At 71.3% G+C, this 53,958-nt stretch carries 57 protein-coding genes (2 of these 57 cut by a window edge); 31 read left to right on the top strand and 26 right to left on the bottom strand.

The window, feature by feature from the left end; genetic code table 11:
- On the bottom strand, positions 1 to 1,178 hold the 5' portion of the coding sequence (locus ACSJD1_RS06640; RefSeq protein WP_438854523.1) for an alpha/beta fold hydrolase. Its footprint begins 13 nt before the window's first position; only the first 1,178 of its 1,191 coding nucleotides appear in the window; the start codon lies at positions 1,176 to 1,178; its stop codon lies off the left edge, out of view.
- Between the two features lie 202 nt (positions 1,179 to 1,380).
- Between ACSJD1_RS06640 and ACSJD1_RS06635 the strand changes: the two genes are divergently transcribed.
- Positions 1,381 to 2,307: a diacylglycerol/lipid kinase family protein gene (locus tag ACSJD1_RS06635; protein ID WP_438854522.1), complete on the top strand. Its 927-nt coding sequence runs from the start codon at positions 1,381 to 1,383 to the stop codon at positions 2,305 to 2,307.
- A 31-nt stretch (positions 2,308 to 2,338) separates the two neighbouring features.
- Here ACSJD1_RS06635 and ACSJD1_RS06630 read toward each other — a convergent pair whose 3' ends face one another.
- Positions 2,339 to 3,700, bottom strand: coding sequence for a helix-turn-helix domain-containing protein (locus ACSJD1_RS06630; RefSeq protein WP_438854521.1), 1,362 nt, complete (start codon positions 3,698 to 3,700; stop codon positions 2,339 to 2,341).
- 91 nt (positions 3,701 to 3,791) lie between these two features.
- On the opposite strand from ACSJD1_RS06630, the gene ACSJD1_RS06625 reads away from it, so the two are divergent.
- Complete coding sequence (locus ACSJD1_RS06625; RefSeq protein ID WP_438854520.1) at positions 3,792 to 4,136, top strand: hypothetical protein; 345 nt, start codon at positions 3,792 to 3,794, stop codon at positions 4,134 to 4,136.
- A 118-nt stretch (positions 4,137 to 4,254) separates the two neighbouring features.
- Here ACSJD1_RS06625 and ACSJD1_RS06620 read toward each other — a convergent pair whose 3' ends face one another.
- Positions 4,255 to 5,280 carry an LLM class flavin-dependent oxidoreductase gene (locus tag ACSJD1_RS06620; protein WP_438854519.1) on the bottom strand — a complete coding sequence of 342 codons (1,026 nt, stop codon included), beginning with the start codon at positions 5,278 to 5,280 and terminating at the stop codon, positions 4,255 to 4,257.
- A gap of 97 nt (positions 5,281 to 5,377) precedes the next feature.
- Positions 5,378 to 6,013: a TetR/AcrR family transcriptional regulator gene (locus ACSJD1_RS06615; RefSeq protein WP_438854518.1), complete on the bottom strand. Its 636-nt coding sequence runs from the start codon at positions 6,011 to 6,013 to the stop codon at positions 5,378 to 5,380.
- A gap of 102 nt (positions 6,014 to 6,115) precedes the next feature.
- Between ACSJD1_RS06615 and ACSJD1_RS06610 the strand changes: the two genes are divergently transcribed.
- From ACSJD1_RS06610 to ACSJD1_RS06595, 4 genes are all read left to right on the top strand, one after another.
- Positions 6,116 to 6,751, top strand: coding sequence for an NADPH-dependent F420 reductase (locus tag ACSJD1_RS06610; RefSeq protein ID WP_438854517.1), 636 nt, complete (start codon positions 6,116 to 6,118; stop codon positions 6,749 to 6,751).
- A complete protein-coding gene (locus ACSJD1_RS06605) occupies positions 6,744 to 7,952 on the top strand; it encodes a low temperature requirement protein A (protein WP_438854516.1) in 1,209 nt (402 codons plus the stop codon). Before ACSJD1_RS06610 ends, ACSJD1_RS06605 begins: the two co-directional genes overlap by 8 nt.
- Positions 7,953 to 8,153: 201 nt before the next feature.
- Positions 8,154 to 8,282 carry a hypothetical protein gene (locus ACSJD1_RS06600; RefSeq protein WP_438854515.1) on the top strand — a complete coding sequence of 43 codons (129 nt, stop codon included), beginning with the start codon at positions 8,154 to 8,156 and terminating at the stop codon, positions 8,280 to 8,282.
- Positions 8,283 to 8,442: 160 nt separating this feature from the next.
- A complete protein-coding gene (locus ACSJD1_RS06595; RefSeq protein WP_438854514.1) occupies positions 8,443 to 9,351 on the top strand; it encodes a hypothetical protein in 909 nt (302 codons plus the stop codon).
- Between the two features lie 81 nt (positions 9,352 to 9,432).
- On the opposite strand, the gene ACSJD1_RS06590 is transcribed toward ACSJD1_RS06595, so the two are convergent.
- The gene (locus ACSJD1_RS06590) at positions 9,433 to 10,749 is read right to left on the bottom strand and encodes a cyanophycinase (RefSeq protein WP_438854513.1); all 1,317 of its coding nucleotides are present in this window, start codon (positions 10,747 to 10,749) and stop codon (positions 9,433 to 9,435) included.
- 226 nt (positions 10,750 to 10,975) lie between these two features.
- Between ACSJD1_RS06590 and ACSJD1_RS06585 the strand changes: the two genes are divergently transcribed.
- From ACSJD1_RS06585 to ACSJD1_RS06565, 5 genes are all read left to right on the top strand, one after another.
- Positions 10,976 to 11,941: an ABC transporter substrate-binding protein gene (locus tag ACSJD1_RS06585; RefSeq protein WP_438854512.1), complete on the top strand. Its 966-nt coding sequence runs from the start codon at positions 10,976 to 10,978 to the stop codon at positions 11,939 to 11,941.
- Positions 11,942 to 12,077: 136 nt separating this feature from the next.
- Positions 12,078 to 12,986 (top strand): amino acid ABC transporter permease, encoded by a 909-nt coding sequence (locus tag ACSJD1_RS06580; RefSeq protein WP_438854511.1) that lies wholly within the window; start codon positions 12,078 to 12,080, stop codon positions 12,984 to 12,986.
- A gap of 50 nt (positions 12,987 to 13,036) precedes the next feature.
- On the top strand, positions 13,037 to 13,789 hold the full coding sequence (locus ACSJD1_RS06575) for an amino acid ABC transporter ATP-binding protein (protein ID WP_438854562.1): 753 nt from the start codon (positions 13,037 to 13,039) through the stop codon (positions 13,787 to 13,789).
- On the top strand, positions 13,789 to 15,015 hold the full coding sequence (locus ACSJD1_RS06570) for a M20 family metallopeptidase (protein ID WP_438854510.1): 1,227 nt from the start codon (positions 13,789 to 13,791) through the stop codon (positions 15,013 to 15,015). Before ACSJD1_RS06575 ends, ACSJD1_RS06570 begins: the two co-directional genes overlap by 1 nt.
- A gap of 20 nt (positions 15,016 to 15,035) precedes the next feature.
- On the top strand, positions 15,036 to 15,911 hold the full coding sequence (locus ACSJD1_RS06565; protein ID WP_438854509.1) for a MurR/RpiR family transcriptional regulator: 876 nt from the start codon (positions 15,036 to 15,038) through the stop codon (positions 15,909 to 15,911).
- A gap of 107 nt (positions 15,912 to 16,018) precedes the next feature.
- Here the strand turns inward: ACSJD1_RS06565 and ACSJD1_RS06560 are convergent, their stop codons facing one another.
- On the bottom strand, positions 16,019 to 17,575 hold the full coding sequence (locus ACSJD1_RS06560) for an adenylate/guanylate cyclase domain-containing protein (RefSeq protein ID WP_438854508.1): 1,557 nt from the start codon (positions 17,573 to 17,575) through the stop codon (positions 16,019 to 16,021).
- Positions 17,576 to 17,651: 76 nt separating this feature from the next.
- The gene (locus ACSJD1_RS06555) at positions 17,652 to 17,819 is read right to left on the bottom strand and encodes a hypothetical protein (RefSeq protein ID WP_438854507.1); all 168 of its coding nucleotides are present in this window, start codon (positions 17,817 to 17,819) and stop codon (positions 17,652 to 17,654) included.
- A gap of 308 nt (positions 17,820 to 18,127) precedes the next feature.
- Between ACSJD1_RS06555 and ACSJD1_RS06550 the strand changes: the two genes are divergently transcribed.
- Positions 18,128 to 19,174, top strand: a complete 1,047-nt coding sequence (locus ACSJD1_RS06550) for a TerC family protein (protein WP_438854506.1) — start codon at positions 18,128 to 18,130, stop codon at positions 19,172 to 19,174.
- 126 nt (positions 19,175 to 19,300) lie between these two features.
- Here the strand turns inward: ACSJD1_RS06550 and ACSJD1_RS06545 are convergent, their stop codons facing one another.
- Positions 19,301 to 19,708, bottom strand: coding sequence for a VOC family protein (locus ACSJD1_RS06545; RefSeq protein WP_438854505.1), 408 nt, complete (start codon positions 19,706 to 19,708; stop codon positions 19,301 to 19,303).
- 163 nt (positions 19,709 to 19,871) lie between these two features.
- Positions 19,872 to 20,570 (bottom strand): hypothetical protein, encoded by a 699-nt coding sequence (locus ACSJD1_RS06540; protein ID WP_438854504.1) that lies wholly within the window; start codon positions 20,568 to 20,570, stop codon positions 19,872 to 19,874.
- Positions 20,571 to 20,735: 165 nt separating this feature from the next.
- Between ACSJD1_RS06540 and ACSJD1_RS06535 the strand changes: the two genes are divergently transcribed.
- Complete coding sequence (locus tag ACSJD1_RS06535; RefSeq protein WP_438854503.1) at positions 20,736 to 21,323, top strand: VOC family protein; 588 nt, start codon at positions 20,736 to 20,738, stop codon at positions 21,321 to 21,323.
- A gap of 168 nt (positions 21,324 to 21,491) precedes the next feature.
- A complete protein-coding gene (locus ACSJD1_RS06530; protein ID WP_438854502.1) occupies positions 21,492 to 22,280 on the top strand; it encodes a Pr6Pr family membrane protein in 789 nt (262 codons plus the stop codon).
- Positions 22,281 to 22,391: 111 nt separating this feature from the next.
- Here ACSJD1_RS06530 and ACSJD1_RS06525 read toward each other — a convergent pair whose 3' ends face one another.
- Complete coding sequence (locus tag ACSJD1_RS06525) at positions 22,392 to 24,152, bottom strand: L-aspartate oxidase (protein WP_438854501.1); 1,761 nt, start codon at positions 24,150 to 24,152, stop codon at positions 22,392 to 22,394.
- Positions 24,153 to 24,245: 93 nt separating this feature from the next.
- On the opposite strand from ACSJD1_RS06525, the gene ACSJD1_RS06520 reads away from it, so the two are divergent.
- A complete protein-coding gene (locus tag ACSJD1_RS06520) occupies positions 24,246 to 25,169 on the top strand; it encodes a LysR family transcriptional regulator (protein WP_438854500.1) in 924 nt (307 codons plus the stop codon).
- Positions 25,170 to 25,192: 23 nt separating this feature from the next.
- On the opposite strand, the gene ACSJD1_RS06515 is transcribed toward ACSJD1_RS06520, so the two are convergent.
- Positions 25,193 to 25,519: a hypothetical protein gene (locus tag ACSJD1_RS06515; RefSeq protein ID WP_438854499.1), complete on the bottom strand. Its 327-nt coding sequence runs from the start codon at positions 25,517 to 25,519 to the stop codon at positions 25,193 to 25,195.
- A 199-nt stretch (positions 25,520 to 25,718) separates the two neighbouring features.
- On the opposite strand from ACSJD1_RS06515, the gene ACSJD1_RS06510 reads away from it, so the two are divergent.
- Entirely contained in the window at positions 25,719 to 26,564 is an 846-nt protein-coding gene (locus ACSJD1_RS06510; protein ID WP_438854498.1) for an aldo/keto reductase, read from the top strand.
- Between the two features lie 23 nt (positions 26,565 to 26,587).
- Here ACSJD1_RS06510 and ACSJD1_RS06505 read toward each other — a convergent pair whose 3' ends face one another.
- Both ACSJD1_RS06505 and ACSJD1_RS06500 read right to left on the bottom strand, forming a co-directional pair.
- Entirely contained in the window at positions 26,588 to 27,565 is a 978-nt protein-coding gene (locus tag ACSJD1_RS06505) for a zinc-binding dehydrogenase (protein WP_438854497.1), read from the bottom strand.
- Between the two features lie 65 nt (positions 27,566 to 27,630).
- The gene (locus ACSJD1_RS06500) at positions 27,631 to 28,098 is read right to left on the bottom strand and encodes a MarR family winged helix-turn-helix transcriptional regulator (protein ID WP_438854496.1); all 468 of its coding nucleotides are present in this window, start codon (positions 28,096 to 28,098) and stop codon (positions 27,631 to 27,633) included.
- A 303-nt stretch (positions 28,099 to 28,401) separates the two neighbouring features.
- On the opposite strand from ACSJD1_RS06500, the gene ACSJD1_RS06495 reads away from it, so the two are divergent.
- Positions 28,402 to 29,760, top strand: coding sequence for a pyridoxal phosphate-dependent decarboxylase family protein (locus ACSJD1_RS06495; RefSeq protein WP_438854495.1), 1,359 nt, complete (start codon positions 28,402 to 28,404; stop codon positions 29,758 to 29,760).
- A 30-nt stretch (positions 29,761 to 29,790) separates the two neighbouring features.
- Here the strand turns inward: ACSJD1_RS06495 and ACSJD1_RS06490 are convergent, their stop codons facing one another.
- Positions 29,791 to 30,372: a TetR/AcrR family transcriptional regulator gene (locus tag ACSJD1_RS06490; RefSeq protein ID WP_438854494.1), complete on the bottom strand. Its 582-nt coding sequence runs from the start codon at positions 30,370 to 30,372 to the stop codon at positions 29,791 to 29,793.
- A 55-nt stretch (positions 30,373 to 30,427) separates the two neighbouring features.
- On the opposite strand from ACSJD1_RS06490, the gene ACSJD1_RS06485 reads away from it, so the two are divergent.
- Positions 30,428 to 31,393: an SDR family NAD(P)-dependent oxidoreductase gene (locus ACSJD1_RS06485; protein ID WP_438854493.1), complete on the top strand. Its 966-nt coding sequence runs from the start codon at positions 30,428 to 30,430 to the stop codon at positions 31,391 to 31,393.
- A gap of 55 nt (positions 31,394 to 31,448) precedes the next feature.
- Positions 31,449 to 31,832 carry a bleomycin resistance protein gene (locus ACSJD1_RS06480; protein ID WP_438854492.1) on the top strand — a complete coding sequence of 128 codons (384 nt, stop codon included), beginning with the start codon at positions 31,449 to 31,451 and terminating at the stop codon, positions 31,830 to 31,832.
- A 9-nt stretch (positions 31,833 to 31,841) separates the two neighbouring features.
- On the opposite strand, the gene ACSJD1_RS06475 is transcribed toward ACSJD1_RS06480, so the two are convergent.
- Genes ACSJD1_RS06475 through ACSJD1_RS06460 form a run of 4 tightly spaced genes read right to left on the bottom strand, consistent with a single transcriptional unit; the run spans position 31,842 to position 34,918 of the window.
- Entirely contained in the window at positions 31,842 to 32,261 is a 420-nt protein-coding gene (locus tag ACSJD1_RS06475) for a PPOX class F420-dependent oxidoreductase (protein WP_438854491.1), read from the bottom strand.
- Complete coding sequence (locus ACSJD1_RS06470) at positions 32,258 to 32,893, bottom strand: TetR/AcrR family transcriptional regulator (protein ID WP_438854490.1); 636 nt, start codon at positions 32,891 to 32,893, stop codon at positions 32,258 to 32,260. The genes ACSJD1_RS06475 and ACSJD1_RS06470 overlap by 4 nt, the downstream gene beginning before the upstream one ends.
- Positions 32,894 to 32,909: 16 nt before the next feature.
- Entirely contained in the window at positions 32,910 to 34,211 is a 1,302-nt protein-coding gene (locus ACSJD1_RS06465; RefSeq protein ID WP_438854489.1) for an ABC transporter permease, read from the bottom strand.
- Entirely contained in the window at positions 34,208 to 34,918 is a 711-nt protein-coding gene (locus ACSJD1_RS06460; protein ID WP_438854488.1) for an ABC transporter ATP-binding protein, read from the bottom strand. The genes ACSJD1_RS06465 and ACSJD1_RS06460 overlap by 4 nt, the downstream gene beginning before the upstream one ends.
- A 195-nt stretch (positions 34,919 to 35,113) precedes the next feature.
- Here ACSJD1_RS06460 and ACSJD1_RS06455 point away from each other — a divergent pair, with 195 nt between their 5' ends.
- The 3 genes from ACSJD1_RS06455 to ACSJD1_RS06445 are packed head-to-tail and all read left to right on the top strand — an operon-like array spanning position 35,114 to position 37,894.
- Entirely contained in the window at positions 35,114 to 36,256 is a 1,143-nt protein-coding gene (locus ACSJD1_RS06455; protein ID WP_438854487.1) for a 3-oxoacyl-[acyl-carrier-protein] synthase III C-terminal domain-containing protein, read from the top strand.
- Positions 36,253 to 36,978 carry an iron-containing redox enzyme family protein gene (locus ACSJD1_RS06450; protein WP_438854486.1) on the top strand — a complete coding sequence of 242 codons (726 nt, stop codon included), beginning with the start codon at positions 36,253 to 36,255 and terminating at the stop codon, positions 36,976 to 36,978. The genes ACSJD1_RS06455 and ACSJD1_RS06450 overlap by 4 nt, the downstream gene beginning before the upstream one ends.
- A gap of 10 nt (positions 36,979 to 36,988) precedes the next feature.
- Positions 36,989 to 37,894 (top strand): DUF6999 family protein, encoded by a 906-nt coding sequence (locus ACSJD1_RS06445; RefSeq protein ID WP_438854485.1) that lies wholly within the window; start codon positions 36,989 to 36,991, stop codon positions 37,892 to 37,894.
- Positions 37,895 to 37,963: 69 nt separating this feature from the next.
- On the opposite strand, the gene ACSJD1_RS06440 is transcribed toward ACSJD1_RS06445, so the two are convergent.
- The 4 genes from ACSJD1_RS06440 to ACSJD1_RS06425 are packed head-to-tail and all read right to left on the bottom strand — an operon-like array spanning position 37,964 to position 40,273.
- Positions 37,964 to 38,728 carry an ABC transporter permease gene (locus ACSJD1_RS06440; protein ID WP_438854484.1) on the bottom strand — a complete coding sequence of 255 codons (765 nt, stop codon included), beginning with the start codon at positions 38,726 to 38,728 and terminating at the stop codon, positions 37,964 to 37,966.
- A complete protein-coding gene (locus ACSJD1_RS06435; RefSeq protein ID WP_438854483.1) occupies positions 38,725 to 39,522 on the bottom strand; it encodes an ABC transporter ATP-binding protein in 798 nt (265 codons plus the stop codon). The genes ACSJD1_RS06440 and ACSJD1_RS06435 overlap by 4 nt, the downstream gene beginning before the upstream one ends.
- Positions 39,519 to 39,887 carry a DUF1048 domain-containing protein gene (locus ACSJD1_RS06430; protein ID WP_438854482.1) on the bottom strand — a complete coding sequence of 123 codons (369 nt, stop codon included), beginning with the start codon at positions 39,885 to 39,887 and terminating at the stop codon, positions 39,519 to 39,521. Before ACSJD1_RS06430 ends, ACSJD1_RS06435 begins: the two co-directional genes overlap by 4 nt.
- Before the next feature lie 2 nt (positions 39,888 to 39,889).
- Entirely contained in the window at positions 39,890 to 40,273 is a 384-nt protein-coding gene (locus tag ACSJD1_RS06425; RefSeq protein WP_438854481.1) for a PadR family transcriptional regulator, read from the bottom strand.
- Positions 40,274 to 40,527: 254 nt separating this feature from the next.
- On the opposite strand from ACSJD1_RS06425, the gene ACSJD1_RS06420 reads away from it, so the two are divergent.
- Positions 40,528 to 41,433, top strand: a complete 906-nt coding sequence (locus tag ACSJD1_RS06420) for a lytic transglycosylase domain-containing protein (RefSeq protein WP_438854480.1) — start codon at positions 40,528 to 40,530, stop codon at positions 41,431 to 41,433.
- Between the two features lie 16 nt (positions 41,434 to 41,449).
- Here ACSJD1_RS06420 and ACSJD1_RS06415 read toward each other — a convergent pair whose 3' ends face one another.
- Complete coding sequence (locus tag ACSJD1_RS06415) at positions 41,450 to 42,364, bottom strand: Lrp/AsnC family transcriptional regulator (protein ID WP_438854479.1); 915 nt, start codon at positions 42,362 to 42,364, stop codon at positions 41,450 to 41,452.
- A gap of 247 nt (positions 42,365 to 42,611) precedes the next feature.
- Between ACSJD1_RS06415 and ACSJD1_RS06410 the strand changes: the two genes are divergently transcribed.
- The 5 genes from ACSJD1_RS06410 (at position 42,612) to ACSJD1_RS06390 (ending at position 49,158) form a co-directional block, all read left to right on the top strand.
- Entirely contained in the window at positions 42,612 to 43,934 is a 1,323-nt protein-coding gene (locus ACSJD1_RS06410; RefSeq protein WP_438854478.1) for an MFS transporter, read from the top strand.
- Positions 43,931 to 45,640, top strand: coding sequence for an amidohydrolase (locus ACSJD1_RS06405; RefSeq protein ID WP_438854477.1), 1,710 nt, complete (start codon positions 43,931 to 43,933; stop codon positions 45,638 to 45,640). The genes ACSJD1_RS06410 and ACSJD1_RS06405 overlap by 4 nt, the downstream gene beginning before the upstream one ends.
- Positions 45,637 to 47,277 (top strand): thiamine pyrophosphate-binding protein, encoded by a 1,641-nt coding sequence (locus ACSJD1_RS06400; protein ID WP_438854476.1) that lies wholly within the window; start codon positions 45,637 to 45,639, stop codon positions 47,275 to 47,277. Before ACSJD1_RS06405 ends, ACSJD1_RS06400 begins: the two co-directional genes overlap by 4 nt.
- Positions 47,278 to 47,327: 50 nt before the next feature.
- Complete coding sequence (gene speB / locus ACSJD1_RS06395) at positions 47,328 to 48,329, top strand: agmatinase (protein ID WP_438854475.1); 1,002 nt, start codon at positions 47,328 to 47,330, stop codon at positions 48,327 to 48,329.
- 82 nt (positions 48,330 to 48,411) lie between these two features.
- The gene (locus ACSJD1_RS06390) at positions 48,412 to 49,158 is read left to right on the top strand and encodes a formylglycine-generating enzyme family protein (protein ID WP_438854474.1); all 747 of its coding nucleotides are present in this window, start codon (positions 48,412 to 48,414) and stop codon (positions 49,156 to 49,158) included.
- An 84-nt stretch (positions 49,159 to 49,242) separates the two neighbouring features.
- Here ACSJD1_RS06390 and ACSJD1_RS06385 read toward each other — a convergent pair whose 3' ends face one another.
- Positions 49,243 to 50,670, bottom strand: a complete 1,428-nt coding sequence (locus ACSJD1_RS06385) for an APC family permease (protein WP_438854473.1) — start codon at positions 50,668 to 50,670, stop codon at positions 49,243 to 49,245.
- Positions 50,671 to 50,796: 126 nt separating this feature from the next.
- On the bottom strand, positions 50,797 to 51,777 hold the full coding sequence (locus ACSJD1_RS06380) for an oxidoreductase (RefSeq protein WP_438854472.1): 981 nt from the start codon (positions 51,775 to 51,777) through the stop codon (positions 50,797 to 50,799).
- Between the two features lie 46 nt (positions 51,778 to 51,823).
- Between ACSJD1_RS06380 and ACSJD1_RS06375 the strand changes: the two genes are divergently transcribed.
- Entirely contained in the window at positions 51,824 to 52,249 is a 426-nt protein-coding gene (locus tag ACSJD1_RS06375) for a MerR family transcriptional regulator (protein ID WP_438854471.1), read from the top strand.
- A gap of 63 nt (positions 52,250 to 52,312) precedes the next feature.
- Here the strand turns inward: ACSJD1_RS06375 and ACSJD1_RS06370 are convergent, their stop codons facing one another.
- Complete coding sequence (locus ACSJD1_RS06370; RefSeq protein ID WP_438854470.1) at positions 52,313 to 52,672, bottom strand: iron chaperone; 360 nt, start codon at positions 52,670 to 52,672, stop codon at positions 52,313 to 52,315.
- Positions 52,673 to 52,938: 266 nt separating this feature from the next.
- Here ACSJD1_RS06370 and ACSJD1_RS06365 point away from each other — a divergent pair, with 266 nt between their 5' ends.
- The gene (locus ACSJD1_RS06365) at positions 52,939 to 53,601 is read left to right on the top strand and encodes a hypothetical protein (protein WP_438854469.1); all 663 of its coding nucleotides are present in this window, start codon (positions 52,939 to 52,941) and stop codon (positions 53,599 to 53,601) included.
- A protein-coding gene (locus ACSJD1_RS06360; protein WP_438854468.1) for a PspA/IM30 family protein crosses the window boundary here: on the top strand, positions 53,598 to 53,958 show its start. The gene runs 419 nt beyond the window's last position; 361 of the gene's 780 nt are visible here — the first part of the coding sequence; its start codon is at positions 53,598 to 53,600; its stop codon lies beyond the right edge, outside the window. The genes ACSJD1_RS06365 and ACSJD1_RS06360 overlap by 4 nt, the downstream gene beginning before the upstream one ends.

The following is a 53,958-nucleotide window of genomic DNA, read 5'->3' as shown; positions in this document are numbered from 1 at the left end:
GCGGTCCAGTCGAGCAGGAGATCGAGGAAGGCCTCGGGTCGCTCGAGCGCCGGGAGGTGTGCCACCTCCGGCCAATCGATGCGGCGCGCGTCGGGGATGCCCGCGGTCACGCGCTCCGCGGCATCCTGCGTCGTCTCGAGGTCGTGGCCGCCCACGAGCACGAGCGTGCGCGTCGCGATCTCCGGCAGGCGGTCGAGCGCCGGCGGATCCAGCTCCTGCGGCGCCCCGGCTCGCCAGGATGCGGCGATCTCGAAGGCGCGGCGCTGCATCGTCCGGACCGCATCGAGGACGCCCGGGTCGACCTCGCTCGGTTCGCGTCCCGGGCCGACCGCCCATGCCTCGACGTTCGCCTCGACGGCGGCGTCGAGGTCGTCGCGAGCGAGGGCGTCGCGTTCGGTGTCGATGAACTGCCGCAGGTCCGGGGTCATCGCCGCGAGCAGGCTGCCGCCGGGCGGGCAGAGGAGCAACGATTCGACGAACTCGGGGGCGGTGAGCGCGACCTCGGTCGCGACGCCCGACCCGAAGGAGGCGCCGACGAGGTGGCATCGCTCGATCCCGAGGTAGCGGAGGGTCTCGAGCACGTCGTCGACGTGCGACCACGTGCCATCCGGTCGGGTCGTGGACTGGCCGAAGCCGCGCAGGTCGAGCCGGAGCGCGTGGCGCGCCGCCGTGAGCCCCGTCCACAGCGGGTCCCACATGCGGCGATCGGCGATGCCGGCGTGGATCAGCACGACGGGCACGCCAGGTGCCGCGGCGTGATCGAACGCGATGCCCGACGGCGTGACCGGCCTCGGCGGGTTGTACATGAACTCGAGGCGGATGCCGTTGTCGTCCTCGACGAAGGCGGCGTAGTAGCGGTCGTTGAAGCGCGGGAACGGCTTCGGTCCACTGATCGCCGTCCACCCGGCATCCATCGCGATCCCATGGAGCCGATCGACCTCGGCGCGGGAGTCGACGGCGAACGCGAGGTGCTGCCATCCGATGCGGCCGTGCCGGTGCGGGCCGGTGCCGGGCTCGCGGGCCGGGTACAGGACGAGTTCGTCCCGGCCCCGGTACCAGGAGACGCCGTCCTCGGCGTCGAGCCGAGTGCAGCCGAGCGCCTGCATCACCTGGTCGAACTGGGCGGTGGAACGCACGAGGTCCTCGACGGTGATGCCGATGTGATCGAAGAGCGACATCCGGTCATCCTATGGAGTCCGCTGGTCGACGCATCAGACAGCGTCTGCGGAACAGCAGCGGGATGTCGACGGCGCGGTGGTACTGCGACGGGCCGGTGGCGTGCGCGTCACGGGTCGCGCGCCGGTCTCCGCGGGTTAGCGTTCGGGGCTCCCCGTACGCAAGCCCCGACATGAGACTGATCCGGCGTGGCAGAGTGTGGGCGTGACCACCGCGCGCATCGCCGTCATCTTCAACCCGAGCAAGATCGAGCGCGACGAGCTCTGCGACGCTTTCGATCGCGTCGATCCGGACGTCTGTGCCGCCGCATCCTGGTTCGAGACCACTGAGGACGACCCGGGCCGCGGGATGGCGCGAGAGGCGCTTGCGCACGGCGCCGAGGTGGTCGTGGTGGCCGGAGGCGACGGTACGGTTCGGGCCGTCGCCGAGGTGCTCGCCGGGGAGGATGCCGTGCTCGGCATCATCCCGCAGGGCACCGGCAACCTGCTCGCCCGCAACCTCGAGGTCCCGATCGGCGACACCGCAGCGGCGATCGAGCGCGCGCTCGGGACCGGTGAGCGGCGCATCGACATCGGGTGGGTCGACACGGGCGACGGCGAGGAGCGCGCCTTCGCCGTCATGGTCGGATTCGGTCTGGACGCGCACATGCTCGTCGAGACCGACGACGACCTGAAGGACAAGGCCGGCTGGCTCGCCTACGTGGCCGCGCTCGGCAAGGCGATCGCGGCCGCAGATGTCGTCGACTTCACCCTCGCGATCGACGACGACGATCCGCAGACGCTGAGCGGACACACCTTCATCGTCGGAAACTGCGGCACGGTGCAGGGCGGCGTCGCACTGCTGCCCGATGCCGTCCTCGACGACGGGCGACTCGACGCGCTGGTCGTGAGTGCCGACGGCCTGGTCGGGTGGCTCGACACCGTGCGGTCCTTCGTGTGGGACAACGGCATCCGCCGCTTCTTCGCCAAGGACGACGAGGCCGCCGACGCCGAGACCGCCACGCATCTGTCTGGCACGCGCATGAAGGTCGAGCTCCCGAAGCCCCTGCCGTTCGAGATCGACGGCGAGGAGGCCGGCGATGTGCGGGCGTTCACCGTGCGGGTGCATGCCGGGGCGCTCCGCGTCCGCTGAGCACGCAGGCGATTCGCTCCGACGAGGTCCGCTAGTTCGGCGAGTCTTGGGCCAGGAAGCGCCGGACCCATTCTTCGTGCTCGTCGAGGTCGAACTGAGCGAGTGTCAGACTCTCGTCGATCCACTCTTCTGACACGGTCGCCGTCTCTTCCTGGGAGGGCGTGAGGTCGGGCTCATTGACGCTCGTCACACCCAGCCAGACCGGCAGCGCCTGTGTGTCGAGAATGATGCCGACCAGCTTGAGTTCGATCTCGAGTGCCTTCTGAGCGTCGGGGGAAAGCGCGTCCCATTCGATCCGGCGGCTCGTGTCATGCCCGGGTGTCGCGACGAACGGAGGTGCCTCTGCAGAGCGGGATCGGATGGCGCGTCCGAGCAGCTCAGCGCGCTGGATGATGGCTTGCTGGGCTTCGTTCCACCTCTCCGCGCGCGGCAGGGCGTCCTGCATGTCCTCCAGCGCCTGCTGCGCGGCATCGAGCTTCTCGGCTTCTGCTTCGGCTTCCTTGCGGAGCTTTCGGCCCTTCCAGACGAGCACTCCACCGATGGCCAGAAGCGCGGGCAAGGCGACAATGCCGGTCAGGACCGCCGCGCCGCCCGCTACGCCCATGCGACCGGCTGCGAGCGAACCACTTCCGAGCCAAGCGAGCGTGGTGCTGGAGGCAGCCGCGCCGGAGAGTGAGGCGATCGCGGCCCCGGTCGATGCAGTCCCGGCGGCCGAGAGGGCGGCGAGCACGCCGGCCGCGGTTCCTGAACCCGGCCCACCTCCGGCGCCCGCGCCTGCCGCGCTCTCGGTCATCGCCTTCAGGATGCTGGCTTCCGTCCGTCCCCTCAGTCGCCGGATCTCGCCCTCGAGCGATCCTGCCGTCTCGTCGGTCGCCCCGGCATCCTCGGTATCGAGCCGCAGTCGCCAGTCGAGCCTCGCGGCGGTCTCGAGGAACGGCAGGACGAATCCATTGCCCGCTCGCTCGAGCGTGCGCTCGGAGTTGCGGATCTGGAACGTGACCCGTTCGGTGAGCAGGTTCGACGATGCGATGATCTGTGCTCGCCGGGCCTCGTTCTCGATGTAGATCGGCCCGGCCATGGCACGGGCGAAGACGCCGGGGCGCGAGAGCGCCGCGAGCGCTCGCTCCGTCTCCTCCTCGAGTTCTGCCTCCGTATGCCCGAGCGCGTCCAAGAGACGTCGGCGGTACCGACCGGTCGGGTCGGTCTTGCCGGACTCGATGCGGGAAATCGCCACGGCGGCGCTCTTCGGACTCTCGTCGCTTCCATATCCGGCGATTCGCCCCAGCTCCTGCTGGCCCTTGCCGTTGGCGCGTCGCCACTCCCGCCCCCACGCCTTGAGTACCGATGCCTGCGCGGTCAGGCGGGGTTTCGGATCTGCGCGCGGGGTCGCCACTCTTGACACCTACCCTAACCTCGTGCCTATACTCGGGCTAATGCGGGGCTAACTTAGCACCCGTATGAGCCCACTCTATAGGGAGATCATCATGACGATGAGTGCACTGCCGGTGTGGTCGGAGCGGTCGGAGCAGGACGCGCCTTCGTCCGGGACCGGGACCGGGACCGGAACGAGCGAGCCGCACTACGACGCGCGCCCTCGCAACGGCAGCAACCCCTGGCTGATGCTGTTCCCCCTCGGCGCTGCAGCGGCAGTCTCGGCCGCTGTCCTGCTGCGGCGACCGGCCGTGCGCAAGGCGTGCGTCGAGGTCGTCCGGGATCCCGAGGTGCGTGATGAGTGCCGGGAGGCCGGTGAACGCGCATACCGCGTGATCGCCGCATCCTGGCGCCGGCATGGTGGTCCGGAAGGATTGGCCGAGACCTTCCTGCGCTGACTTCGCCGGCGACGACGGTCGAGCGCGCGGGAGCAGACCCCCGCATGGCGCAGAGCTCGGCTCCGTGCCATCCGCTGTCGCCGTCTCGGCCTCTCGTTCGGGCCGGTTCAGTCCACGCTCAGCGCCATCCGAGCGCCGGCGCCACGTGCGACAGGAGCGACTCGAGGACGTGCGCGTTGTAGTCGACGCCGAGCTGGTTGGGCACGGTGAGCAGCAGGGTGTCGGCGGCGGCGATGGCCTCGTCCTCGCGGAGCTGCTCGATGAGGGCATCGGGTTCGGCGGCGTAGCTGCGGCCGAAGACGGCGCGGAAGTCGTCGATGACGCCGAACTGGTCGGACTCGTCGCGCTGGCCGCCGCCGAAGTAGGCGCGGTCCATGTCGTTCACGATGGCGAAGATCGAGCGGCTCACCGAGACCCGCGGCTCGCGCTCGTGCCCGGCCTCGGCCCAGGCGGCGCGGTACGCGTCGATCTGCTTGCGCTGCTGCACGTGGAAGGGCTCGCCCGATTCATCCTCCTTGAGCGTGGAGCTCATCAGGTTCATGCCCTGCTCGGCCGCCCACACGGCGGTCGAGTCGGAGCCGGCGCCCCACCAGATGCGGTCGCGCAGGCCCGGCGACTGCGGCTGGATGCCGAGCGGCCCCGGGTGCGGGTTCGGGAACATCGGGCGCGGGTTCGGCTCGGCGAACCGTGCGCCGTCGATGACCTGCAGGAACACGCCGGTGTTGTTGCGGGCGACGTCGGCCATGGTCGAGCCCTCGGGTGCCGCGTACCCGAAGTAGCGGTAGCCCTCGATCACCTGCTCGGGTGAGCCGCGCGAGACGCCGAGCTGCAGGCGACCGCCCGCGATCAGGTCGGCGGCGGCGGCATCCTCGGCCATGTACAGCGGGTTCTCGTAGCGCATGTCGATCACGCCCGTACCGAGCTCGATGCGGCTCGTCTTCGCCCCCGCCGCCGCGAGGAGGGGGAACGGGCTCGCGAGCTGGTTCGCGTAGTGATGCACGCGGAAGTAGGCGCCGTCGGCTCCGACCTCCTCGGCCGCGACCGCCAGGTCGATCGACTGCAGCAGCACGTCCGACGCCGATCGCGTCTTGGAGCCGGGAGAGTTCGACCAGTGGCCGAACGAGAGGAAACCGATGCGCTTCATATTGGGGTCCAACGTCTGCGGCGGCGGGGCATTCCGCTGGTGGTGCGCGTGAGGGCTGGGCCCCCCGCGCTGTGCGGTGGCCGAACCGGACCGACGATCACGCCGTCAGGCCTCGTCCGGGTCCGGACCGGGGAGCGGATCGCCCGGTGGGCGCCCGGCCCCCGCACGCGCGCCACACCAGGCGCGCGGTGCGATCCGCCCAGTCGTCCGGGGGCGTCGCCCCCGCCAGCGCCATCGCGTACCAGGATCCCGTGAGGAAGGTTCCGGCGACCGTGAGGTCGGCGTCCGGGTCGAGGATGCCGCGATCGACGGCCGCGTCGAGGATCGCCCGGAGCCGGGAGCGCCGCGGCGCGACGATGCGTTCGAGGTACTGCGCGCGGACGTCGGGGTCGACCTCGTCGCCGAGCATCAGCCCGGCCAGAGGCAGGGCCGCGGCCTCGCCGATGCAGTGCCGGAAGTGCTCGAGCTCGGCGACGAGGTCGGGAAAGGGGTCTCCGGACGGCTCGGGCGGTTCGACGTCCGCGAGGCGCGCCACGGCGTCGACCACGAGGGCGGTCTTGTCGGGCCAGCGCCGATAGACCGCGGGTCGTGTCGTCCCCGCGGTGGCCGCGACCGACGCGATCGAGAACCCCGCGAATCCCTTCAGGGCGAGTTCGGCGAGGGCGGCGTCGAGGACGCCGGCGTCGATGGACGCGTCGCGCGGGCGACCGGGCATCACGGCCGAGGGGTCCATGACGACATGATACGTGACATCCGTGTATTGAAATATGCCCGACGGCGGAGTACCGTGACCGCAGGTTTCGATACAGCACGGTAACGGAAGGGGTTCTCGGACATGCGCATCGCCATCATCGGGCACGGCCGCGTCGGCGGCGCGCTCGCGATCCAGTTCGCCCGGCTCGGGGAGGAGGTCGTGCTCGGGCTCGACCCGGGACGCCCGGACACCTCGGAGGAGCTGCGGCAGCGAGAGTCGCGATTGACGGCCGCACCGATGGCCGAGGCGGCGTCGACGGCCGACCTGGTGCTGGTCGCGCTGCCGTTCAAGGTGCTCGAGGCCGTCGTCGCGCCGTTGGCATCCGCGCTCGCTGGGCGCATCGTCGTCGACGCGACCAACCCGGTCGGCCCGGGCCTGACGCACGCGCTGGGATCCGAACGGTCCGCCGCCGACGACGTCGCCTCGCTCGCGCCCGAGGCGCTCGTGGTGAAGGCGTTCAACATCTACGGCGCCGAGAACTACGGCGACCCGCCCGAGCCCGTCGGGTCGGTTCGCCCGGCCATGCTCATCGCGGGCGACGACGCCGACGCCAAGCGAACGGTCTCCGGGCTCCTCGAACGCATGGGATGGCAGCCGCTCGACGTCGGGCCGCGATCCCGGGCCGTGCACCTGGAGCATCTCACCCTGCTCTGGCTGGGCCTCGTCCGCGCCGGCGACCACCGACCCGACCTCACGTGGGGGGCGCTCCATGGCTGATCGGTCTTACACCCAGGCCGACGCCGGCGACGGCAGGCGACTCGTCGGGCGGGTCCGCACCGCCGACGACACGGCACGCGTCACGACCTTCGAGCTGTTCTTCGACCTCGTCTACGTGTTCGCGTTCACGCAGGTCAGCCGGTTGATGGCCGAGACGCATTCGGCGTTCGGCATCCTGCAGGCGCTCATCGTGCTCGGCCTGCTGTGGTGGACGTGGTGCGCCTACAGCTGGCTCGCCAACCAGGCGCCGGCCGACCAGGGGGTCGTACGGATCGGGATGAGCGCTGCGATGATCGCCGTGTTCGTCATCGCGCTCGCGATCCCCGAGGCGTATGACGACCTCGCCGGCGGGTGGTCGGGCCCGCTGGTGCTGGTGATCGCGTACACGGTCGTCCGGCTCATCCACATGGCGCTGTACCTCGTGGCGGCGCGCGGCGACCGTGCCCTGGCCATGCAGGTGCTCCGCACGCAGGCGGTCGCGATGGCGCCGGCGGCGATCCTCCTGCTGGTCGGTGCGTTCGTCGGCGGGCCGGCGCAGACGTGGATCTGGCTGGCCGCATTCCTGTGGGACGTCGTCTTCACCTACGCCAGTTCGCGCGGCGGCGGCGGATGGCGCCTCTACTCGCCCGGCCACTGGTCCGAGCGCTACGGGCTCATCGTCATCCTCGCCCTCGGCGAGTCGATCGTCGCGATCGGCGTGGGGGTCGCACAGGAACCCATCGACGTCTCGATCACCCTCGGCGCGGCGCTCGCGGTCACCCTCTCGATCCTGCTCTGGTCGGCGTACTTCACCCGGGTCGCGGTCGCGGGCGAGCACGAACTGCATCGGCGAAGGGATGCCGCGCGCGTCGTCCTCGCGCGCGACGCCTACACGTACGCGCACTTCGTCATCGTCGCCGGGGTCGTCCTCGCCGCGCTCGGCGTCGAGGACGCCATGGCCCACGTCACCGACCCGGAGCCGTTCGGATGGTTCGGCGCCGCCGCGCTCGGCGGCGGCCTCGCGGTGTACCTGATCGGCACGGTGGTGTTCGCGCGCGTGGTCGGCATGGCATGGCCGTGGCTGCGGGTCTCGGCGGCGCTGGTGCTCGTCGCGGCGATCCCGCTCCTCGCGATCGTCACGCCGATGGCCGCGCTCGCCCTCGTGGTCGTGGTCGTGGCGAGCGCGCTCGCCCTGGAGGGCGTGCAGCGTGCTCGAAGGTAGTCCGCGGACGATCGGACGCGGCACGCCCGGCCAGCGGCGGTGACGCCGCCGTCGAGCCAGGCCACCGAGGCCGGTCCAGAATCGAACCGATCGAATCGGTCCACGATCGTCGGGTCCGTTCGCTGCGTGATGAGCAGGCTGGAGGTTGAAAGGGGGTCACCGTACCTCAGGTTCCGCCTGACCCTCGAAGGGAACACGACCATGGACACTCGCATCGCCGACCGACACGCCTTCCGCCTCGTGGGCCACGCCGCGCGAATCCCGCTCATCCACGACGGGCCGAACCCGCACATCCAGTCGAGCCCGACGACGCCGAGGGCAGCGAGCTGACGTACCTGCACGGTGTCGCCGTCGACGAGGGCACCGCGGTGCCCGAGGAAGTCGCTGCCGGACTGCCCCGGGGCTGACGGCGGCGGCCGACGCCGGGATCGTGCGAGCGTCAATCGTCTGGACGATTCGCCGCCGATCGCCGCCCGCATAGCGTTGGCGCATGGAGTCGCAGATCGCCCCGTCTGAGTTGCAGCGGTTCATCGGCCGCACGGAGCACTCGATCACGCCGAAGGGCGTCGCCGCGCTGTACGGGCGAGCCGAGATGCTCGCCCGGCTGCCGCTCCGGGTGCAGCGCTGGATCGTCTCGAGGGCTCGCGGCCCCGAGTACATGGGCTTCGTCGTGGAACCGTACTGCACCTTCCTGGCGTACGAGATCCGCGACGAGGCCGCCGCGAGCCGCATGCTGCCGCCGGGCTATCGCCTGGTCGCGACGTCGATGTTCGAGGGCGAGGCGCCGCGCGTGTGCGCAATCCTCGGCGCGTTCAACGTGCACGCCTCGGTCTTCTGGGGCGCTCGCGTCGAGCTCTACCTGATCGCGGAGAACGTGCGGACCGGGATGCTGACCTGGGTGATCTGCGACGTCGAATCCAACACCATCAACTACGACCCCGGCCAGGGCTTCTCCGCATCGACCACGGATCGGGCGATCGTCACGACGTCGCACGCGGGGGAGGTGATCGTCGACGTCCGAAGCCGCGAACGTCCGAACGACCTGGCGTTCACCGTCCGCCTGGCCGACGGCGCCATGCGCCCGCTGGACCAGCGGCTGTGGGTCGAGGGGAACCTGTCCGTCGACTACGGCGGTCGGCTCGCCCATGCAGGGTCGGCGCCGTTCGGCCTCGTGTTCGACCCCGGTGAGATGAGCCGGGCGCTGCAGGTGCCGCTGGATTCGGCCGTCGTCGAGCGCAACACCTTCGGTGCGGGGTTCCTCGCCGACTCGCCCTTCTCGGTGGCGTGCTTCCCCTTCGCGCAGCACTTCCTCACGACGAGCTATCCGCGCTCGAGCCCGATCCGAGATCAGCGCGCCTTGGAGGACGCGGTCCGCGTGCACGCCGCTCCGGCGCGCTGACCGTCTCGGTGTCGCTCGACGGTGGGTGAACGACGACGGGCGACGGATGGCTCGCGCCATCCGCCGCCCGTGAGGCCCGCGTCAGTGCGAGTGTGCGACCGTTTCGATGCGCAGGTCGAGCCGCGCGAACGAGACGTTCCCGCCCGGCGTCGTCCACGCCCGCGTCTGCGGCTCGCGGGTCAGGATGGTGCGGAACTGCGGGTCGACCTCGAAGCTGGTCCCGCTCCCGGTGCGCGCGCTCGACGCGACGGTGTCGCGGGCCAGGTCGCGCAGCGAGTACATGCCGCCGTCGCCTGCGAGCGAGTCCCAGACGTCGCTGCGCTCGGCCACCGGGGCGGAGGTCGGCCGTACGGCCGCCGACCCGTCCGCCGCCGCGACCAGGCCGCGCTTCAGGTTGATCGAGTCGCCCGCGGTCGCGTAGCTCCAGCGGACGCCCTCGACGCCGCCATCCGTCTCGACCGCGCCGCTCAGGTCGAGCAGCGAGGCTCCGTGCTCGCCGATGACCCGGCCGACGCCGGTGCTGCGGTCGAGCACGACGGCGGTGGTCTCGTCGACGCCGAGCACCAGGTCGTGGCCCGTCTCGAGGCCCAGCTTGACGGCACGGCCCTGTCGGCCCCACGTGGCGAAGTGGCTGTCGATCTGCACGCCCTCGACGAAGCCGAAACCACCGTAGGGGACGTAGGCGAGTTCGGCGGGGTCGTCGAGGTAGCCGGGCGTCGCGCCATCCCGCCACGCTTCGTACGATTCGCCGCCGGTGACCATGTCGGAGCCCTGCTGGATGGTCAGTCCAGCGCTCACGCCCGCGACCACGCCGCGGTCGGCTGCACGGCGCAGCGCGGTGAGCACCGGGGTGTCGGCGCAGGTCGTGACGGCCTCGTCGGGCGCCGGCTCGCAGTCCAGGAGGGTGCGGACGTAGCGCATCTGGTCCCCGCCGCCGAAGAAGACGCCCGTGGCCGTGTCGATCTCGGCGACGACCGCGGGGTCGTCGGCTCGATCCGGCCGGTACTCGTCGCCGGGGTAGTCGTCCGCTCCGTCGACGGGCACGGCGTACGTCTCGGCCCCGTACTGCTGGAAGAGGTCCGAGTAGTACAGGCCGTTCGCGGCGGCGTTGTTCAACGACGGGTCGGCCGCCTGCTCGGGCGTCCGCGCCGGGCGCGCCGCAGCGGTCACGATCGCGATGCGCGCCTTCGCCGGGCCGGCGCCGTCGGGGTCGGCGAGGTCGACGATCGACCGCAGGATCTCGGCGTTCTCGTCGAGGTTGCCGCCGATCAGGACGGCGTGCGGGTTCGCGGCTCGCTGCGCCGGAGCGGCCGCGGCCGGCGCGGCGGCCGCGGGCGACGCGGCGAGCACGAGTGCGGCGGCCGCACAGGTCGCGAGTGCGGAAGAAAGGGTTCGCACGATTGCCTCCTTGGAATGTGCGTTACAGAAATGGCTCAGGAGATCGTCACGCTAACGCACGCTACGGAATTCCGAAAGAGGCTTCATCGGGCCCTGTCATGATGTGCGGGCGCGATCGAGGTTCGGACCGCTTCGTTACAGAATGAAAAAGTTCTGGCGATTTCGGAACGGATGTTACATACTCGTCCTGCACCGATCCCACCGCAGCGATCAGAAGGACCAGACCATGAAGATGTCACCCCCCGCTCGCACGGCCATCGTGGCCGCCTCGCTCTCGGGCGCCCTGCTCCTCGCCGGATGCACCGGCACCGGCTCCGGCGGCTCCGACAGCGCCGCCGCCGCCGAGGCCGTCGAGGTCGCCGGCATCGAGATCTCCGTCGACGAGTCCGCCGCCGCGCTCCTCCCCGCCGACATCGCGGATGCCGGCTCGGTCAAGGTCGCGACCGACGCACCGTACGCGCCGTTCGAGATGTTCCTGGAGGAAGGTTCCGACGAGCTCACCGGCGTCGACGTCGACCTCGGCCACGCGATCGGGGCCAAGCTCGGCATCGACTTCGAGTTCGAGCAGCAGGCGTTCGACGGCATCATCCCGGCGCTGCAGGCCGGGAACTTCGACGTCACCATCACGGCGATGACCTCGAGCGTGGAGCGCATGGAGGTGCTCACCTTCGTCGACTACTCGGCATCGGGCACCGGCATCCTCACCACGGCCGGCAACCCCGAGGGCATCGAGGGCTTCCTCGACCTGTGCGGCGAGGATGTCGCCGTCCAGGCCGCGACCAGCCAGGTCGATCTCGTGAACCAGGTCTGGCAGGGCGAGTGCGAGGCCGAGGGCCTCGACCCGATCAAGCTGAGCGAGTTCCCGTCCGACGCCGACGCGCAGCTCGCGATCACGAGCGGCAAGGCCGTCGCGTCGCTCCTGACCAAGCCGAGCGCCGGGTACGTCGCCAAGACGACGAACGACGGCGGCACGTTCGAGGTGGTCGAGGACCCCGAGGCGCCGAACGGCTACGATGCGACCCTCAACGGCATCGGCGTGCTGAAGGCGAACGAGGAGCTCGCGGAGGCGATCCGGGCCGCGCTGCAGTCCCTCATCGACGACGGCACGTACGAGGCCATCCTCGACCAGTACGGCGTCACCGGCATCGGCATCGACGAGGCCACGATCAACGGCGCCGCCGACGCCGATTGAGCCCCGCGGGCCCTCAGCGAACGGCTCTCACCGAACAGGAAGCACCGAACCCCTCACCGCACCGCAGCGGTCATCCCCGGCGGGGCCCGCGGGGCCGCGCACCCCCGCGGGCGCCCGCCCGGGCCCGATCGAGGCCGTGCCCGTACGCCACCCCGGACGCTGGGTCGCCGCCGTCCTCGTCCTCGTCTTCGGCATCGGGGCCATCGCCTCGATCCTGCAGAACCCGAACCTCGACCTCCCGACGGTCGGCGAGTACCTCTTCAAGCCGCTCACGATCAACGGCGTGCTCATCACCATCTGGCTGACGATTGCCTCGATGGTCATGGGCGTGTTCGGCGGCATCGTGGTCGCCGTCATGCGGCTCTCGGCCAATCCCGTCCTCTCGGTGGCCGCGATGCTGTTCATCTGGGTCTTCCGCGGCACGCCGCTCCTGCTCCAGCTCATCTTCTGGGGCTTCATCGGCGCCTTCATCCCGAAGATCGTGATCGGGATCCCGTTCACCTCCGTCGAGTTCTGGTCGTTCACGACGAGCGACCTCATCCCCGCGACCGTCGCCGCGCTCCTCGCCCTCGGCCTCAACGAGATGGCCTACGCCGCCGAGATCGTGCGCGCCGGCATCCAGTCCGTCGACCACGGGCAGACCGAGGCCGCTCACTCCCTCGGGATGTCCCCGGCGAAGACGCTGCGGCGCGTGGTGCTGCCCCAGGCCATGCGCGTCATCATCCCGCCCATGGGCAACGAGACCATCACGATGCTGAAGAGCACCTCGCTCGTCGCGATCGTGGCCGGCGACGACCTCATGTCGAACATCCGCGAGGCCTACACGCAGAACTACAAGATCATCCCGCTGCTCATCGTCGCCGCGATCTGGTACCTCGCGCTCACCTCGATCCTCTCGATCCCGCAGATGTGGCTCGAACGCCGCTACGGCCGCGGCTTCACCGGTGCTCGCCCCACCATCGGGTCCCGGGTCGCCACGATCACGCAGAGCATCGCGTTGCCGACCCGAGCGGCGCGCGCCTCGAAGAAGGGAGCGGCACGATGACCGCCACGATCCCGCAGGCCGCCCCCGCGGCATCCGTCGCCGACCGGCCCATGGTCGAGGCCGTCGACGTGCACAAGCGCTTCGGCAACCTCGAGGTGCTGAAGGGCATCACCATGTCGGTCGAGCGCGGTCAGGTCGTCTGCCTGCTCGGGCCGTCCGGATCCGGCAAGTCGACGTTCCTCCGCTGCATCAACCACCTCGAGCAGATCGACGCCGGCATGATCCGCGTCGCCGGCGAGACCGTCGGCTACCGCGAACGCAACGGCCGCCTGTACGAGCTCCGCGAGAAGGAGGTCGCCGCGCAGCGCCGCAAGGTCGGCATGGTGTTCCAGCGCTTCAACCTCTTCCCGCACATGACCGCGCTCGAGAACGTCATCGAGGCGCCGACGCAGGTCGCCCGTCGATCGAGGGCGGATGCGACGGCGCAGGCGCGTCGGCTGCTCGCCCAGGTCGGACTCGCCGACAAGGCCGACACCTACCCGGCCCAGCTCTCGGGCGGCCAGCAGCAGCGCGTCGCCATCGCCCGCGCGCTGGCGATGGAGCCCGAGGTCATGCTGTTCGACGAGCCGACCTCCGCGCTCGACCCCGAGCTGGTCGGTGACGTGCTCGACGTCATGCGCGGCCTCGCGGAGTCGGGGATGACGATGATCGTGGTCACCCACGAGATCGGCTTCGCGCGCGAGGTCGGCGACGTGGCGGTGTTCATGGACGGCGGCGTCGTCGTCGAGGCCGGCGACCCCGCCCAGGTGCTCGGCGACCCCCGGGAGGAGCGCACCCGCGCCTTCCTGTCGAAGGTGCTCTAGTGGCGACGGGCACCACCGGCACCTCAGCTCGCACGTCCGTCGCCGTGCCGCCGACCCCGGCGGAGCTGCTCGACGCCGCACGCGCACTCGACGCCGGGTTCCGGGGCGACCTCGCCGCGGTCGTCGGGATCGACTCGGGCTCGCACGATGTCGCGGGCGTGACCCGCGCGGCCGAGTGGGCCGCGGGCGCGCTGCGACGGGACGGCTTCGACGTCGAGTCGATCCCGACCCCGGAGCGCGACGGGCGACGCTACGGTCCCGTCGTCGTCGGCCGCCGACGCGGCTCGGGGCGGGCGCGAATCGTCCTGTTCGCTCACCTCGACACGGTCTTCGCCCCCGGGACCGCGGCGGCGCGTCCGTTCCGGATCGAGGGCTCGATCGCGACCGGCCCCGGCGTCTGCGACGACGGCGCGGGCGTCGCCGCTGCGCTGTCGTCGGCGCGCGTGCTCGACCGGCTTGGCTACGCGGGCTTCGGCGAACTCGTCGTCGTGTTCACACCCGACGAGGAGGTCGGCTCGCCCGCGAGCCGCGAGATCCTCGCCGACGTCGTCCGCGGTGCGGATGCGGCGCTCTGCCTCGAGTGCGCCAGGGAGAACGGCGACCTGGTCGGCGCCCGCAAGGGCGTCGCCGACGTGCTGGTCACCGTGACGGGGAGGGCCGCTCACTCCGGCGTCGAGCCGGAGCGCGGCGTGAACGCCGCGGTCGAAGCCGCCCGGCTGCTGCTCGACATGCAGGCGCTGAACGGGTCGGCCGCCGGCGTCACGGTGAACGTGGGTCGAGTCGAATCCGGGACGCGCGCGAACATCGTCCCGGAGACCGCTCGGCTGCACCTCGAGGTCCGATCGACCGGGCTCGCGGAGCTCGTCGACACGCTCGACGCCATCGATGCGCGCGCCCGCCGGCCGTTCGTCGACGGAGCGAGCATCGACGTCGAACGACTCGACGTGTGCCCGCCCCTCGAGCGATGCGCGACCGACGGACTCGCGGCGCTCGCCGTGGCGGTCGGCCGCGCCATCTCCCTCGACGTCGACGTGGCCGCGACCGGCGGAGCATCCGACGCGAACTTCGTCGCCGCCCTCGGCGTGCCGACCCTCGACGGCCTCGGGCCGGTCGGCGGCGGGGACCACGGCGTCGACGAATGGCTGGATCTCGGGAGCGCGCCGGAGCGGATCGCGCTCCTCGCCGGTCTCGTCGTCGCGATCGCCGAGGGCGGACCGCTACGGTGAGCACGGTGAAGGAGGTGGAGGTGTCGCCTGAGGACGCATCGGTGCCGATGGCCGAGGCCATCCGCCGCGGCATGGCGGACTGCAGCCCCGCCGAGCGCAAGGTGGCTCGGGTCCTGCTGTCGTCCTACCCGTCCGCCGGCTTCGAGACCGTCGCGAAGCTCGCGGCCCGGGCTGGGGTGAGCGGCCCGACCGTGCTGCGCTTCGCGAACCGCCTCGGCTATCGCGGGTTCCCGGACTTCCAGCAGGCGCTCCGCGACGACCTCGACGAGCGGTCCGCGTCGCCGATCGAACTCTACGATCGGCAACACCTCGATGCTTCCGACGGCCCCGTCCCCGGGCTTCGGCGTGCGGCGTCGATCATGGCCGACACCCTCGGGCGGACGTTCGACACCCTCGTCCCGGGGGAGTTCGAGCGGGCCGTGGACCTGCTCTGCGCGCCGAGGAACCGCGTCATCGTGGCAGGCGGCCGGTTCAGCGGATTGCTGGCGCGGCTGCTCGCCCAGCACCTCCAGCTGATCCGCCCCGGGGTGACCGCGCTGCCCGAACACGACGCCGGCCGCATCGAGGCGATGGCGGGGCTCCGCCGAGGCGACGTGGTCGTGCTCTTCGACTATCGCCGCTACGAGGAGCCGACCCGCCGCCTCGCCGCGGCCGCACGCGAGCGGAAGGCCTCGGTCGTGCTGTTCACGGATGCCTGGCTCTCGCCGATCGCCGGTGAGGCCGACGTCGTGCTCCCGAGCGAGACCGACTCGCCGTCGCCCGCCTTCGATGCGATGACGCCGGTGCTGGCGATCGTCGAAGCCCTGATCGCCGAGTGCGCGGAGCGGCTCGGCACCGCGGCGACGGACCGGATGCGGGAGGTCGAGGGCGCCGGGCGGGAGCTCGGCCTGTACTAGGCGGAGCGTGCCGGGGAACCCATGGGTGGCCCGATCACGCTCGGTGCGGCGCCGGCGCCGGTCGTAGCCGTCGCGCTCGGGCTCGCCTCGTCACGCCGACGCCCGGTTCACTCCGAGACGGCGTAGGCGGTCACGGGCTCTCGCTTGCCCTTGATCCGCACGTCCGTCAGCGCCGTGGCGCGCACACCCCGCATCCCGTCGAGCGCGTCGTACGTCGCAGAGCTCACGAGGATGGGCGCTCCGGCATCCTTCGTCGTGTCCTCGAGGCGGGCGGCGAGGTTCACCGTGTCGCCCATCACCGTGTACTCGATCCGCTCCCGGCCGCCGATGTTGCCGGCGATGGCCGGTCCGGTCGCGATGCCGATGCCCGACTCCAGGTTCGGCAGGCGGTCGACGGTCTCCGCCGCGTTGAACGACGCCAGGGCGCGCCGCATGCCGAACGCCGCCCTCAGCGCCCGGTCGGCGTGATCGGGCATGGGGTTCAGCGGCGTGCCGAACACCGCGAGGATCGAGTCCCCGCCGAAGCGCGTCACCACGCCGCCGTGCTCGACGACGACCGCCACCATCGCCGTCATGTACCGGTTGATCACGTCGACGAGTCGGTCGGGTGGCATCCGCTCGCTCAGGGTCGTGAAATCGCGGATGTCGGAGAAGAGCACCGAGCAGTCGACGAGCGTGCCGCCCAGGCCGGCTCCGGACTCCACCGCCGCCTGCGCGACCTCGGTGCTCACGTAGAGTCCGAACAGCTCGCGGACCCGCTCGCCCTGGCGGAGCCCGGCGGTCATGGCGTTGAACCGCTCGCCCAGGTATCCGAGCTCGTCGTTCGTGGTCACCATCACCCGCGCGTCGAGGTCGCCCTCCTCCACGCGACGCATCCCCGCCTGCAGGGCATCCAGCGGCTCGACGATCGCTCGCGCGACGAGGACCGCCGTGACCACCCCGGTCACGAGGCCCACCCCGAGGATGAACAGCTGCACGAGCACGAGGTTGTCGACGATCGCCTGCGGGTTCTCGGCATCGAGCACGGCGCGCGTGCGCGCCAGCGACAGGATGACGAGCAGGGTCGGCGTGAGCCCGCCGATGAGGAGGAACGCCAGCAGCAGGCGCCGACGCACGAGGAGCCGGAACGCGCGGACGGCGCTCAGGTCGCCGTCGGGGAAGAACGTGGGGACCTGCCGTCGCCAGATCAGGTCGGTGCCGAAGTAGACGATCGTCGTGCCGACCGCGCCGCCGATCGCGACCCCGACGAAGTTGCCCGGGTCCGCGTACGCGATAGCGAAGAACACGGCCACGACGATGGTTCCGGCGGCGACGAGCGATGCCACGACGAGCGGCCACGTCAGCACCAGGCGGGCGACCCTCGGCGGCAACTCAGAGGCCGGTGTTCCGGCCTCCATCAACCGCAGCCACGTGCGGATGGGTCGGCCCAGCCAGACGACCGCCGCGATCGCACCGATCAGGATCAGCGCGCCCACGATCGCGAACGTCAGGATGCCGCCGGTGTCGAGCGCGCGCACGGCCGCGTCGTCGACCGGCACCGGATCGATGAGCGAGAAGTACAGGAAGACGACCAGCGCGCCGAAGGTGGTCGCGCTTGAGATGAGGATGGCGACGCGGCGCGAGATCTCCCGAGACGACGCGGGTGGCGCGCTCGCGGCGGCCACGGATCGATGCTGATCGGTCATGGCGCTCCCCGTTCGGCTCAGCCTGCGGTCCCTGCGGAAGCAGGGGATCGTTCGCCTACTCGGGCAGGTGCAGGGCCGTATCGCCGAGGACCACCGCAGCGACGGCGAGGATCAGCCCCGCGGCGGTGACCAGTCCCGCCATGACGAGTACCAGCGCGGTTCCGATCAAGGTGGCCTTCGACTCCCTGCGCAGGGAACCGGGGGCCGGCGTGGTCGAGGTCATGGGTGCGCTCCTTCGGCTCGGCGATGAGTTCGGGGTCGTGGCTCGATCATCGCAGACCCGGGCCCGTCGAGCACCGTGGGGCGGGCTTGGAGAACACTCCGAGAACGGCGTGAGGATGCCGCGGCCGCTGGCGCCGCGAGCCATCCGTCTGATGTCCTGATCTGCAGGAGGGGAGTAGTCCCCGCAGGATGCGTCGTCATTCCGGGTCCGCCATCGGGCCCCGGCGCATCCGGGCCGCGTCGGCCGAACCGCCGCGCGACGCTCGGACGAGACCTCCGGTTGCCATCGGATGACAACTGGAGGACACCTTGGACATCCCCCTGTACGCCTGGTTCGCCGTGCTCGGCGCGATCCTCGTGATGCTCGCGATCGACCTGGTCGCGCACCGTCACGCCCACGCGATCGGGGTGCGCGAAGCACTCGGCTGGTCGATCGCCTGGGTGCTCTCGGGCGTCACGTTCGGCGTGGTCGTCTGGAACGCCTGGGGCGCCGAAGCCGGGCAGCAGTACTTCGCCGGATACCTCATCGAGAAGTCGCTCGCCGTCGACAACGTGTTCGTGTGGGCGATCATCTTCGCGTCGTTCGCCGTGCCGCGCGAATACCAGCACCGGGTGCTCTTCCTCGGCGTGCTCGGCGCGCTGCTGTTCCGCGGCGTCTTCATCGCGGCCGGCGCCGTGCTGATCGAGAACTTCTCCTGGATCCTGTACGTGTTCGCGGCGTTCCTGATCGTGACCGGCATCCAGATGATCCGGACGCGCAACGAGCACGTGCACCCCGAGCGGTCCCGCACGCTGAGGCTGTTCCGTCGCCTCGTGCCGATGACGGACGCCTACCACGGGCAGCGATTCCTCGTCCGGAAGGCGGGGATGGTCGTCGCCACCCCACTCCTGGCCGTGCTCGTGCTCGTCGAGGTGACGGACATCGTCTTCGCCGTGGACTCGATCCCCGCGATCTTCGCCGTCACGAGCGAACCGTTCCTCGTGTTCACTGCGAACGCCTTCGCCCTCCTCGGCCTGCGCGCCATGTACTTCCTGCTCGCCGACCTCATCCACCGGTTCCGCTACCTCAAGATCGGCCTCGCGGCGGTGATGGTCTGGGTGGGCGTGAAGATGGCCCTGCTCGACATCGTGAAGATCCCCACCACGCTCTCGCTCGCGGTCGTGGCGATCATCATCGGCGTCGCGATCGGCGCGTCGCTCTACGCGACGCGCGGGCAGGGGCGCCACGAGGTCGACGCGACCGCGGCGGGGACGTTCCGGATGGCGACGCCGGAGGAGCTGGCGGAGGCGGAGCCGGTCTTCTCCCGAGCCGGACGAAGGACTCGTGCCGCTCACGACCATGATCTACGGTCGTGAACTCGTACGCCGTGACGAGTCCGGACTCGCCCGGCCATCCGCGTCTCGGCGCCGTCGCGGATCGGGGCGAGGGTGCGAACCGATTCCGTCCGCTGTGCGGTCGGGTCAGTCCGCCGTGCGGTCGGGTCAGTCCGCCGCGGCGTCGCGGGGCGGGTTGACCATGAACTCGAGGCGGATGCCGTTCTCGTCCTCGATGAACGAGGCGTAGTAGCGGTCGTTGAAGCGCGGGAACGGCTTCGGTCCGCTGACCACCGTCCACCCGGCATCGATCGCGATCGCGTGCAGGCGGTCGACCTCGGCGCGCGAGGCGACGGGGAAGGCGAGGTGCTGCCATCCGACCCGTCCGTGGCGGTGCGGACCGGTGCCCGGTTCACGGGCGGGGAAGAGGATCAGCTCCTCCTCGCCGAGATGCCAGGAGACGCCGTTGTCGGCATCCTGCCGGGCGCAGCCGAGCGCCCGCATCACGGGGTCGAACTGCGCGATCGAGCGGGGAAGGTCGTCGACGGTCACGCCGATGTGGTCGAAGAGGGGCACCGGGACATCCTATGGACGCGTGCGTTCCGCCGACGGCGATCGGGGTGCGGGCACGCCGGAACGACCGACCACGGGTGCGACCGGCCGTTCACGTCGGTGAAGCGACGGGCTTCAGCCCCGCCCGACGGCGCGAATGCGACGCTCGTCACTTCGGCGCGATCGCTCAGCCGTTCGCCGGGCCGATGTCCACCGCCAGGAACGAGCCCTTCAGCTTCTCGTACTCCTCGGCCGCCTCGGCGCCTGCCGGGCAGAAGATCCCGATCCACAGCCCGCCGCCCGCCGAACGGAACATCCGGGCCGAACTGAGGTACGACGTCCCGTCGGCGGTGTAGCCCCAGAGCGTGCGCATCGGAAGGGTGGAACCGTCGTCGCTGAGGCGCGGGACGACATCGTCGTACGCGTTGGCGGCGACATCCTCACGAGACGCTCCCTCGAACGTCGCGAAGAGGTAGTCATCGCTGAGCGTGCGATCGTCCCTGGTGTAGTCGAGGTCGCCGACCGAACCCTGGTAGAAGAGGATGTCGCACTGGTTCGATGTGTCGGCGACCGACCAGCTGCCGTTGCCGTCATCCGGGCTCTTCTCCACGAACGAGTCGTCGAAGCCGGTGAGCCACTGGATCCGCCAGGCCTCGGGGCTGAGGTCCTCCTGCGTCTCGAAGGAGACGTCCTCCGGTCCGCGGAACGCGGGTGCCGTTTCCTCCGTCTCGATCCGCTCCGCGGCTGCGCTCTCGCGCACCGCGTCGTCGGCCCCGGGAGGGTCGCTGGGCGGGGCCTCGGACGAGGTGCCGCTGCACCCGGTCAGGAGGAGCATCCCCCAGGCGATCAGGATCATTCCCGCGTTCCGAGCCGCAACGGTGCTCATGGCCGCAGATTAGACCTCAGCGATCTGCGGTCGCTGGCCCCCGTCGGAGGGCAATTCGCAAACGCGGTCGACGACTCGGCCGAGGCGCGCATCGTGCCGTCAGCTGGCGACGCGCCGGTCGGTTCGCCGCGGCGGTCCTATGATGACGCTGAGGGGAGGCGGGCGATGGCCGATCCCGTGGGCGACATCATCGGGGACTACGCGGCGTTCACCGCGCGTCAGCGCGACCGGCTGCTCGCGCGAGGGATCGACATCACGCCGTACGAGCTGGGCCACCTCGCGTTCCGGCTGCCGGAGTGGGACCAGTACGTCCACGTGCGGACCCTGCTCGAGCGCCATGCCACCGCCAACGTCGAGGGTGTCTGGAACGGGCGGCCGATGTCGATGCTCCTGCTCGCGGAACCCCTCCGCGTGCTCGACGGCAAGACGATCCCGCTCATCGAGCTCATCCCGCCGGTGCACCAACGCGTCTACAAGATGGGCATGGAGCACTTCGGCGTGGTGGTCGGCGAGGAAGCCGACGAGTTCTCCCGCCGCCACCGGGCGGTGCTGACCGGGCAGCAGTTCCAGAACGAGTGGAACGAGCCGACCTACGTCCTGTTCGAGGACTTCACGCACGTGAAGTTCCATCAGCGCCCGCTGCGCGAGGTCGTCGAGCTGCAGGGCGCGACGTTCGACGGCATCCATCACGTCGAGGGCTGGGTCCCGCAGCGACTCGTCACCGCGACCGGCCCGAACCCGTTGCCGCGCTGACCCGCGCCGCGTCGGCGTTGCGCGGGTGTCTTTGGAGCTTCCCCACAGCGAAAGACACCAGCGGTCGAGATTTCCTCAATCTTCGCGCCAGACTTCCGATGGCTGAGTGCTGCGGGGCACTACAACTCGCTCAACCCGAACTCGTCGCAGTGCAACTGGGGGGTTCTCATGCGTTGGGTATGGTTCAGGGTCGCCGCCGCGATGGTCGCGGGTTCAGGCGTCCTCGCCGGACTGCTGGTCAACATCGATCGCGCGCTGCGCGACGGCCAGGATCTCGGCCTCGTGCTGGCGAATTACTTCAGCATGTTCACGATCGTCTCGTCGATCCTCAGCGTGGTCGTCTTGTCGATCGCGGCGCATTGGATGCGCCGGCATCGCGGGACCTCGCCGGAGCCGGTCGGCATCGCGCTGGCGATCGCCGCGGTCACCGGCCCGGTGATCCTCCTCGGCGTCGTGTTCAACGTGCTGCTGCGCGGGGACCCGCCCGCCATCGCCGCGACCGACCCGCTCTGGGTCGCGAACCTGGACTCGTGGGCGACGGAGACGCTGCACGTGGTGCTCCCGCTCTACTTCGTGCTCGACCTGCTGTTCGCGTCGCGGCGCCGGGGGCTCCGCTGGTCGTCGCTCGCGGTGATCATCAGCTACCCGCTCGTCTGGACGACCTACACGCTGCTGCGCGGCGAACTCGTGCCGAACCCCGACGGCAGCGCGCCGTGGTGGTACCCGTACGGGTTCCTCGACCCGCACGTCGCCGGCTACGGCTCGTCGTTCGCGTACATCGGAGGAATCCTCTTCGCGTTCCTGCTGCTCGGCGTCGCGATCATCGGCATCGGCCGGTATCGCGAGCGCCACGCCGCGGCCCACGACGGACTGGCGTCGCAGCTCGTCGCCCTTCCCCGGTTGATCCTCGATCGCATCCGGTCCGGGCGTCGCCCGTCCGGGCCCTCGGTGGGGTGACCGTCCGAAGCAGCCGGGCATCGGGCCGGGATCAGGGGAGGGCGTCGGGTGGACCCGGCGCCCTCCCCGTGCGGAGCACGGCTGAGACGCGGCCGGCACTGACCGGTACGGCTACTCGACGAGCTTGCCGACGGTCGACACCTCGCGCTCCATGAGTGCCGCGATCTCGCCGGGGATCGGCGGGATCGACTCGCGCGTCACGCCCGTGGACGGTGACCAGACGAGGTTCACCTGCAGCGCGGCATCCGTCTCGGGGAAGTCGGAGCGGTTGTGGCATCCGCGGGTCTCGCGTCGTTCGAGCGCGGCCTCCAGGGTCGCGCGGGCGGCGAGCGCCGCCGACTTGAGGTCGAAGGCGTGGGCGAGGTCCTGGTAGCCGGCGAGGTCGGGGTGCACGCCGATGTCGGCCATGCGGGCCTCGATGGCGTCGAGCTCGGCGAGGCCGGTGAGCAGGCCCTGCTCGTCGCGGACGACGCCGGCGTGCTCGGTCATGGTGTTCCGGATGGCGCGCTGCAGGGCTCGGACGTTCTCGGGGCCATCCGCTGCCAGCAGGTCGTCGATCTCGGCGCGCGCAGTGTCGACGGCCGCCGCCGACCGCCGCTGCGCGGTGAGACCGCGCGAGTACTCCGCCGCGGCCTGGCCGACGATGCGGCCGAACACGAGCAGCTCGATGAGCGAGTTGCCGCCGAGTCGGTTGGCGCCGTGCAGTCCCGAGGAGGCCTCGCCGATCGCGTAGAGGCCGGGCACGTCGGTGCCGTGGTCGTCGGGGCGCACCCAGACGCCGCCCATCGAGTAGTGCGCGGTGGGCGCGATCTCGATGGGCTCCTTCGTGATGTCGCGCATCTGGAGCTCGAGCATGGTCTGGTAGACGCGGGGAAGGCGCCGCATGATCGTCTCGCGGGGGAGGTGCGAGACATCCAGCCAGACACCGCCATCAGCGGTGCCGCGGCCCTCCTTGATCTCGGTGTAGGCGGCGAGGGCGACGCGGTCGCGCGTCGAGAGCTCCATGCGCTCCGGGTCGTACTTGGCCATGAAGCGCTCGCCGAGGGCGTTGGTGAGGATGCCGCCCTCGCCGCGGGCCGCCTCGCTGATGAGCGTGCCGGCCGCGTTCTCGGGCTCGAGGATGCCGGACGGATGGAACTGCACGAGCTCGGGGTCGCGCACCCGGCCGCCCGCCTCGACGGCGAGGCGCCACGAGTCGCCCGTGTTCTCGTCGCGGCGTGACGAGGTGCGCCGCCAGATGCGGTTGTGGCCGCCCGCGGCGAGGATCACGGCGTCGGCGTGGATGAGGTAGCGGGTGCCGTCCTCGAGGTCGAAGCCGTAGGCGCCGAAGACCGCGCCGTCGTCGTTCACCAGGATGCGCGTGACGTAGACGGTGTCGAGGATCGGCACGCCGAGCTGTGCGGCGCGGTTGACGAGCGTGCGCTGGATCTCGAGGCCCGTGTAATCGCCCGCGAACGCGGTGCGTCGGAAGGTGTGCGCGCCGAAGAAGCGCTGGGAGATGCGGCCGTCCTCCTCGCGGGCGAACGGCATGCCGTAGCGCTCGAGGTCCTGGATGCCGCGGGCCGCCCCCTTCGTCACGGTCTCGACGGTGCGCGGGTCGGCGAGCAGGTAGCTCTCCTTCAGGGTGTCGGCGGCGTGCTGCTGCCAGCTGTCGTCGGCGTCCATCGTGCCGAGGGCCGCGTTGATGCCGCCGGCCGCGAGCGAGGTGTGCGCATCGGACTTCGCGCGCTTGCCCAGTGCGAGCACGTCGACGCCGGCCTCGGCGAGCTCGATGGCGGCGCGCAGGCCCGACCCGCCCGTGCCAATGACGAGGACGGTGGTGGAGATCTGGCGCTCGGAAGCGGTGCTGCGTGCGGTGCCTGGGGTGGTCATGCGCTCCACGGTAGGTTCGCATGACCAATGCGTCCAATGCATCTTTCATGTCATCGCAATGCACTTCGGCTATCGTCGGTGTACGCTGCCGCCATGAACCTCGAACAGCTGCGGTCCTTCGTCGAGGTCGCGCGGTTCGGCAACTTCACTCGCGCCGCCGAGGAGCTCTACCTCGCCCAGCCCTCGCTCAGCCGCCAGATCGCCGCGCTCGAGCAGGACCTCGGTGCCGAGCTCTTCCACCGGGCCCGCGGCGGATCGACCCTCACGGTCGCGGGGGAGTCGCTGCTGCCCCTGGCCCGCCGCATGCTCGCCGACGCCGAGTCGGTGCGGCGCGAGCTCGCCGAGCTCGCCGGCCTCGAACGCGGTCGCGTGCGCCTCGGCGCCACCCCGACCCTCTGCATCAGCCTCGTCGCCGAGGTGCTCAGCGCGTTCCACGCCGATCATCCGGCGATCGAGCTCCACCTCTCGGAGGAGGGCTCCCGACGCCTGCTCGACGAACTCGCCGGCGGCGAGCTCGACCTCGCGCTCGTGACGACGACGGATGCCACGGCCCCCAGTCGATTCACCGTGACGCCGCTGCTCGTCGAGGAGCTCGTCGTCGTGTCATCCGCCGCCGCACCGGCGGTGACCCACCGCGACACGATCTCGCTCGCCGAGGTCGCGCGGCTGCCGCAGATCGTCTTCAGCTCGACCTACGACCTGCGGGCGGCGACGGATGCGGCCTTCCGCGCCGCATCGCTCGAACCCGAGGTCGTGCTCGAGGGGGCCGAGATGGACGCCGTGCTGCGATTCGTCGAGCGCGGGCTCGGCATAGCGATCGTGCCCGCCCTCGTGCTCATCGACCGGCCGGGGCTGCAGGCGGTGCGACTCGCCGAGCGCGCGCTCGACCGGACGATCAGCCTGGCGATGCCTGCGGACGTCGCGCCGACCGCGGCCGTCGAGGTCATGCGGCGGACGATCGCGGCCGAAGCGACGGCATTCGCGGCGCGCGCGGGCGAGACGATGCGGGTGGCCTGAGCGAGCGAGACCGGGTTCGCCGGTCACATACCCGGGATCTCGATCGCCTCGAGCACCTCGATCGTGCCGATCTTCAGGTGCGGGTGGCCGTCCATGAGGGCGACGGCTGCGTCGGCGTCCGCCGCCTCGACGAGCGAGTAGCCGGCGACGTCCGACGACGACGCGGAGGCGCCGGACGCGCCGACGGCCCGGCCGTTGCCGACCGGCGATCCGAAGTCGGCGAGGGCATCGCCGACCCTGCCGGCCCAGGTCATCCACTCCTGCATCTCGGCCTGACCCTCTTCGGGCGACTGCTGCATCTGCTCTTCCGCGCTCACGTCGGCCCGGTACAGCACGAGGTACTTCGCCATCTCCTCTTCCCTTCGACGGGAGGGCGGTGCCGACCTCGTGACGAGCTCGGACGCGCGCCATCGAGCCAGACAGTACTCCGGTGATCGCGTTGCCGCAGCACCTGTCGGGCCGCGTGGACACGTCGGCGGAGCGGCTGCCCCGCGTCGCCGGATCGCGGTAGGTTACGGGCGTGGCGTCCGCATCGCAGCGAGGCATCGGATGACGGGGTTCGCGTTGCCGGCTCCGGGCATCGTGCTCGGCGTCGCCTCCCTGGTGCTCAAGGAGGGCGCCACGATCGACGGGGCCCTCGCCGTGGTGCGAGCAGCGGTCGACGCCGGCGTGGCCGCCATCGACACGGCCCGTGCCTACGCCACGGTCGACGACGATGCGGCGGGGGAGCGGATCGCGCAGGCCGCCCGCCTGCAGTCGCCGGGCATCCCGATCATCACCAAGGCCGGGCACTTCCGGCTCGGCCGGGCCGCCTGGGATTCCGACACGAGCGCGGAGCGCGTCCGGGCCGATGCGATGCGCAGCCGCGAGGTGCTCGGAGCGCCGCCGTCGCTGCTGCTGCTCCATCGCACCGACCGGGTCGACGACCTCGACGCGTCCGTGCACGAGCTCGCGGCGCTTCGCGACGAGGGGGTCGTGCAGGCGATCGGCCTGTCGAACGCGACCGTCGAGCAGCTCGACCGAGCCCGTTCGATGACGACGCTCGACGCCGTCGAGAACCGGTTCGCGCTGGGCATCGACGAGGCCGTCGAGTACCGCTACTGCCGTGACGCCGGCATCCCGTTCCTCGCCTACGCGCCGTTCGGCGGACCGAAGGCCGACCCGCTCGCGACGCACGTGCCCCACGTCGCCGCGATCGCACGTGGTCGGGGCGTCTCGGTGCACCGCGCGGCGCTCGCGGCGATGCTCGACGCGATGCCCGGCGCCTGGCCGGTCATCGGCTCCACGCGCATCGACTCGGTCGTCGACTCGCTCGCGGCGGTCGACCTCGCGGTCGACGACGAGCTGCGCGCGGCGTTCGCCGATGACCTCCGGGCGCGCGGGGTCGCGGTGTAGCGTCGCCGCGGTCGCGCCGTCGGCTACGGCCGCAGGAGCACCTTTCCGACCCGGCCGGCGGTCGTGCTGGCCTCGACGGCCTCCGCGATGTCGTCGAACGCGTACGTGCCGGCGACGGGCAGGGTCAGCTCGCCGGAGAGCACGTGCCCCATGAGCTCGCCGAAGAGCATCGACCGCGTGTCGGCGTCCATGTCGCGGCTCACGCGGCTGCCCCAGAAACCCCGGATGGTCAGCTGCTTGAAGATCACGTCGCCGGACGGGATGCGCATGTCGGGCGAGTGCATCGCCCCGAACACCACGAGCGTGCCCTGGTCGCCGAGCAGCGAGACCACGTCGGCCGACGCGTCACCGCCCACGGAGTCCACGCCCGCGACGATCGGCGCACCGCCGGTGAGGGCGGCGACCTCGTCGCGCCATCCGTCGGAGTCGGTCGACACCACGTTCGCGATGCCCTGCTCGCGGAGCTCGGCGACGCCCTCGGCCCGCCGGACGAGCCCGATGACGTTGATCCCGCGCGCTGCGCCGATCTGCGCGACCATGCGGCCCACCGCGCCGTTCGCGGCGTTCTGCACCATCCAGTCGCCGGGCTCCAGGTCGAGCGAGTGCAGCAGGCTGACCGCGCTGAACGGCATCGAGACGAGCTGCGCCGCCGCCTCGTCAGGGAGGCCGTCCGGAACGGGGATGAGCCCGGCGGCGCCGGCGACGAAGTACTCGGCCCAGACGCCGAACGTGCCGCCGGTGACGACGCGCTGGCCGACCTGGAGCCCGGTCACGCCGTCGCCGAGGGCATCCACGACGCCGACGGCCTCGGTGCCCGCGGCGGCGGGGAGCTCGGGCTTGAAGCCGTAGGTGCCGCGGACGGTCCACAGGTCGTGGTTGTGGATCGTCGTCAGCAGGGTGCGGACGCGGACCTGGCCGGGTCCGGGCTCGGGGAGCGGCCGCTCCTCGACCGCGAGCACGGTCTCGGGGGCGCCGAAGGTGGAGTGGATGAGGGCGCGCATGTGGCGGCTCCTTTCGTTTCGCGTTCGCCGGCCGCCGAGGGGCGGCCGAGGTCTGGTGAGCCGGCTCAGCCGCCGGCTGGTGAGGTCGCGTCGGCCGTGTGCGCGGATGCCGCGGCCGCGTGCATCGACGCCGTGACGCCCTGCAGCGTGCGGATGAGCGACTCCGCGTCGCCCTCGCGCACGCCGGCCGCCTCGGCGATCCGGGCGGGGAGGTGCGCCAGCTCGGCGCGCAGCGCGGTCCCGCGCTCGCCGATGGCCACCGTGACCACCCGCTCGTCGGCGGAGCTCCGGGCCCGTACGACCAGCTCGGACTGCTCCATGCGGCGCAGCAGCGGCGAGAGCGTGCCCGAATCGAGCTCGAGCAGGTCGCCGAGTGTCGAGACGGTCTGTTCGCCCTCGCGCCAGAGCGCGACGAGCACCAGGTACTGCGGGTAGGTCAGGCCCCAGGGCTCGAGCAGCGTGCGGTAGAGCTGCGTCGTCGCCCGCGAGGCGGCGTACAGCGAGAAGCACACCATCTCATCCGTCACGACCATCCGAGAAGGATTGCACACAATTCAATTGGGCGCAATTCAAAGCAGAACGATCCGCGTCCGGGCCGTTCGAGGTCGAGGGACGTCTGCGATCCGGCCGGCGGCGGGCTTCGGGGTCGAGCGGGCAGCGAGCCCTGGCCGGCGCATATCTGCGCGCACTGACCGATCGAAGCACGATACATGCGCAGCGCGGCGGATTCATGAGAAGGATTTGCGTCTAGGGCGTCGCGTACGCACACTGGTCCGAGCCCGCCCATCGAATGGAGGATCATGTCCGGCCGAGTCGTCCCGTCGTCCGCTGCCTCGATGCATGAGGTGTCGGCGCACACCTCAGGTCTCGTGGAGCTCGTGCTCCGATACGCCCGCGATCGGATCCTGTCGAGCGAGACCCCGCTCGACAAGCCCGTCGCGCCAGACGACCTCGCCCGGCGGGCTGGCCGGAGCATCGACGAGCACGGCATCGGCGCCGAACGTGCGCTCGACCGGTTCGAGCACGTGCTCGCGCCGGCGTGCATCACCACCGACCATCCGCAGTACCTCTCGTTCATCCCGACCGCGCCCACGAAGGCCGCGATCGCGTTCGACCTCGTGGTCTCGGCGAGCGCCCTCTACGGCGGATCGTGGCTGGAGGGCGCGGGCGCCGTCTACGCGGAGAACGAGGTGCTGTCCTGGCTCGCCGGGGAGTTCGGGCTGCCGCAGACCGCGGGTGGCGTCTTCGTGCAGGGCGGCACCCTCGGCAACCTCTCGGCGCTGGTCGCGGCGCGGGAGCACGCGCGCGCGACGCTCGCGCGCGCGGGTGGGCCCGCCCCGGAGCGCTGGAGGGTCGTGTGCAGTGCCGAGGCGCACTCGTCGATCGCATCGGCGGCGCGCGTGATGGATGTCGACGTCGTCACGGTCGACCCGGGGGAGAACGGGATGCTCCGCGGCGACGCGGTGCGGTCGGCGCTCGAGCAGCACGGAGCCTCCGTCTTCGCGGTCGTCGCGACCGCCGGGTCGACGAACTTCGGCATCGTCGACGACCTCGCCTCGATCGCGGCCCTGAAGGACGAGTTCGACGTGTGGCTCCACGTCGACGGGGCGTACGGCCTGGCGGGCATCCTCGCGCCCGAGGCACGCCACCGCTTCGCCGGCGTCGAGCGGGCCGACTCGGTGATCGTCGACCCGCACAAGTGGCTCTTCGCGCCGTTCGACGCGTGCGCGCTGATCTACCGCGACCCAGAGGCCGGCCGCCGGGCGCACACGCAGCACGCCGAGTACCTCGACACGCTCACCGAGACGAGCGAGTGGAGCCCGTCGGACTACGCCGCCCACCTCACGCGCCGCGCGCGCGGACTGCCGCTCTGGTTCTCGCTCGCGACGCACGGCGCCGCCGTCTACCGCGAGGCGGTCGCGGCATCGATCAGGCTGGCACACGACATCGCCCGCGAGATCGAGCGCCGCGACGGCTTCCGGCTCGTGCGCGAACCGCAGCTCTCGGTCGTGGTCTTCGAGCGCGACGGCTGGACCAAGGCGGACTACGCGAGGTGGTCGGCGCGGCTCCTCGACGAGCAGCACGCCTTCGTCACGCCGAGTTCGCACGCCGGGCGCTCGAACACGCGCTTCGCGATCGTCAACCCGCTGACGACGTTCGAGCAGCTCACGGCCATCCTCGACACCATGGAGTGAGGGGTCCGCGCCGCGGGGGCTCGTGCGGGATCAGCCCGAGGCGGTCGCGTCGAGGATCGTGCGCAGCGCGGGCAGGGCGGCGCGGATCCGGTCCGCGAGCGGCACGGCCGCCGGGTCGGGGTCGGCGAGCCAGGCGTGCAGTTCGCGTCGGAACAGCGCGAAGCCGATCGCGGCGAGCAGGCTCGCGTCATCCGCCCGGAATCCGCGCTCGACGAGCGCGGCGGCGATGGCGTCCTGCCAGCGGGCCTGCTTCGCGAGCTCGCGGCCGGAGAGCGCGACCTCGGTGTCGATGATCGCCTGCCGGCGTCGGAGCTGCTCGCGCGCCGGCTGCATGCGGTCGGCGAGGGCGACGAGCGCCTGCTCCATGAGCGTGCCTGCCTCGACCGGGCCGGTCGGCTCCGCGATCGACGCGAGGAGCGCGGGCAGGAGTCGGTCGTCCTCGGAGAAGAGCACCTCCTCCTTGTCCTGGAACTGGCGGAAGAACGTGCGTGCGGTCACGCCGGCGCGATCGGCGATCTGGTCGACCGTGACGGCGGCGTAGCCGTGCGCCGAGAAGAGGTCGAGCGCTGCGGCGGCGAGCCGATCCCTGGAGTCCGCGGGCCATCGGGGCATGGGGTCATCGTAGCGGCCTCTTGTGTCATGAACTGACATCAGTCATGATGGCGTTATGACAGATACTGACATCATGCCGCCGACCGTCGTCCTGACCGGTCCGACACGAGGCATCGGCGCGGCGATGCTCGAGCGCCTCCTCGCACACCCGGCGCGGCCCGACCTGGTCCTGCTCGCCCGCGATCCGCAGGGACTCGAGACCGCCGTGCGACGCGCCCGCGACGCGGGCAGGTCGGCCATCGGCATCCGCCTCGACCTCGCCGACCTGCGGAGCGTCGACGCGGCCGTCGAGGAGATCCAGCACCGGATGGCCCGCGGCGACGTCGCCTCGCCGAACGCGGTCATGCTCAATGCCGGCGCCCAGTTCGGCGATCGCCGCGGCACGAGCGTGCAGGGTATCGAGCAGACGTTCGCCGTGAACGTCGTCGCCCAGCACGCGCTCGTGCGCGGACTGCTTCCCCTCGTCGCGCCCGGGTCGCATGTGGTGCTGATGGGTTCGAGCACCCATCGCGGGCGCCTGCAGTCCTTCGGCCTGCTCCCGTCCCCGCGCTCGGCGTCTCCCGAGGAGCTCGCCGAGGTCGACCGTTCCGAGGCGGGGGCGACCCGGCAGGCGGGCGGCCGCGCCTACTCCGACAGCAAGCGCGCCCTCGTGACGCTCGCGCACGCCTGGGCCCGTCGTGCCGCGGCATCCGGCCACCGCCTCAACACCTACGACCCCGGGCTCGTGCCGGGCACCGGGCTGACGCGCACGCTGCCGGAGTTCGCGTTCTGGGGCTGGGAGCACGTGATGCCGGCCATGGCCGTGCTGCCCGGGGCGACCACGCCCCGCAGGACCGCTCGGCACGCCGTCGACCTCCTGCTCGGCGACCGCCACGCCGGCCTCCACGGCGGCTATGTGGAGATCGGGCGCGTCACGCTGCCGGCCGAGCCGACCCTCGACCTCGCCCGGCAGGAGGAGTTGTTCGCATGGATCGAGTCGCGGCTCCCGGCGCGAGCCGACCGGAGCGACGTCGCGGCCTAGGCGTCGGCGCGGCCGGAGTGTTCCGGTTGCCGGGAATTCGGTGCAGGATGCCGCCATGACCGACCAGCAGCCGGCCGACCGGAGCGTTCCGAACCTGCCGTCGCGCGACCTCGATGCCACCGAGGCGTTCTACGCGCGGATCGGATTCGAGCGCGAGTTCCGTGACGAGGGCTGGATGAGCCTCCGCCGCGGCGCGCTCCGCCTCGAGTTCTTCCCGTTCGCCGAACTGGATCCCGCGACGAGCTCGCATCGGTGCACGCTCCGCGTCGCCGACGTCGACGACCTCGCCTCAGCGATCGTGGCCGCCGGCGTCCCCGTCGGCGACACCGGATTCCCGCGCCTGCACGAGGTCCGTCGCCAGGAGTGGGGGCTCCGCGCCGGTCACCTCCTCGACCCCGACGGCAACCTGCTCACGCTCATCGAGCAGCCCGCCGCCTGAGCGCGCGGGTCAGCCTCGGGGCGGTCGCATGCCCGTCGACCCCAGCACCCGCTCGACCGTCAGCTCGAGCACGACGCGCTCGGGGTTGGGGCGCGGCTGTCGGTACCTGGCCGCGTAGAGCTCGACGGCGAGCGCCACCGACTCCGGGTCCGAGAGCACGCGCACCGGCCCCTCGAAGCTGATCCACCGCGCGCCGTCGACCGTGTTGACGCTCGCGCGTCCGCTGCGCCGGGCGTTCACGAACTTCTGCGAGCCGCGGCTGCCGATCACGCGCACGATGCCGTCGCGGTAGGTGATCCCGACCGGGACCGAGTGGATCCGGCCGGACCGGTCGAGCGTCGACAGCGTCGCGAGGTGGCGCTCCGCCAGGAACGCCCGGGCGGCGTCGGTGATCAGGGCGTCGCTCCCGCCCGCATCGCCGGGCGTCATGCGAGCTTGCGGATGACGCGGTCGAGCCGGTCGCTCAGATGGCTCGTGTCGACGGGGGGCGGGTCGCCCTCGGCGGCCTGCCTGGCCCAGCTCATGCCGACGTACCGCATGAGCCCGGCGAGGAGGTGGGTGATGATCTCGGCCTGCTCGGGGAGGTCGGCGAGTTCGGCCGCGTCGGCGCCGTCGCGGACGGCGTCCTGCCGCAGCCGGAGCTCGATGATCTCGCGGAGTTCGCCCTCGATGGCGGTGAGGCGTTCCATCTGCCGTGCGAGCAGGATGGGCGTGTGCGTGACGGCCCGGATGCGGCGCACGATCAGGGCGGGATCGGCGGGCAGCCGGTCGGGCTCGATGCGCACGAGGGCCGCCGCTCCGGCGAGGAGCGGTCCGTCGGAGACGATGAACTCGCGTGCGGCGCGCTCGTCGATGGTGGGGGCGTCGGTGCCGAGCAGTGCGGCGTCCTTGGTCTTGAAGTGGTTGAAGAAGGTGCGCTGGCTGATGCCGGCGGCGTCGCAGATCATGTCGACCGTGACCTCGTCGTAGCCGTGCTCGGTGACGAGGTCGATCGCGGCGCGTTCGATCGCGGCGGTCGTCTCGGCGGTGGTCCGCCGGCGTGACGCGGGTCCGGTCGACATGATCTGCTCCTCGCTCCTACTCGTACCGTAGCGACTCGATCGGGTCCTGGCGTGCCGCGCGGCGTGCGGGCAGCACGCCCGAGAGGAACGCGACGAGCATGATCACGAGGATCACGACCGCGACGTTGACCGGGTCGAACAGCAGGATCGTCAGCCCGGGCAGGTCGGCCAATGGACCGGCGGCCAGGGCGGAGGAGATGAGGGTGCCGAGGCCGATCGCGGCGATCGCGCCGATCGCGGAGCCGAGGAAGCCGATGACGACCGCCTCGAGGCTGAACAGGCCGAACACCTTCCCGTTCGACATGCCCATGGCCTTCATGAGCCCGATCTCGCGGGTGCGTTCCTGCACGCTCATGAGCAGCGTGTTGACGATGCCGAAGGATGCCGCGACGAGGGCGATGAGCGAGAACGCGCTGAGCACCCCGATGATGCCGTTGATCACGGTCTGGATGACGCCGAGCTGGTCCTCGACGGTCTGCCCGGCGAGGTCGGCGTCGGCGAGCTGCGCCTTGACGTCCTCGACGTCGCGGTCCGTGACCGAGCCGCCGGACCCGGATCCCTCGAGGTGGGCCACCGCGAGCACGTACGCCTCCGGCTGTCCCGGAATGGCCTGCGCCGTGCTGACCGTGTCGGTCAGGCTCTCGTTCGCCCCGGCTCCCGCCGCGAAGAGGCTGGTGCGCGCGACGCCGACCACCTCGGCCTCGATGGTCCGGTCGGCCCGGGCCGCGTCGGTGTACCCGAGCTCGACGGTCTGCCCGATGGCGGACTCGGCGTCGGTGAAGCCGAGGGCGTCGACGTAGTCCTCCTGGAGGATGATCTGGGCGGAGTCCGCGTCCTGGTCGAGCTGCGCACCGGCGACGAGGTCGCTGCGGCCCAGCGACGAGCTCGGATTGATGTCGAGTTCGTAGCGTTCGGAGTCGGCCCCGTCCGCCGGGGCGACCCAGTCGACGACGATCTGGCGCACCGGCTCGACCATCCCGACCCCGTCCAGCCCGCGCATGGTGTCGAGGTCGCCGGCGTTCAGCAGCGTGCCCGCGCCGAGGGGATTCGGCTGCGTGGCCTGCTGGCGTCCGTCCGGGTCGTACGGGGTCGGGCCGTCTCCGCCGTCGGTGGTGACGGCGGGGGTGACAAGGAGTGCGTCGCCGGTGCTGACCGTCGCGACCTGCCGGTCGACGTAGTCGTTCACGCCCGCGCCGAGGGCGGTGGTGAGGGTGAGGGTGAACGCGCCGACGAAGAGGCTGAGCACGGTCAGGGTGGTCCGCAGCTTGCTGCGGAAGGCGTTGCGCGTCGCGCCGGTGATGACGTCAGCGGCCCTCATCGTCCGGCTCCGTCCGTGATCAGGCCGTCGGCGATGGCGACGCGGCGGTCGCAGCGGGCGGCGAGGTCCTCGTCGTGGGTCACGACCACGAGGGTGATGCCCCGGTCGCGCTGCAGGCCGAAGAGGAGGTCCTCCACCTGCCGGCCCGTGGCGCTGTCGAGGTTGCCGGTCGGCTCGTCGGCGAAGATGACGTCGGGGTCGTTGACCAGCGCCCTGGCGATCACGACCCGCTGCTTCTGCCCGCCGGAGAGGTCGGTGGCCTTGTTCTTCGCCTTGTCGGCCAGGCCGAGCGCGTCGAGCACGGCCATGCCGCGGCGGGTGCGCTCGCGCGGCGGCACGCCGGCCACGAGCAGCGGCAGCGTCACGTTCTCGAGCACGCTCTGCTGGGCCGTGAGGAAGAACTGCTGGAACACGAAGCCGAACCGCTCGTTGCGCAGCAGGTTCACCCGCTTCGTCGAGGCGGTCGCGGCATCCTCGCCGTCGACCTCGACCGTGCCGGAGGTCGGTCGGTCGAGGAGCGCGAGCAGGTGCATCAGCGTCGACTTGCCCGAGCCGGACTTGCCCACGATCGCGATCGACTCGCCGCGGCGCACGTCCAGGCTCACGCCCTTCAGCGCCTCGAACCGGGCCTGGCCGGTTCCGTACGTCTTCGTCAGCGCATCCGCGCTGAGCACCGGCGGGGGGCCGGATGCGGGGGAGATGGACATGGGGTTCCCTCCTCGTAATTGCAGTGACTGCAACAGTGGCTGAAGAAGCTGGGAGAACGCCCGGAGGCCGCGACCCGGAGGACGGCCCGCCGCCGACCGCCACCTGGGGCGTCACTGAGCCGCCGATGTCCGAACCGATCGACCCGCGGTGCGAGGATCCGGGCTCGACGGCACGGCGCATGCCTTAATGGCTCCATGGCGACGACCGCGTCTGCGTACCTCACCGGCTTCGGCCGGTACCTTCCGGGAGAGCCGGTCGACAACGACGGCATCGTGGCGCGCCTCGGGGGCGACGATCCGGTCACCGCGCGCATTCGCGGCATGATCCTCGACCAGAACGGCATCCGGCAGCGGCACTACGCGCTCGACGACGACGGCGAGCCGACCGAGCTGAACGAGGAGCTCGCCGTCAAGGCGCTCCGCGCGGCGCTCGACGACCGCGGCATCCGCCCCGACGACCTGCGCATGCTCGCGACCGCGACGACGATCGGCGACGTGCTCGTGCCCGGCTTCGCGTCGATGGTGCACGGCCGCCTCGGCGGCGGACCGATGCAACTGCTGTCGGCGTCGGGGGTCTGCGCCTCGAGCCTTCAGGCCCTCGATGCCGCGGTGAGCAAGGTGAAGCTCGGCGAGCATCCGCGCGTCGCGGTCGTCGGGTCCGAGCTCGCGAGCCGCAGCCTCCGGCAGCGCCGGTTCGACGGCATCCGCGCGGGCATGGATTCCCACTTCCTCCGCTGGATGCTCTCCGACGGCGCGGGCGCCGTGGTCGTCGAGTTCCAGCCGCATCCCTCGCGGCCGTCGCTCCGCGTCGACTGGGTGCGGCACGTCTCCCTCGCCCACGAGCACGACGTCTGCATGCGCGCCGGGATGGACGGGCTCGAACCCGAGGTCGGGCGCACGTGGCAGGACGTGGGCATCGGCGACGCCGAGGCATCCGGCATGTTCGTGCTCCGACAGGACGTGAGCGTGCTCGACGACCTCGCCGGCGCCGGACTCCGCGAATTCGAGCAGCTGGTGGACATCGGCCTCGTCGACGTGAGCCACCTCGACCACGTCGTGTGCCACTACAGCACGAACGCGTTCCGCGACCTCGCCTTCGATGGGCTCCGCAAGCGCATCCCGACGCTCGACACCGACCGCTGGTTCTCGAACCTCGAGACCTGCGGCAACACCGGCGCCGCGAGCATCTTCATCGCCCTCGAGGAGGCGTGGCGCACCGAACGCTTCGCGCCGGGCGAGACGATCCTCCTCGCCGTCCCCGAATCGGGGCGCTTCTCGTTCGCCTTCGCACACCTCACCGTGGTCGCCCCACCAGATCAGCAAGGAGCCCCGACATGACGACCGACACGACCGCGCCGGCCGAGACCGCGATGACGGATGCCCCGGGCGCGGCCTCGCCGGCCGATCCCGCCGCACTCTCCGACCGCCTCGCCGACGTGTGGTCCGAGCTCGAGGAGCGCCTCGATCGGGTGCCGATCCTCCGCGCGCTCGCCGAGGGCACCGTGACGATCGACGACTACCGGCGGCTGCTGTTCAACCTGCGCCAGCAGGTCGTCGACGGGTCGCCGTGGATCAGCCGCGCGGCATCCAACTTCGACATCGACCACTTCACGCTGCGCGCCGCCGCCATCAAGCACGCCGAGGAGGAGCATCGCGACTACCTCATGCTCGAGCGCGACTACGTCGCCATCGGCGGGTCGCTCGACGAGCTCCGCGCCGGCCGCAAGAACCTCGGCTCCGAGGCGCTGTCTGGCTACATGTTCACCTATGCCGACCGGCCGAACCCGGTCGGGCTCCTCGGCGCGATGTTCATCATCGAGGGGCTCGGCGCGAAGCGCGCGGCGGGCTGGGCGGCGCGGTTCCAGGAGGTGCTCGGACTCGCCGACAACCAGGTGCACTTCATGCAGTACCACCAGGAGGCCGACGGGGCGCACACCGGCGACCTCCAGGCGATCCTCGACTCGGGCATCATCGACGACGCGGCCGCCGACGAGATCGTTCGCTGCGCCGAGGTCGTCGCACGGCTCTACGCGCTGCAGCTCGAAGAGCTGGACCGCTGACGTGCCGAAGATGCCGAAGCTGCAGGTGCCGAAGGTGCCGGTGCCGAAGGTGCAGGTGCCGCGGGTCCCCGAGTACGTCCGGTCCGACCCGAGCATGTGGCAGGCGGTGTACGCCGACCCGTCGGTGCCGCTCGACCGCGCGCTCGTGCGGCAGATCATCAACGACCAGCGGCGCCTGTCGCGCCGCTGGCTCTACCCGATCGCGCGCATCGTCTCGCGCGTGCTCGTCGCGCTGATCTCGATCGTCAAGCGCGTCCTGCCGTTCCGGTGGATGCCGCTGCACACCATGGACGTGCTCTGCGTCTGGTTCCTCCGCCGGTTCGTCTCGCCCGACGCAGTCGACCTGCTGATCCGGCACTTCGTCGTCGAGACGAACCTGGTGAACTTCATCATCCGCAACACCCCGGTCGACATGGACCCCGTGACGCTCCGCCCGGAGAAGCTCTCCGGCCTCGGCGACCAGGCGGTCGTGGAGCACGATGTGAACGTCTACGACGTGCTCATCGCGCTCGATGACGTGAAGCTGGCCAAGCCCGAGACGCTCGACTTCTCGCAGCTCGACGTGCCGCCGCTCGACGCCGAGCGGGGGCGCCGCCGGCTGCTGCGGCTCGACATCCAGACCGCGCTCTGCTTCATGAACATCCCGTTCTCGATGGCGCTCACCGTCGAGGAGTACCGGCGGGCGGTGCACTCCATCCGCTTCGACGACTCGTTCCTCGAGATCCTCGCGCTGATCACCGACGACGACACGTTCCGCCACTGGAAGCTCGCGGGCATGAGCCTCTGGATGGACTCCAACGTCGACGTGCCGCGCATGGTCTACCGGCACGCGCTCGTGTGCGAGTACGCGCACGCCCGCCTGGTGAAGCTCGCCGGCGGCGCCTACCCGCGCGACACCGCGGTCGCGTTCGACTGACCGGCCGCGACGACGACGGATGCCCCGGGGCCGGCGCCCCGGGGCATCCGCTCGCCATCGCGCCCCGGCCTACCCGGCCTTGCGCCGGTAGATCCGAATGGCGAACGCGAACGCGACCGCCATGATGCCGACGAGCCAGGCGAGCGCGATCCAGATGTCGGTGCCGACGGGCTGACCGGCGAACAGGGCGCGCGTCGTGTCGACGATGGAGGTCACCGGCTGGTTCTCGGCGAACCAGGCGACCGGGCCCGGCATCGACTCGGTGGGCACGAACGCCGAGCTGATGAACGGCAGGAAGATCAGCGGGTAGCTGAACGCGCTCGCGCCATCGACCGTCTTCGCCGAGAGCCCGGCGATGACGGCGATCCAGGTCAGCGCGAGCGTGAACAGCATCAGGATGCCGATCACCGCGAGCCACGCGCCGACGGATGCCCCGGTGCGGAAGCCCATGATGAGGGCGACCCCCACGACGATCGCGACCGACACGAGGTTGGCGACGAGCGAGGTGAGCACGTGGCCCCAGAGCACGCTCGAGCGGGCGATCGGCATCGACTGGAACCGCTGGAAGATGCCGCCCTGCAGGTCGAGGAACAGCCGGTACGCCGTGTAGGCGACGCCGGACGCGATCGTGATGAGCAGGATGCCCGGGAGCATGTAGTCGATGTACGACTCGGTGCTCCCGGTCCGGATGGCGCCGCCGAACACGTACGTGAACAGCAGCATCAGGGCGATCGGCGTGACCGCGGTGGTGATGATCGTGTCAGGACTGCGGACGATGTGGGTGAGCGAGCGTGCCGTGAGGACACGGGTGTCGCTCAGGACGTGGGTGGTCATCGTGACTCCTTCTCGGTGTGCCCGCCGACGAGGGCGAGGAAGACCTCCTCGAGGCTCGGCTGCTTCTCGACGTACTCGACCTTCGCGGCCGGGAGGAGTCGCTTGAGCTCGGCGAGGGTGCCGTTCCGGATGATCACGCCCTCGTGGAGGATCGCGATCCGGTCGGCGAGATGCTCGGCCTCGTCGAGGTACTGGGTGGTGAGCAGCACGGTGGTGCCGCCGTCGGCGAGCGCCGTGATGGTCTGCCACACCTCGATGCGCGCCTGCGGGTCGAGCCCGGTGGTCGGCTCGTCGAGGAAGACGACCGGCGGATCGCCGATCAGGCTCATCGCGATGTCGAGGCGCCGGCGCATGCCGCCCGAGTACGTCGCCGCCCGCCGCCCGCCGGCGTCGGTGAGCGAGAAGCGCGCGAGCAGGTCGTCGGCGATCCGTCCCGGGTCCTTCAGGTGCCTGAGCCTCGCGACGAGCACGAGGTTCTCGCGGCCCGTGAGGACCTCGTCGACCGCCGCGAACTGGCCGGTGAGGCTGATCGAGCGGCGCACGTCGCCGGGCGAGCTCGCGACGTCGAACCCCTCCACCGTGGCGGTGCCGCCGTCGGCCTCGAGCAGCGTCGACAGGATGTTCACGAGCGTCGTCTTGCCGGCGCCGTTCGAGCCGAGCAGGGCGAAGATGCTGCCCTTCGCCACGTCGAAGTCGACGCCCCTCAACACCTGCAGGTCCTTGAACGACTTCCGGACGCCGTGCACGCGGATGGCCGGCGGTGCGGCCGGTGCGGGCCGGGTGGCGCTGGTCATCGCTCGTCCTTCCCCTCGAGTTCCTCGATCGTCCTGGTCAGGCGGTTGCGCTCCTTGTCGATCCAGCGCTTCCCGACGTAGGCCTCGGTGAAGGCCTCGGCGAACGCGACCGGGTCGTCGCCGACGATGTCGCTCACCGGCGTCTCGTCGGCCGCCGCGCGCTCCCAGAGATCGGCGAAGTCGCCGAGCATCGTGACGAGGGTGTCGCCGTCGGTGATGCCCCCGTTGACCATGAAGTACCGCTCGAAGGCCTTCGCGGCGGCGGCATAGGGTTCGGGGAGCGCTGCGACGCGCGCCCTGTACTGCCGGTACTGCTTCTTCTGCTCGAGCGAGCCCGTGAGCGCTTCGATCCACTTCGCGGCCATGGTCACTTCTCCTCTTCGTGGGACGGGTCGGATTCGGGGAGCTCGTCGGCTCCGGGGGACTGCTGGATGTCGTGGAGCTGTTCGATGCGTGCGGCCAGGAAGCTCCACGTGCGCCAGAACTCGTCGAGGGAGTCGCGACCGCGGGCGTTGAGCGAGTACACCTTGCGGGGCGGGCCCTTCTCGGAGGGCACCCTCTCGACGTCGACGAGGCCGCGCTGCTCGATGCGCACGAGGAGGGCGTAGATGGTGCCCTCGGCGATGTCGGTGAAGCCGCGCTCGCGCAGCCACGCGGTGATCTCGTACCCGTAGGCCGGGCGACCGGAGAGGATCGCCAGGACGATGCCCTCGAGGGTGCCCTTCAGCATCTCGGTCGCCTGCTTGCCCATCGCCGCTCCTCGACTATTCAGTGTTGTTGAGTACTGGTACATAGTAAGCATGAGTACCGGTAGATAGCAACACTGAATACCGATCTCGTCGAGCGAACGCGTCGCGCGGGACATCCGGCACCTTCTCTGGCGGCGTCCGCCTGGACGCGAGTACGCTGGATGATCGGGTCGCGACGCGATGCTCCGGCACGCGGCGACGAGGCCGACCCGGCGGGCAAGAACTCGAACCGACGCCCGAACGGAGCTGCAGACCGATGACCTGGGACGACGACGCGACCGGCGATGACCGGCGCGGTCCGAGGTCGAGGCCGTCCGGGCGGGAGGTCCTCCTCCAGGTCGCCGGCTACCTCGGGCTCGTGACCGCGGTCGTCGCGCTCGTGGTCGGCGCCGTCGTCGCGGTGACCGCCTGGGGCGTCGCGGCGAAGCCCGGCGGGTTCGCGGCGCCGTCCGCATCCGGTCGCGGAGCGCCGCTCCCGCCGGTGACGACCTCATCCTCCGAGGGCGGCGCCGTGGCGAGTCCCCGGACCGACGAGGGCGACGACCCGAATTCCCTGACCGGCTCGGAGGTCGCGCCGCTCGTCGAGCCCGAGCCGGAGGCCGCTCCCGTGGTCGAGGACGACTGGCTCTCGGTCGTCTCCGCCGCCACGGGCATCCCCGCTCGTGCGCTCGCGGCGTACGCGCTCGCGCACGTGGCCATCGCCGCGGAGGAGCCGCAGTGCGGCGTCGACTGGACGACGATCGCGGCCATCGGCGCCGTCGAGTCGGGGCACGGCAGCCACGGCGGGGCGGTGATCGACGCGAGCGGCCTGGTTACGCCGAAGATCCTCGGCCCCGCGCTCGACGGCGACGGGGTGGCCGCCATCCACGACACCGACGGCGGTGCCCTCGACGGCGACACGACCTGGGATCGCGCGGTCGGGCCGATGCAGTTCATCCCCTCGACCTGGGAGCAGTGGGGCGCCGACGCGAACGGCGACGGCGTCGCCGACCCGAGCCAGATCGACGATGCCGCGTACGCCACCGCCCGGTACCTCTGCGCGTCGGGCCCGATGTCGAGCCCCGAGGGATGGCGTGCCGCCGTCTTCTCGTACAACCACCTCCAGTCGTACGTCGACAAGGTCGCCGGCCTGGCGAACGGCTACGCCGACGCGCTCGGTTGAGCCGGCCCGGCGCGACTCAACGGCCGCCCGCGGCGACCACGTCGGCCGCGCGGAGCGTGCGGGCGTAGTCCTCCTTCAGTACCGCGAGGTGGAACCACGCCTCGGTGTGGCTGACGCCGGGGAGGGCGCGGATGCGCTCGAGGCTCGCGTAGAGGGCGCCGGCCGACGGCTCGACCAGGGTCATGATGAGGTCGAACCGGCCGAGACTGCGGGCGGCGAAGTCGACACCGCGCCACGTGCGGATTGCCGCGATGATCGCGTCGTCGTCGCCCGCGAGGTTGAGACCGACGCCGAGCGAGAGCTGACGGTGCACGAGTCCGCGCGCCTCGACCGCGCTGATCTTGATGACGCCGGCCGAGATGAGCCGCTCGACCCGAGTCGCGACCGCCGACGGCGAGAGCCGCACGGTCTCGCCGAGCGCCCGGAAGCTCGCTCGACCGTCGCGCTGGAGCTGCTCGATGAGGGCCGCGTCGGTGGCGTCGATGCGGAGTCCGCCGCGGTACTCCGAGACGAAGAAGCCCTTGATCACGGTCGAGTAGATGAGCGTGTTGATGTCGACCACACCGGGCAGCGCGCGGATCTGCGCGAGCAGCTGGTGCAGCGCGGGCATCGACCCGAGGCGGATCTCGGTGACGAGGTCGTGCACGCCGCCGACCGCCGAGACGAGCACGGTCTCGGCGAGGCCGCGCAGGTGCTCGGCCACGGGCTCGGTCGTGCCGTCGGTGCGGATCGAGACGTGCGCGAGCACGTTCTGGCCGAGGAACTCCGGATCGACCGCGGCGACGACGCGCACGGTGCCGTCGGCGAGCATCGCGCGCAGTCGCGCCGACACGGCGGCCCGCGACTGCCCGAGCGCGGAGGCCAGGTCGTGGATGCTCGCGCGCCCGTCGTCCTGAAGGGCACGGACCAGCTCGGCGTCGAAGTTCACCACGGCCGGCCCGATTCGCCGGAATTCCTTCGATCGCTCGTTCCCGTCGACATAACGCAAGCGTAGGCGCTCGATGAGAGGACGCGAAGCGCCGAATGCGCGCAATCGAGAACAGAACGCCAGCGGATGACACGGTCCGCTGGAGTTCCGCGCTTGCCGCGCCCGCCGTCCGCTCGTAGCATCCAACGCGTCGCCTCGCCGAGTCGGCCCAGCCGACCGGCACCCCACACCCACCCGCAAAGGAGCGGTCATGACCACAACGCACAGCAGGGCCAGGCGAGCCGGCCTCGCGGCATTCGTCGGCACCACGATCGAGTGGTACGACTTCTACGTCTACGCCACCGCCGCGGCGCTCGTCTTCGGCCCCCTGTTCTTCCCGAGCGACGACCCGCTCGCCGAGACCGCCGCTGCGTTCGCCACGTTCGCCATCGCCTTCCTCGTCCGCCCGTTCGGCGGCATCCTCTTCGGCCACATCGGCGACAAGCTCGGCCGCCGCGTCTCGCTCGTGATCACGCTGCTGCTCATGGGTGCCGCCACCGTTCTCGTCGGCTGCCTCCCGACCTACGAGACCATCGGCGTCATGGCGCCGATCCTGCTGATCCTGCTCCGGGCGCTCCAGGGCCTCGCCGTCGGCGGTGAGTGGGGCGGTGCGGTGCTGATGAGCGTCGAGCACGCGCCCGAGAAGTCCAAGACCTTCTACGGCGGCTTCACGCAGCTCGGCAACCCCGCCGGCGCGCTGCTCGCCTCGGGCGTCTTCGCGATCATGACGCGCTTCGGCGACGACTTCATCATCAACGGCGGATGGCGCATCCCGTTCCTGCTCTCGATCGTCCTCATCGGCGTCGGCCTCTGGGTGCGGTACCGGGTCGAGGAGTCGCCCGTGTTCGAGCAGAAGATCGAGGGCCGGAAGCAGTCCATGCCGCTCGCGTTCGCCCTCCGCAACAACTGGAAGCCGATCCTCCTCGGCATCGGCCTGCTCCCGATCTCGACGGGCGGCTACTACCTCGCCACGACCTTCGCCACCGCGTACGCCACGGGCGAGCCGATCTCGATCGACGCGCAGGTCATCCTCGATGCGATGACGATCGCCTCCTTCATCGAGTTCGTCGTGACCCTGCCGGTCGCCTGGCTCGGCGACAAGTGGGGCCGGAAGAACGTCATGTACCTCGGCCTCCTGACCTCGGTGCTGACGTTCGCGCCGTTCATGCTGATCCTGCCCGGCCGCGTGGAGCCGCTCATCTTCCTCCTCGCCTCGCTCGTGCGCATCGCGATGAGCGCCACCTACGCCCCGATCGCCGCGATCCTCGCGCAGATGTTCCGGCCGCAGGCGCGGTACACCTCGATCGCACTCTCGTACGGCGTCGGCGCGGCGATCTGGGCCGGGTTCTCGCCCTGGTTCGCGACGCAGCTCATCGCCTGGACGGGCGACGTCTGGTCGGTCATCGCGATGTTCACCGGCATGGCCGTGCTCGCCGCGATCTGCACGAGGCTCGCGCCGCAGCACTCCGACGAGGCACCCGCGACGGCGTCGTTCACCGCCCGCACCGAGACCACGGGGATCCGCCAGCCATGAGGAAACTCGCCGCCTTCGACCGGCCCGACCAGACCGGACCCCGGATCATCACGGCCCGCGCCATCCACGCCGTCGACGACGCGTCGACGACGGCCGGCGCGATGCTGCTCGACCGCGGACGCATCCTCGCGATCGGCTCGACGGCCGACTGCGAGGCCGCGGCCGATGCCGCAGGCCTGACGCCGGAGCGCGTCGACCTCGGCGACGCGGTCGTGGTGCCCGGGTTCGTCGACGCCCACGCGCATCCGCTCATGTACGGGCAGATGATGACCTGGGTCGACTGCGGGCCGGCGAAGGCGGCGAGCATCCCCGAGATCGTGGCCCTCCTGAAGGCTGCTGCGGCCGACCTGCCGGCGGGGCGCCCGGTCCGCGGCTACGGCTACGAGCACCGCAACCTCGTCGAGCAGCGGCATCCGACCCGGTTCGAGCTCGACGAGGTCGCCACCGACCGCGAGGTGTACCTCATGAACGCGTCGGGGCACGGCGGCGTCGTGAACTCCACCACGTTCGAGGTCAACGGCGTCGACCGCGACACGCCGAACCCGCCCGGGGGCGAGTTCTTCCGCGACGCCGACGGCGAACTCACGGGCGAGCTGTCGGATGCCGCGTGCAACATCCTCACGGGCGTCCACGGAGTCGACGTCGGCCATCACGGCCCGAACTTCCACCTCGCCGACGAGCCCGAGGAGCACCTGCGACAGCTCGACGTCGCGACCCAGCGGTTCCTCGCCGGCGGGGTCACCACGATCGGCGACGCCCAGGTGTCGCGCCGCGAGTTCGACATGTACCTGCGGCTCGCCGAGGCCGGGCGGCTCGAACTGCGGGTGTCGATGTACCTGCTCTCGCACCTCCTCGACGACGCGCTCGAGATGGGCCTCGTCGGCCAGTTCGGCAACGCCCACCTCAGCTTCGCGGGCATCAAGTTCTACGCCGACGGCACGCTCGGCGGCTGGACCGCGTACTTCCCCGACGGGTACGTGGGCGACCCCTGCCGCACCGGGCAGCTCTACCACGAGCCCGCCGCCTACGCGGAGCTGATCCGGAAGGCGCACGCCGCCGGCCTGCAGACCGCGACGCACGCGCAGTCGCCGACCGCGATCGAGATGGTCGTCTCGGCGATCGAGGCCGCCCTCGCGGAGCGGCCCGACGGGGACGCCCGACACCGCATCGAGCACTGCGGGCTGCCGACCCCCGAGCAGATCGAGCGGATGGCGGCCGCCGGCATCCGCCCGGTGAACCAGCCGCAGCACTACTTCAACTGGGGCGAGGGCGTCGAGGACGCGATCGGCACCCCGGGCGAGCGGTTCAACCCGCTCGGCGAGTTCGAACGGGCCGGCGTGCCGATGACGATCTCGTCGGACGCACCCGTCGCCGACCCGATCCCGCTCGAGGCCGTCCAGGCCGCCGTGACCCGGGTGACGCGCCGCGGCAAGTCGCTGGGCCCCGACGACCTGCGCATCTCGGCGCTCGCCGCCCTGCGCGCGCACACCTACGAGGGGGCCGTCTCGCTCGGGCGCGAGGACGACCTCGGCTCGCTCGAGGTCGGCAAGTACGCCGACTTCGCCGTGCTCGCCGACGACCCGCTCGCGGTGGCGCCCGAGCGGATCGCCGAGATCCGCGTCCTGCAGACCTGGGTCGGCGGCGAACCGCGCCACGTGCTGGACGACGCACCGACGGCGGCGCTGATGGAGGCGGTCCCGGCATGAGCGAGACGATCACGATCATGGACGATGCACGCGACGACACGGCCGAGCGGTACGCCGACACCGCCGGGCGGGCGGTCCTCGAGACCATCCGCGCCTACGGGGTCACCACGATCTTCGGCATCCCCGGCACGCACAACCTCGAGTTCTACCGGCCGCTCGCCGACCTCGGCATCCACGCGGTCACCAACCGCCATGAGCAGGGCTCGGGCTACGGCGCCGACGGGTGGGCGCAGCAGACGGGGCTGCCAGGGGTCGTCATCACCACGTCGGGGCCGGGGCTGCAGAACGCGATGAGCGCCATCGGCACGGCGTTCTGCGAGTCGAGGCCGCTCATCGTGCTCTCGCCGGGCGTGCCGCTCGGCGACGAGTTCCGCGACGTCGGAACGCTGCACGAGACGAAGGACGCCTCGGCCATGGTCGCCGCCATCGCGGAGTGGTCGCGCCGTGTGCGCAGCGCCGCGGAGGCCGTCGAGGCCGTGCACGACGCGTTCGAGCTGTTCCGCACCGGGCGTCCGCGGCCGGTGCACATCGAGATCCCGCTCGACGTGCTCGAGGCGCCGGCCGACGTGCCCGCCGACGCGCGGACGGCCAGATCCGCCCCGGCGCCGGCCCGCGGGGACGCCGAGGCCGTCCGTGCCGCCGCCGAGCTGCTCGCGGGAGCCGAATCGCCCGTCATCGTCGCCGGCGGCGGTGCGACGCGCGCCGTGCGCGAGGTGACCGCGCTCGCCGAACGCCTCGGCGCTCCGGTGCTCACCACGCTCAACGGCAAGGGCGTGCTCGACGAGCACCACCCGCTCTCGCTCGGCTCGAACCTGCGGCTCGCCGCCGCGCGCGAGGTCGCCGAGTCGGCCGACGTGCTCGTCGTCCTCGGCTCCAAGCTCGGCGAGGCCGAGCTGTGGGCGCCCCGGCTCGAGGCGCGCGGCCGGGTCATCCGCATCGACCGTTCGACGGCACAGGTGCACAAGAACCTCGAGGCGACCGTCGGCATCGTCGGCGACACCGCCGCGGTGGTCGGCGCGCTGCTCGCCGCGCTGCCGGCCGAGCCGCGACCGCAGCGCGACCTGGCCGGCGCCCGTCGTGCGATCGCCGACGAGGTGCGGACGACCGCGCCCGCCGACGTCGCGCTCGCCGAGCGCATCGCCGACGCGCTGCCCGACGACGCGATCGTCGCCGGGGACTCCTCGCAGATCGTCTACCTCGCGCTCGCCAGCGTGCTCCTCCGTTCGGGCCCGCACGCCCTCCTGTACACGCCGACCTACGCGACGCTCGGATACGGCCTGCCCGCCGCGATCGGCGCGCGCGTCGCCGCCGCGGACCGCCCGGTGGTCGCCGTGCTCGGCGACGGCGCGCTCATGTTCGCCGTCAACGAGCTCATGACCGCGGTCGAGCAGCGCCTCGACCTCACCGTCGTGTGCGTCGACAACGGCGGCTACGCCGAGATCAGGCAGAACGAGGTGGACCGCGGCATCCGCCCGGTCGGCGTCGACCTCGCCCAGCCCGATTGGGCCGCGCTCGCGACGGCCTTCGGCGCGACCGGCCGGCGCGTCGACGACGCCGCTGAGCTCGAGGGCGCGATCCGCGAGGCGATCGCCGCGGGCGGCGTCCGGCTCGTGCACGTCCGGCAACCGCGCGACTGACCGGACGCGCTCAGCAGACCGCCGACTCCCGCACTTCGAAAGGACTCGAGATGAACAACTCGAACCCCGAGCACCCGGATGCCGCGGCATCCGCCCCGGCCGGCAGACCCGCCTCAGCACCCATCGGACCCGTCGACGCGAGTCGCGTCCCGCGCTTCGCGGGCATCGCCACGTTCGCGCGCCTCCCGCGCCTGGAGGACGTGCCGCGAGCCGACATCGCGGTCGTCGGCGTGCCGTTCGACAGCGGGGTGAGCTACCGGCCGGGTGCGCGCTTCGGCCCGGCGCACGTGCGCGAGGCGTCCCGGCTGCTCCGTCCGTACAACCCCGCACAGGACGTCTCCCCGTTCGCGACCCAGCAGGTGGCGGATGCCGGCGACCTCGCCGTCAACCCGTTCGACATCGACGAGGCCGTCGCCGACGTCGAGGCCGGCGCCCGGGCGCTCGACGACCGCGCCGACCGCCTGGTCGTCATCGGCGGCGACCACACGATCGCGCTGCCGCTGCTCCGCGCGGTGCATGCGAAGCACGGCCCGGTCGCGGTGCTCCACTTCGACGCGCACCTCGACACCTGGGACACGTACTTCGGGGCCCCCGTGACGCACGGCACGCCGTTCCGCCGCGCGTCGGAGGAGGGCCTCATCGACCTGACCGCCAGCATGCACGTCGGTACGCGCGGCCCGCTCTACGGCGTCGAGGACCTCGCCGACGACGAGCGGCTCGGCTTCGCGATCGCGACGAGCGAGGACATCGAGGAGCACGGCGTCGCCGCCGTGATCGAGCGCATCCGCACGCGGATCGGCGACGTGCCGCTCTACATCTCGATCGACATCGACGTGCTCGACCCCGCGCACGCGCCCGGCACCGGAACGCCCGAGGCGGGTGGCCTCACGAGCCGTGAGCTGCTGCGCATCCTGCGGGCGCTCGCCGACAAGCGCATCGTCGGGGCCGACGTCGTCGAGGTCGCGCCGGCGTACGACCATGCGCAGCTCACGGCGGTCGCGGCGTCCCACGTCGCCTACGAGCTGATCAGCGCGATGGCGCCGCGCGGCTGAGAGCGCAACGGCCATGGGGCTCACGGCGTCCGCGCCGGCACTCGGCCGCCGGCATCCGAGCGGGGCGTGAAAGACTGCCCCGATGACCGCCGACATCGAGCTCGCGCGCATCGACGGCGGCACCGTCGCGATGCACGACGCCCGCCGGAAGCTGCGGTGGAGCGTCGAGCTCGAGCCGTTCGAGATCGGCGTGTACCCGGTCACGCAGGAGCAGCTCGCCGAGATGCTGGGGGAGACGGCCACGCACCCGCGCCGACCCGCCACCGGGGTGAGCTGGCTCCGCGCCATCCGGTTCTGCAACGCCGCGTCGGAGTGGGAGGGGCTCGACCCGGCGTACGCCTTCGACGGGGAGGAAGTCGCCTGGCACGTCGACGCCGACGGCTTCCGGCTGCCGACCGAGGCCGAGTGGGAGTTCGCCTGTCGGGCCGGTTCGACGACGCCGCACTACGGCCCGCTCGACGAGATCGCGTGGACGAGTGCCGACGGGGTCACCGCCCCGCAGGACATCGGCGGCAAGCTGCCGAACCTCAACGGCCTGTTCGACACGCTCGGCAACGTGTGGGAGTGGTGCTGGGACCTGCTCGATCCGGCCCGCTACGACGAGTACCGGGTGTTCCGCGGCGGCGGGTTCGCCGACGACGCCTGGAGCGTGCGGGCGTCGGTGCGCCGCGGGGGAGCGCCGCGCATGCACCACGACGACGTCGGGTTCCGGGTCGCTCGGGGCGGGTTCGATGCGACGGATGCCGCGCAGGGCTGGTCGGCGCAGGCCGACCTCGAGCGCGCGATGGCCGACGGTCCACTGCCGCCGGGCTGGACGCCCCGGCGCTGACCGGTCGCGACGCTCCGCGCCGCATGCGGAGGCGCCGCCCGGATCGGAATCCGGACGGCGCCTCGGCCCCTGTGCGCGGGTGGGCTACTCGGCGGCGTGCAGGCGCTCGCGGTCGTCCTCGAGCAGGGCGTCCTCGCCTTCGGCGCCCTCGGCGATGACCTCGTCCTCCTGCACCGACATGCGGAGCCGGCGGCGGAACGCCCGCGTCATGACGAGCAGCGCGACGAAGCCGATCGCGAGCCAGATGAGGCCGTAGGTCATGGCGTCGGCGCTCACGTTGAGCCAGAGCACGACCGTCAGCACCACGCCGATCGCGGGCAGCACGATGTTCCGCAGGACCTGCCGGGCCGTCTTCACCTCGCGCCGGCGGACGGCGAAGTGCAGGATGACCGCGAGGTTCACGACCGTGAATGCGATCAGCGCGCCGAAGTTGATCATCGAGAAGATGAAGTCGAGGTCGGCGATCGCCGCGCCGAGGGAGACGACGCCGACGAGGACGACGGCGACGGCCGGGGTGCGGAACTTCGGGTGCACGTACGACAGGCGACGAGCGAGCGGGCCGTCGCCGTTGCGGCCCATGACGTAGATCATGCGCGAGACGCTGGCGTGCGACGACAGGCTCGATGCGGCCGCCGCGGCGATCGCCGCCGAGACGAAGAAGATCTGGAAGAGCATGCCGCCGACCGAGTAGGCGATCTCGGGGAGGGCGGTGCCCTCGGTGAAGCCCTCGGTGACCGGGAACAGCGACTGGGCGAACCATCCGGCGGTGAAGAAGATCACGCCGCCGATGACGAGCGAGAGGACGATCGCCTTCGGCACGGTGTTGGCGTCCTTCGCCTCCTCGGTGTACATCGTGATGGCGTCGAATCCGATGAACGAGAAGCAGACGATCGTCGCGGCGCTGATGACCGTCGCGATCTGCACGTTGGCGTGGTAGAGCGGCTCGATGCTGAACGCGGTGCCGTTGCCCGCACCCTGCTGGAGCGCGCCGAATGCGAGGAGGACGAAGACGGCCATGAGTACGACCTGGAACACGACGAGCGTGCCGTTCACGCGCGAGGTCGACGAGATGCTCCACAGGTTGAGCATCGTGATGAGGGCGACGTACCCGACGACCCAGATCCAGCCCGGCACCTCGGGGAAGAACGACTCGAGGTACTGGCGCACGAGGAGCGCGTTGACGAGCGGCAGCAGCAGGTAGTCGAGGAGGGCCGTCCAGCCGACGAGGAAGCCCGCGTTCGGGTGGATCGTCTCGGAGGCGTACGTGTACGCGGAACCGGCCGACGGGTAGACCCGCGTCATGCGGCCGTAGCTGATCGCGGTGAACAGCATCACGACGAGGGCGAACGTGTACGCGAGCGGCACGACGCCGCCGCTCTCGTCGGACACGTAGCCGAAGGTGTCGAACACGGTCATGGGCGTCATGTAGCCGAGGCCGAGGCCGACGATGGCCCAGAGGCCGAGCGAACGCCGCAGTTTCGTCGGGCGTGCCGTGAGTGCAGAGGTGGTCATGGTGGTTCCTGTCGTCGCCATTGATCGAGCGGGGAGACCCTACGTGACGCCTGGCGCGACCACCGTCGCCACGATGGTGATCACCCGATCAACAGTTCGCCACGCTGTCCACTCCGACCGTCCGACTCAGCCCAGCGGGTCCAGCCCCGTCGCGGCCACCGAGAGCTCCCAGAGACGCTCGGCCGACGGCACGTCGATGGCCCATTCCTTGACGCCGCCCGTCCGCAGGTCCGCGTGGTCGGGCGGCACGACGCCCTTCAACGAGCAGTCCTCGCAGTAGACGCCGCCGCGCGTCAGGAGTTCGGGCGCGGTCGCGGCCCAGAGGCCCGTCGAGGCGCCCTCGGCGGGCGTCTTGAAGAGCGGATTCGGATTGCCGTCCTCATCGATCCACTGGCGGGCCAGCAGTTCCTCACGCGGCATGTGGCGCTGCAGGTCGGTCATGATGCCGCCCGGATGCGCCGAGTAGGCGTGGATGCCGCGCGCGCCGCCGCGGGCGTCGAGCCCGACGGCGAAGAGGGCGTTGGCCGTCTTGGACTGGCCGTACGCGATCCACGGGTCGTAGGGAGTGCTCTCGAAGTCGATGTCGTCGAACCGCACGGGCGAGCGGTAATGGGCGGTCGACGAGTACGAGACGACGCGCGCGCCGTCGACGAGCAGGTCGGCGACGCCGCCGACGAGCGCGAAGTGGCCGAGGTGGTTGGTTCCGAACTGCCATTCCCAGCCCTGCGGGGTGCGCTGGTGGGGCGACGCCATGACGCCCGCGACGTTGATCACGAGGTCGATCGGCGCGCCGTCCTCGCGGACGGAGGCGGTGAGGGCCGCGACCGAGTCGAGGTCGCCGAGGTCCATCGGCCGGACCTCGACGCCGGGGACGTCGGCCAGGGCTGCGGATGCCGCTTCGGGGCGACGTGCCGGCACGAGCACGGACACGCCGGCGTCGGCGAGTGCCTTCACGGTCTCGAGGCCGAGCCCGGAGTAGCCGCCGGTGACGATCGCGCGCTTCCCGGCGAGGTCGTGCCCGGCGATGACCTCGGCCGCGGTGGTCCGGTATCCGAAGGCGGTCTCGAGCGGCTGCTGGCGGGCGATCATGTCCTGTGTGGTGACCATGTCCCGAGGCTAGGATCTCGAGCGCACTCGAAGTCAAGGAGGCGCGATGTCCATCGGCGCGACGACCGCAGAACGCACCTACACCATCGGCGAGCTCGCCGACCGCTCCGGGATGACCGTGCACACGCTGCGGTGGTACGAATCGCAGGGGCTCTTCCCGGCCGACGTGCCGCGCACCTCCACCGGTCGCCGCGTCTACGGCGAGGACGCGGTGCGGTGGCTGCGACTGCTGGCGCGGCTCCGGGAATCGGGCATGCCCGTGTCGGAGATCCGCAAGTACTCGGACCTGGTTCGCGCCGGCGACGGCAACGAGGGGCAGCGGCTCGACCTGATGGAGCAGCACGTGCACTCGCTCGACGAGCAGATCGCCCAGATGGTCGCCGCCCGCGAGGTGATCCGAGCCAAGATCCTGGACTACCGGCGGATGCTCGCCGAGCGCGGGATCGACCCCGACGCCGACGACGGCTCCTGAGCCGCACGCCGACGTGCGGGGCGGCCGGGGCTCGGGCGGACCCGCCGGCGGCGCGCCCGCGGCTCAGTCGCCCGCGGGGGCACGCCGCGCCACGATCGCGGCGGCGACCCGCCCGATGAGTTCGACGGGCAGATCGGCCGCGTTCGGGAGGTTCACCGAATCCTTGCCGGTGCGCAGCGACGCGACCTCCGACTCGAGCGGCTCGGGCAGCCTCGGTACCGGGTACAGGCCGATGTGGTGCTTCCAGCCGGCGTAGTGCAGCGCGTAGCGGCCGCCGAGCATGACCGCGGCGATGCCGTAGCGCATCTTCTCCTCGACCGGCGGCGGGACCTCGGCGACGATCGCGGCGCGCACCCGGCGGAGACGATCGGCGACGTCGTCGGGGAACGACGCGATGTACTCGTCCACGGTCTGGGCGGCCATGTCGGCCATGGTGGCACCGCGAGGCCATGGCCGCCAGAGGGCGGCGCGAGGCCGGGCCGCCTGCGCGCCTGCGCGCACACTGCGAATTCGCACCGACCCCTGCCGTTTCCGGCCGACCTGGCGTAGATTGCGATATATCGCGTCGAGACACGTTATATCGCGTCGTCGTCGGCGTGATGTCCGCAGCGACGACGCGACGGGGAGGGGCGGCGCATGGACTCGGATGACCGCGGAGGATTCCGCGTGGACCTGACGGGGAGCCGGACATGAGCGGCCTCGAGGTCGTGCTCGCGGCGCTCGGCATCATCGTGCTCTTCGGGATCGCGTGCTTCGTCACGCTGGTGCTCGTCGTGCGGCACGTCTACCGTCGCATCCGGCACAGCCGCCGCGTCGACGGTGCGCTCATGCGGGGTCGCGCCAAGGTGAGTCGAGGGCCGCAGCGCACGATCCTCGACCTGCGGGTGCGGCTCGACGATGCGATCGCGAGCGGGCAGGCCGCCGTCGACCTCGCCGGGCAGGGCGGGGGTCCGCGCGGCGAGCTTCCGGGCATCTTCCGGCGGATCCGCGAAGCGGGCGCGTCACTCGACGCGCAGCTCCGCCTGATGGAGAGCGAGATCGACCGGTCCGTGCTCACCACCGAGCTCCCGGCGGCCGAGGAGCGCGTCCGCCAGGTCGAGGCGCTGGTCCGGCGCATCCGCTCGGCCGTCGCCTCCGCCCTCGCCGGAGCGAGCGACGACGGCCTCACCGGGCTGCGCGCGGATGTCGACCGGGAAGTCGCCGCGCTGAACGCCGGTGTGGAGGAGCTCCACGCGCTGAGCCTGCGCGACCTCGCCGCCGAACCGATCCGGCGGCCCACGACCCCCACGGTGCGAGCGACCTCGCCCGTGACCGACAGCTCACCCGTTCGAGACAAGGGGAACCGACCATGAGCGACAACGCCTCCCGGATGCGCACCATCTTCCGGAGCAAGACCACCAAGGCCCTCGACCGGATCGAGGACCCGCGCGACACCCTCGACGACAGTTACGACCAGCAGGTCAAGCTGCTGCACGAGGTGCGGCGCGCCGTCGCCGAGGTGGCGACCGCGAAGAAGCGCATCGAGCTTCAGGGGCAGGAGATGGGCGGCCGGTACCAGCGGCTCGGCGCGCAGGCCAGGGATGCGCTGTCGCAGGGCCACGAGGACCTCGCGCGCGCGGCGCTCGAGCGACGCGCGCTGCTCGAGGGAGAGGTCGCGAAGCTGCAGGCGCAGTACACCTCGCTCGAGAAGCAGGCGTCGCAGCTCCAGG

It is taken from the genome of Agromyces excoecariae (assembly GCF_051715505.1).
GTDB lineage: Bacteria > Actinomycetota > Actinomycetes > Actinomycetales > Microbacteriaceae > Agromyces.
Note: the sequence above shows the minus strand (reverse complement) of the source record. Positions and strands in the feature narration are given on the sequence as shown.

Coding starts and splice junctions, on each gene's coding strand:
- ACSJD1_RS06495 (WP_438854495.1), top strand. CDS start 28,402: ATGCATGAGGTGTCGGCGCACACCTCAGGTCTCGTGGAGCTCGTGCTC.
- ACSJD1_RS06615 (WP_438854518.1), bottom strand. CDS start 6,013: ATGGACCCCTCGGCCGTGATGCCCGGTCGCCCGCGCGACGCGTCCATC.
- ACSJD1_RS06625 (WP_438854520.1), top strand. CDS start 3,792: ATGACGATGAGTGCACTGCCGGTGTGGTCGGAGCGGTCGGAGCAGGAC.
- ACSJD1_RS06610 (WP_438854517.1), top strand. CDS start 6,116: ATGCGCATCGCCATCATCGGGCACGGCCGCGTCGGCGGCGCGCTCGCG.
- ACSJD1_RS06450 (WP_438854486.1), top strand. CDS start 36,253: ATGACGACCGACACGACCGCGCCGGCCGAGACCGCGATGACGGATGCC.
- ACSJD1_RS06540 (WP_438854504.1), bottom strand. CDS start 20,570: ATGAGCACCGTTGCGGCTCGGAACGCGGGAATGATCCTGATCGCCTGG.
- speB (WP_438854475.1), top strand. CDS start 47,328: ATGAACAACTCGAACCCCGAGCACCCGGATGCCGCGGCATCCGCCCCG.
- ACSJD1_RS06515 (WP_438854499.1), bottom strand. CDS start 25,519: ATGGCGAAGTACCTCGTGCTGTACCGGGCCGACGTGAGCGCGGAAGAG.
- ACSJD1_RS06510 (WP_438854498.1), top strand. CDS start 25,719: ATGACGGGGTTCGCGTTGCCGGCTCCGGGCATCGTGCTCGGCGTCGCC.
- ACSJD1_RS06390 (WP_438854474.1), top strand. CDS start 48,412: ATGACCGCCGACATCGAGCTCGCGCGCATCGACGGCGGCACCGTCGCG.
- ACSJD1_RS06455 (WP_438854487.1), top strand. CDS start 35,114: ATGGCGACGACCGCGTCTGCGTACCTCACCGGCTTCGGCCGGTACCTT.
- ACSJD1_RS06460 (WP_438854488.1), bottom strand. CDS start 34,918: ATGTCCATCTCCCCCGCATCCGGCCCCCCGCCGGTGCTCAGCGCGGAT.
- ACSJD1_RS06595 (WP_438854514.1), top strand. CDS start 8,443: ATGGAGTCGCAGATCGCCCCGTCTGAGTTGCAGCGGTTCATCGGCCGC.
- ACSJD1_RS06425 (WP_438854481.1), bottom strand. CDS start 40,273: ATGGGCAAGCAGGCGACCGAGATGCTGAAGGGCACCCTCGAGGGCATC.
- ACSJD1_RS06505 (WP_438854497.1), bottom strand. CDS start 27,565: ATGCGCGCCCTCATCCACTCCACCTTCGGCGCCCCCGAGACCGTGCTC.
- ACSJD1_RS06435 (WP_438854483.1), bottom strand. CDS start 39,522: ATGACCAGCGCCACCCGGCCCGCACCGGCCGCACCGCCGGCCATCCGC.
- ACSJD1_RS06555 (WP_438854507.1), bottom strand. CDS start 17,819: ATGACCTCGACCACGCCGGCCCCCGGTTCCCTGCGCAGGGAGTCGAAG.
- ACSJD1_RS06420 (WP_438854480.1), top strand. CDS start 40,528: ATGACCTGGGACGACGACGCGACCGGCGATGACCGGCGCGGTCCGAGG.
- ACSJD1_RS06490 (WP_438854494.1), bottom strand. CDS start 30,372: ATGCCCCGATGGCCCGCGGACTCCAGGGATCGGCTCGCCGCCGCAGCG.
- ACSJD1_RS06500 (WP_438854496.1), bottom strand. CDS start 28,098: ATGGTCGTGACGGATGAGATGGTGTGCTTCTCGCTGTACGCCGCCTCG.
- ACSJD1_RS06380 (WP_438854472.1), bottom strand. CDS start 51,777: ATGGTCACCACACAGGACATGATCGCCCGCCAGCAGCCGCTCGAGACC.
- ACSJD1_RS06520 (WP_438854500.1), top strand. CDS start 24,246: ATGAACCTCGAACAGCTGCGGTCCTTCGTCGAGGTCGCGCGGTTCGGC.
- ACSJD1_RS06475 (WP_438854491.1), bottom strand. CDS start 32,261: ATGACGCCCGGCGATGCGGGCGGGAGCGACGCCCTGATCACCGACGCC.
- ACSJD1_RS06470 (WP_438854490.1), bottom strand. CDS start 32,893: ATGTCGACCGGACCCGCGTCACGCCGGCGGACCACCGCCGAGACGACC.
- ACSJD1_RS06445 (WP_438854485.1), top strand. CDS start 36,989: ATGCCGAAGCTGCAGGTGCCGAAGGTGCCGGTGCCGAAGGTGCAGGTG.
- ACSJD1_RS06385 (WP_438854473.1), bottom strand. CDS start 50,670: ATGACCACCTCTGCACTCACGGCACGCCCGACGAAACTGCGGCGTTCG.
- ACSJD1_RS06530 (WP_438854502.1), top strand. CDS start 21,492: ATGCGTTGGGTATGGTTCAGGGTCGCCGCCGCGATGGTCGCGGGTTCA.
- ACSJD1_RS06600 (WP_438854515.1), top strand. CDS start 8,154: ATGGACACTCGCATCGCCGACCGACACGCCTTCCGCCTCGTGGGCCAC.
- ACSJD1_RS06585 (WP_438854512.1), top strand. CDS start 10,976: ATGAAGATGTCACCCCCCGCTCGCACGGCCATCGTGGCCGCCTCGCTC.
- ACSJD1_RS06525 (WP_438854501.1), bottom strand. CDS start 24,152: ATGACCACCCCAGGCACCGCACGCAGCACCGCTTCCGAGCGCCAGATC.
- ACSJD1_RS06620 (WP_438854519.1), bottom strand. CDS start 5,280: ATGAAGCGCATCGGTTTCCTCTCGTTCGGCCACTGGTCGAACTCTCCC.
- ACSJD1_RS06575 (WP_438854562.1), top strand. CDS start 13,037: ATGGTCGAGGCCGTCGACGTGCACAAGCGCTTCGGCAACCTCGAGGTG.
- ACSJD1_RS06440 (WP_438854484.1), bottom strand. CDS start 38,728: ATGACCACCCACGTCCTGAGCGACACCCGTGTCCTCACGGCACGCTCG.
- ACSJD1_RS06430 (WP_438854482.1), bottom strand. CDS start 39,887: ATGGCCGCGAAGTGGATCGAAGCGCTCACGGGCTCGCTCGAGCAGAAG.
- ACSJD1_RS06410 (WP_438854478.1), top strand. CDS start 42,612: ATGACCACAACGCACAGCAGGGCCAGGCGAGCCGGCCTCGCGGCATTC.
- ACSJD1_RS06365 (WP_438854469.1), top strand. CDS start 52,939: ATGAGCGGCCTCGAGGTCGTGCTCGCGGCGCTCGGCATCATCGTGCTC.
- ACSJD1_RS06605 (WP_438854516.1), top strand. CDS start 6,744: ATGGCTGATCGGTCTTACACCCAGGCCGACGCCGGCGACGGCAGGCGA.
- ACSJD1_RS06485 (WP_438854493.1), top strand. CDS start 30,428: ATGACAGATACTGACATCATGCCGCCGACCGTCGTCCTGACCGGTCCG.
- ACSJD1_RS06405 (WP_438854477.1), top strand. CDS start 43,931: ATGAGGAAACTCGCCGCCTTCGACCGGCCCGACCAGACCGGACCCCGG.
- ACSJD1_RS06535 (WP_438854503.1), top strand. CDS start 20,736: ATGGCCGATCCCGTGGGCGACATCATCGGGGACTACGCGGCGTTCACC.
- ACSJD1_RS06370 (WP_438854470.1), bottom strand. CDS start 52,672: ATGGCCGCCCAGACCGTGGACGAGTACATCGCGTCGTTCCCCGACGAC.
- ACSJD1_RS06480 (WP_438854492.1), top strand. CDS start 31,449: ATGACCGACCAGCAGCCGGCCGACCGGAGCGTTCCGAACCTGCCGTCG.
- ACSJD1_RS06400 (WP_438854476.1), top strand. CDS start 45,637: ATGAGCGAGACGATCACGATCATGGACGATGCACGCGACGACACGGCC.
- ACSJD1_RS06465 (WP_438854489.1), bottom strand. CDS start 34,211: ATGAGGGCCGCTGACGTCATCACCGGCGCGACGCGCAACGCCTTCCGC.
- ACSJD1_RS06375 (WP_438854471.1), top strand. CDS start 51,824: ATGTCCATCGGCGCGACGACCGCAGAACGCACCTACACCATCGGCGAG.